The sequence below is a fragment of the Actinomadura parmotrematis genome (genome assembly GCF_019458805.1).
GTDB classification, from domain to species: Bacteria; Actinomycetota; Actinomycetes; order Streptosporangiales; family Streptosporangiaceae; genus Spirillospora; species Spirillospora parmotrematis.
In genome coordinates this window covers 56,813-111,027 of record NZ_JAIBOA010000002.1, presented here as the reverse complement: position 1 = coordinate 111,027, position 54,215 = coordinate 56,813, and the positions used below count along the sequence as shown (strand labels likewise).

Here is a 54,215-nt window from a genome sequence, read left to right as displayed (position 1 = left end):
ATCCCCGAGCGGGTGCTGCCGCTGTTCACCACCCAGGCGCAGATCATCGTGGACCGCGTCATGGAGATCATGGAGCCGCTGGTGACCGCGCGCATCGAGGCGGGGCTGCTGCCGCCGGTGGACGTGCGGGTGTCGCTGGACCTGCTCTGCCGGATCGCGATGTCGCTGATCGTCGCCGACACCTCCTTCGACCTGAACGACCGCGCCGCGCTGGAGGAGTACGTGGCGCGCGCCGTCCGGTTCGCGGCCTTCCTGGAGTGGCGGCCCGAAGCGCGGCCCGCGCAGTAAGCATGTGATGACTGCCACGGGCCGCCGGAGGCCCGCCCCATTGACCCGCCCGCCCTGCAAGTTTACGGTTACCGCAGCAACTGTAACGTCGCGGTGGCCGGCCGGCCCTCGCGGCGGGGAGGAGGAGCCATGGCGACGACCGGGACGACCAAGGCGGCGGCGGAGCGTACGGACGGCGAGTACGCCGGGCTGCTGCGCACGCTCTCCGAGGGTTCGGTCCACCGCCGCTTCGACCCCTACCTGGACATCGACTGGGACGGCCCCGACTACCGGATCGACCCCGAGGACGAGCGCTGGCAGCTGTCCAAGGAGAGCGACCCGCTCGGCGCGCACCCCTGGTACTGGGAGCAGCCGCTGGAGAAGCGGATCGCCATCGGCCGCTGGCGCCAGGCCAACGTCTCCAAGGTCGGCCTCGCCTTCGAGAGCATCCTCATCCGCGGCATGATGCAGTACGTCATGACGCTGCCGAACGGCTCGCCCGAGTTCCGGTACTGCCTCCACGAGATGACCGAGGAGTGCAACCACATCCAGATGTTCCAGGAGCTGGTCAACCGGATCGGCGTGGACGTCCCCGGCATGAAGGCGCCCTACCGGATCACCTCGCCGCTCTGGTCGCTGTCGGCCTACGCCCCGACGCTGCTGTTCATCGGCATCCTGGCGGGCGAGGAGCCGATCGACCACGTGCAGAAGGCCATCATCCGCGAGGGCGCGCACATGCCGCCCGCGGTGCTGCGCACCATGGAGATCCACATCGCCGAGGAGGCGCGGCACATCTCCTTCGCGCACCGCTTCCTCCAGGAGCGCGTCGCCCGCCAGGGCCGCGTCGCCAAGGGCGCGACGTCCCTCGCGTTCCCGCTGGTCATGCGCTGGCTCGCCGGCGCCATCATGGCGCCGCCGCGCGACCTCGCCAAGGAGCACGGCATCCCGCGCAAGGTCATGCGCGAGGCGTTCTGGAAGAACCCCAAGTCCAAGGACATCATGCGGGGCTTCTTCGGCGACGTCCGCAAGCTCGCCGAGGAGCTCGACCTGATGAACCCCGCCTCCCGTGCCCTCTGGCGGATGTGCGGCATCGACGGCCGGGTCGCCCGCTTCCGCGGCGAGCCCGACCGGCGCGCCCGCGCCGCGGCCTGACCGCCCGGCCGCCCCCGCCCGCACCGCGCCCCGCTCAGCAAGGACCCGCCCCATGCCCCACGTGGTCACCCAGTCGTGCTGCGGCGACGCCTCCTGCGTCTACGCCTGCCCGGTCAACTGCATCCACCCCACCCCCGACGAGCCGGACTTCGCCACGGCCGAGATGCTCTACATCGACCCGGCGGCCTGCGTCGACTGCGGCGCCTGCGTGAGCGCCTGCCCGGTGGAGGCGATCGCGCCCGAGTCGGCGCTCGCGCCCGCGCAGCTCCCGTTCGTCACGCTGAACGCCGGCTACTACAGGGAGCCGCGGCCGCGCCCGCTGCTCGCGCCGGTCCTGCCGCCGCTCACCGCGCCCGCCGGGCGCGAGCCGCTGCGCGTCGCGATCGTCGGGTCGGGGCCGGCGGCGATGTACGCCGCGGACGAGCTGCTCACCGTGCCCGGCGCGCGCGTCAACGTCTTCGAGCGGCTGCCGGTGCCCTACGGGCTGGCCTGGGCGGGCGTCGCCCCCGACCACGCCCGGACCCGCCGGGTCGCCGACCTGTTCGACCGGATCGCCCTCCAGGACGGCTTCCACCTGTACACCGGCGTCGAGGTCGGCCGCGACGTCACCCACGAGGAGCTGCTCGCGCACCACCACGCCGTCGTCTACGCCGCCGGCGCGGCGTCCGACCGGCGCCTGGACGTCCCCGGCCACGAGCTGGCGGGCACCGCCACCGAGTTCGTCGCCTGGTACAACGGCCACCCCGACCAGGCGGACCGGCCGTTCGACCTGTCGCACCGCCGCGCCGTCATCATCGGCAACGGCAACGTCGCGCTGGACGTCGCGCGCGTCCTCACCACCGACCCGGGCGCGCTCGCCGGCACCGACATCGCCCCGCACGCGCTCGCCGCGCTCCGCGAGAGCCGCGTCGAGGAGGTCGTGGTGGTGGCCCGCCGCGGCCCCGAGCACTCGGCGTTCACCGTCCCCGAGCTGATCGGGCTGATGGGCAGCCCGCACGCCGCGCTCGTCGTCGACACCGGCGGCGCCGCCCTGGACGGCGACGACCCGAAGTCGCGGCTGCTGCGCGAGGTCGCCGCGCTGCCCGCCCCCGCGCCCGGCCGCAAGCGGATCGTGCTGCGCTACCTGTCCGGCCCCGTCCGCGTGGCGGGCGGCGACCGCGCCGAGGGCGTCGAGCTCGTCCGCAACCGCCCGGTGGACGGCGGCGGCGTCGAGCCGGCGGGCGCGCCCGAGCTGCTGGAGGCCGGGCTCGTACTGTCCTCGATCGGCTACAAGGGCCGGCCGCTGCCGGGCCTGCCGTTCGACGAGGCGCGCGGCGTCCTGCCGAACGCCGGAGGACGCGTCCTCGACGGCGTGGACGGCATCCCGCTGCCCGGCGTCTACGCGGCGGGCTGGATCAAGCGGGGCCCGACCGGGTTCCTCGGCACCAACAAGTCGTGCGCCCAGGAGACCGTCCGGCACCTGCTGGACGACCACGCCGCCACGGGCCCGCTGCCCGCGCCGGCCGAGCTGGAGCGGCTCCTGAAGGGCCTGCGGCCCGTCGGCTGACGGCGAGGGCGCGCCGCCCGGACGGCGGCGCGCCCCGGCCAGTTCGCGCACCTAAGGGTGCGCGCTTTTTTATTTCACATGGTGAGGAATGCACTTCCGGAGTGCGCCGGCCGGTGAAAGTGGTACGGCGATCTGTTTCCGCCGGATGACGTCGCTGGTGGCGGCGCGCGTCGCGGTTCCCGCGGTGATCGAATTCACGGGGCCGACCGCCTTCCGTTAGGGAAGTGTTTCCTTGAGTCCCCGGTGGCCCTTTGCTAATGCGCCATGAAGCCGTCGCGCCTCGCGTTCTAGCACGCCGGAACGGTCCAGGAGGCCCGTCACGCCAAGTGATCACACCATTGCCGGATGTGGTCAGATACTGGTCAAGGCGTGGGTCGGCTTCCTAGCGTGGCCTGCGGTAGGTCGTTTTCCGGAAAGTCCCGGCGCCGGTCGGATTCCGTCGATCAATGGCCTCCGGATCGCCGGCGCCGCCGGAAAAGCCGATCGAAGACGCGCCTTTCGAGGAGACGGTTGTGACCCAGATCGATGACCGCTGCGCGGCGCCCGCCGCGCCTTCCGCCCCGCCCGGGGAAGGCGTGGGGGAGGCGTTCGACGCGCGGCGCTTCCGCGAGAGCGCGGGCGCCGTCGCGGCCCGGCTCGCCGGGCCCCTGACCGACCTGTCGGTGCGCGGGCTCGCGCTCACCGACCCGGCCGAGCTGACCGCCGCGGCGCGGGCGCTGATGACCGCCGAGCGCGACCGGATCGCGCCGCACGACCCGGCCCGGCTCGACGCGATCATGGACCTGTACGTGCGGACCGGCATCCCGGTGCACTCGCCCGGCGCGATGGGCCGCCAGTTCTCCGGCGTCGTCCCGCTCGCCGGCGTGATGGACTTCGCCGGCGCGATGGTGAGCCAGCCCGCCTCGTTCTACGAGGCCGGGCAGCTCCCCAGCGTCGCCGAGCGGATCATGGGGGAGGAGCTCGGCCGGCTCATCGGCTGGGATCCCGCGGCCGCCGCCATGGTCACCACCTCCGGCGGCTCGCTCGCCAACCTCACCGCGCTGCTCGCCGCCCGCGCCCGCGCCTTCCCCGCCCTCTGGACGCGCGGCGGCACCGACGGGGTGCGGCCCGCCGTCGCCGTCGGCGCCGACGCGCATTACAGCGTCACCCGCGCGGCCGGCGTCATGGGCATCGGCGAGACCCAGATCGTCCGGCTGCCGCTCGACGCCGCCCGCCGCATCGACGTGCGCCGCGCCGGGCCCGCCCTCGCCGCCGCCCGCCGCCGCGGCCTGTCGGTGTTCTGCCTGGTCGCCTCGGCCGGCACCACGTCCGTCGGCGCGTTCGACCCGCTGGACGAGCTCGCCGGCCTCTGCCGCGAGCACGGCCTCTGGCTGCACGTGGACGGCGCACACGGCGCGAGCCTGCTGGTGTCGGGCGAGCTGCGCGGGCGCCTGCGCGGCGTCGAGCACGCCGACTCGCTGACCTGGGACGCGCACAAGCTGATGTTCGTCCCCGCGCCCTGCACGATGCTGTTCTACCGGGACGGCGCGCGGAGCCTCGGCGCGTTCCGGCAGCGCGCCAGCTACGTGTTCGACGAGGAGCCCGACGAGTACGCCGCGCTCGACAGCGGCGGCCGCAACTTCGAGTGCACCAAGCGCCCGATGATCATGCCGCTGTGGACGCTCTGGGCGATGCACGGCCCGGCCCTGTTCGCGCAGAAGATCGAGCACGTCTGCCGGCTGGCCCGCGACGCGCACGGGCTGCTGCTCGCCGAGCCCGACTTCGAGGCGGTGCACGCCCCGCAGGCCAACATCCTGTGCTTCCGGCACCGGCCGCGCGGCCTCGCCGCGCCCGACGTGCACCGCTTCCAGAACGCCGTCCGCAACCGGGTGCGCGGCGGCGGCTCGTTCTTCATCTCCAAGGTCGACATCGACGGCACCGCCGCGCTCCGCGCGGTGCTGATGAGCCACCACACCACCCTCGACCACGTCCGGATGCTCCTCGCGGAGATCCGCGACGCCGGCCGGGCCCTGCTCGCCGAGGGCGCGGACCGGTGACCCGGCGGCACACGCACGCCGGCAGGCACGCCAGCAAGGGGGAATGCCCATGAGCCCGACCCGCTCGACCCGCCAGGCCCGCCCGCGCCGCGCGGCGGACGGCCCCGCGCCCGGGGAGGCCGCCGAACTCGCGGCGCGCCTCATCCCGGACGCCGAGATCGCGCCCGGAACCGTCGACGACGTCCCCGGCCTGCCGTCCTTCGCGGGCAAGATGCGCGACTGCGCCCGCGCCTGCGGCACGTCCTACAGCCAGGTGCCGCACGCCGTCCAGGACGCCCTGGTGCTGCGCCGCCTGGAGCAGATGGTCAACACCGTCATGCTGAACCCGCTCTGGCGGGACCGGCTGAAGGACGCCGGCGTCACCGGCGCCTGCGCGACGTTCGAGGAGTGGCAGCAGATCCCGGTCGCCGGCAAGGACGAGCAGCGCGACCTGTTCATGGGCGACCGGCCCGGCATGGTCGTGCCGCTCGCCCGCGGCGGGTTCGAGGTGGTGGCGAGCGGCGGCACCACCGGCGGCCGCCCCCTGGAGATCGTCTACTCGCTGCGCGAGCTGCGGCACACCTACCGCATCGCCGGCCGGTTCATGGGCGAGCACCAGCTCGGCGCCTACCTGCACGGCCCCGACCCGCGCTGGCTGTTCACCAACCTCGCCGACTACCAGATGTGGAGCAGCGGCACGATGGTCGGCGGCGTGCTGCAGAACGTCCCCGGCGTCAACTACATCGGCGCCGGGCCCGTCACCGGGCCCGTCCTGGAGCACATGTTCTCCTACCCGGGGCCGAAGGCGCTGATGGGCATCACCGCCGGCGTCGCGATCCTCGCCGACCTCGGCGCCGGCATGCCGCAGGAGGCCCGCGAGAGCTTCCGCGTCGCGCTGTACGGCAGCGGCGTCCTGCCGCACCGCAAGCGGACCGAGCTGAAGGCGGTCTACCCCGACCTCGCCATCCTCAGCTACTTCGCCGCCACCCAGGCCGAGACGATCGGCCTGCAGCTCCGCGACACCTCGCCGCACCTGGCGGCGGTGCCGGGCCTGCACCTGGTCGAGATCGTCGACGAGGACGGCCGCTGGGTCGGCGAGGGCGAGGAGGGCGAGCTCGTCGTCACCCGGCTGCACGCGCACGAGGCGCCGCTGCTGCGGCTCCGGCTCGGCGACCGGATGGTGCGGCGCCCCCGGATCGACCGGCCCGACCTGCGCACCCAGCAGTTCGAGTTCGCCGGCCGCACCGGCGACGTCCTGCACCTCGGCGACAGCCAGTACTCGGCGGCGCTCACGCTGGACGCCGTCCGCGACGAGCTGCGCGCCGCGGCGGCCCTCGACCTGGACGAGATCGCGCACGAGGTGCAGTTCGTCAACCACCGCGAGACGCGCGCGGTCACGCTCCTCGCCGCGGTGGACGACCCGGCCGGCCTCGCCTACACGCTGGAGGCCGCGCTCGGCCCGGCCGGCGTGCACCGCGCGTTCCTGCGGGCGCTGCCGCGCTCGCTGTCGCTGTTCAACGACCGCGAGGCCGACCCGGCGTCCGTCGAGCGCACCGGCTACACCTTCCACCTGGTGTTCGTGCACCGGGCGGCGCCGGAGATCGAGCGGACGCCCGTCGGCAAGGTCCCCCTCGTCCGCGACCGCGGCTAGCGGCCGGCAGCCCGAAGGAGAGCAGGCAGTGAACCCGAAAGTGAACATCATCGCGCTCGTCGACGTCGTCGGCGCGCTGTCGGACGGCGGCCTCGGCAACGGCAACCTCGGCCTCGTCGACGACAGCGCCTTCGAGAGCACCGGCCGCGGCACCCCCGACCTCTGCACGGTCGTGCAGCCGGGCCAGGTCGTGCAGTGGTCGGCGCTCGCGGTGGACGTGCAGACGCCCGTGGAGATCCGCGACATCGTCTTCCTCGGCCCCGACGGGCAGCCGGCCGGGCCCGCGCGGCCCGACCCCGAGCCCGGCGAGAACCTCGACGTCAACGTGTGGTCCGGCGTCGTCCCCTACCTGGCGCCCGGCGTGCCGCACCGGTACCGGCTGGAGCTGCAGATGCACGAGGGCCCGCACGCGGTGCTGCACGTCGACTCACCCGCCCTCATGTGCCCCTAGCCCCCGCCGGCCCGACGGCCGGACGACAGCCGAACCCGACGGAAAGGCGGGCCATGGCCCAGCAACTGGCGATCATCGTGCTGGTCGACATCGGCGGTGCGCTGCGCGACCGCACGCTCGACGACAACGTGTACGTCTTCGACAACATGAGGTTCCAGGGCTCCACCGGCGAGGGCACCGGCGACCTGGTGACCGCCGTCAACGGCTCCTACTGGAGCGACGGCTCGCAGGGCACCGAGCAGGTGCTGAACTGGCTGCCCTACGCGCTCGGCGGCATCCCCCCGACCGTCCCGCGCGGCTACGCCGCCGAGCGGTCCCGGCAGATCGACCAGCAGGCCCTCGACGACCTGCGGGCGCTCGCCGACGGCGCGGACGACGAGGCGGCGGGCGGCGTCAACCGGATCCGCCGCGACATCGGGACGCGGGTGCGGAGCACCCGGGGCGCCCGCGGCCTCACCAGCCGCAAGGTCCTGGACGTCACCGGCCGGCCGGTCAGCGGCGCGGACGCGGCCGCCGCGCACAACTACGCCACCCCGATCATCACCGACATCACCGGCGAGGCCGTCGACGAGAAGATCATCTACCCGGCGGAGTACGGCTCCCCGGACATGGTCACCGACGGCTGGTACTGGTCGGCGACCATCGACACCGCCCGGCCCGGCACCTACGCCTACACGATGCACGTCCAGCTCCACGAGCTGGTGGAGCGCGACGCCGGGCTCCGCTGGGAGGCGGTCGACCTCACCTGCGAGGCGCGCCTCCGCGTCGTCACCGAGCCGAAGCGCAACGCCTTCACCGGCGGCGGCCTCGGCCTGCTGCCGGTGTACCCGGCCCCGCCCGCCGCCCCGGCGGCCCCGCCCGCCTAGCCCGCGCCCGAAGGAGCGGCAGATGCCCTCGAAGTCCAAGAAGAGCAGGCCGGGCACCGACCGGCCGATCTCCATCACCGCCGTCGTCGACTGCGTCGGCGCGCTCGCGTCCCGCAGCCTGCACGGCAACCTCTACCTGTACGACACCAACCGGGCGGCCGGGTCCACCGGCCTCGGCACCGAGGAGCTGCGCACCCGCGTCCGCGCGGGCGACCGGCTGCTCTGGAACGTCATCTCGCTGGAGTGCGAGACCTACGCGGCGATCGACGCCATCGTCGTCGACCCCGAGGTGTGCGAGCCCGAGCGGCACACCTACCCCGGCACCGACATCACCTACTGGACGGCCACGGTGAAGCCGGGCGCCCCGGACGTCGCGCACTACCAGGTCAGGCTGCGCCTCGGCACCCGCACCGAGCCGATCACGACGACGCTGCGGCCGGCGCTGGTCGGCTGAGGGAGGAGGACGCATGGACAGCACCCGCGAGGCCGGGCCGCAGCGGTCGAACGCCGGCCAGCTCAACTCCGTGCAGCTCAACATCGTCACGCTGGTCGACATGGAGCGCGCCACCCGCACCGGGAGCCTGAAGGACGCGCTCTACATGATGGACAACAGCGTCGGCGGCGCCGGGCAGGGCACCGGGCGGCTGGAGACGGTCTGCAAGCAGGGCCAGGTGCTCAACTGGATCATCCGGCCGATCGAGATGGACAAGCGGCCGGACGGCGCCTGGCCGCCCATGCCCAAGATCAACAATCTGGTGTTCCTGGACACCGAGCGCGGCGACGAGGAGGACGTCGCCGAGCGGCGGCTCTGCTCCGAACTGAAGATCTACGGCATGCCCGACAAGATGCGGTCGCCGTTCACGCCCGTCTACTACTACTGGGCCGGCACGATCCTCGGCACCGCCGAGCCGGGCCTCTACCGGTACCGGCTCGTCCTGGAACTGGAGCAGGACGGCACCCGGGAGAAGCTCTACCTCAACACCGAGCACCACCCGGCCGTCCGGGTCCTCGGGGTCTGACCCCGCCCCGACGACGCCCCGGGCACCGCGCCGCCCGGGGCGTCCCCCGCCCGCCCGCGCCTGACCACAGCGCCTGACCACAGCGCCTGACCACAGCGCCTGACCACAGCGCCTGACCACAGCGCCTGACCACAGCGCCTGACCACAGCGCCTGACCACAGCGCCTGACCACAGCGCCTGACCACCGGGAATGTCGGTGGCGGGAGGCAGCATGGACGGTGTGGAAGGCAACCCGATCGCCAGGTCGTGGCGGCTGATCGACGTGTGGCTGGCGGTGCACGCGCCCGCGTCGCTGATGCTGCTGAACCCGCCCGCCGAGCCCGCCGCCGTCGAGGAGGCCGAGCGGGCCCTCGGCATGCCGCTGCCCGCCGAGCTCGCCGCGTCCCTGCGCTGCCACGACGGCGCCGACGAGTGGACGTCCCTGCTGCCCCACCAGTCGCCGCTGAGCGCGTCCGCCGTCGCCGAGCGGTACGCCGCCTGCATGGACAAGGCCCGCGCCACCGGCGGGTTCGCCGTCCAGCCCTGGGCCGACGAGCCCTGGTGGCATCCCGACTGGATCCCCTGGGCCGTGAACGCCAGCGGCACCCCGCACGTCATCGACCGGCGGCCCGGACCCCACCGCGGCCGCCTCGGCTGGGCCGCCTACGCCGGCGGCGGCGACTTCACCGACGGCTGGCCCGGCCTCGCCGCCTACCTCGCCGCGGTCGCCCGCGCCCTGCACGAGGGCGGCGGCGCCGGCGGCATGCACCCCTACCTGACGGTCGACGGCCTGCTGTGGTGGGAGTTCGGCGACGACCGCCGGTCGCTGAACGGCGACCCGCTCGTCCCGGCCCCGCTCGGACTGGAGGCGCCCTGATGGTAGGAAGGCGGCAGGCGAGAGGGAGGGGGCCGCGATGGGACTGGCCGTCTGCGTGTTCTGCGCGTCCAGCAGCAAGATCGACCCGGGTCACGTGGAGCTCGCGCACCGCGTCGGCGCCGAGCTGGCCCGGCGCGGGCACAGCCTGGTCAGCGGGGGAGCGCGGGTGTCGTGCATGGGCGCGGTCGCGCGCGGCGCCCGCGAGGGCGGCGCCCGCACCGTCGGGGTGATCCCCGAGGGCCTGGTGGACGTGGAGGTCTCCGACGAGGCGAACGACGAGCTGGTCGTCACGCCCGACATGCGCTCGCGCAAGGGCGAGATGGACCGGCGCAGCGACGCGTTCCTGGTGCTGCCCGGCGGCATCGGCACGCTGGAGGAGCTGTTCGAGATCTGGACGGCCCGCGTGCTCGGCATGCACGACAAGCCGATCGTCATCCTGGACCCGACCGGCGTCTACGACCCGCTCCGCGAGCTGATGACCGGCCTGGCCGACCAGGGCTTCGCCCGCCCGAAGATCTTCGACGCGATCGGCTGGACCGCCGACCTGGACGAGGCCCTGGACCTGCTGGAACGGTCCCGGCCGCACATCCAGGCCACCCCCGAGGACCTGGCCGAAGCCGAGCTGTGAGCGGGTGGAACGCCGGCCGGGGGCGGTGTGCGGGGCGGCGCCGCCGGGAAGTGATCATCTCGTGCCGGAGGGGGACGGGATGAGCGGCGGGGCGAACGAGGACGCGGTGACGGCCGAGCGGCCGGTGGTGGTCGGGACGGACGGCTCGCCGCCCGCCGGCGGGGCGGTCGCGTGGGCGGCGGACGAGGCGGCCGACCTCGGCCGCCCGCTGCACGTCGTCTACGCCGCCGACCCGATCGCCTACGGCGTGCCGTTCGTGCCGCCGAGCAAGGACGGCTCCTCGCTGCTCACCAGCGGCGAGGGCGTGGTGTCGGCGGCGCGGCGCCTCGCGCTGGAGCGGCGGCCGCGGGTGCGCGTCACCACCGAGGTGGCGGACGCCGCGCCGGTGGACGCGTTCCGGGAGCTGTCGCGGACGGCCGCGCTGACCGTCCTCGGCTCGCGCGGCCTCGGCGGCTTCACCGGGATGCTGCTCGGCTCCGTCGGCAGGCGCGTCGCCGGGCAGGCCGACGGGCCGGTCGTCGTCGTGCGCGGCGACGGCACCCGCCGCGAGTTCGGCGAGATCGCCGTCGGCGTGGACCTGTCGGACGCGTCCGAGGCCGCGCTGGAGCACGCGTTCGCGACCGCGCGGCGGCGCGGCGCCAAGGTCCGCGTCGTGCACGCCTTCCAGCTTGAACCCGCCCTCGTGCAGGCCCGCTACCTGGAGGACGAGCGCGAGACCGAGCGGACCGTCACCGACCGGGTCCGCGCCGAGTACGCGCGGCTCCGCGACGTCCACCCCGACGTGCAGGTCATCGAGGCGCTGGTCCGCGACCATCCGGTGCGGGCGCTGACCGCGGCGTCCGAGCAGGCCGACCTCGTCGTGGTCGCCGCACGCGGGCGCGGCGCGCTCGCCGGGGCGCTGCTCGGCTCGGTCAGCCACGGTGTCCTGCACCACGCGCACTGCCCCGTCGCCGTCGTCCGCCCCGACGAGCCTTAGGCGACGAGTCCTAGGCCAGGCCGCGGCGGGAGACGGCGGGCGGCCGCGTCCCGCGGATCGAGGCGACCATGTCGAGGACCTGGCCGAGCGCGGCCGCCTGCGGCTCCGGCGCGCGGAACAGCGACGCGCCGAGCCAGGCGTACACCGACGCGGCCGCCAGCAGGCCCGGATCGGGCTCGGGCCCGTCGGCGGTGAGGGTGACGAGGACGGGCCGCCCGGCGGCGGCCAGGGCGCTCACGGCGTCCGCCGGGGGCGCCTCGCCCGCGTCGGCGACACCGGGCGGGACCGGGGAACCGGGCGGCAGCACCCGGTGGTCGTGCGACTCCATACCCCTGATCGTGGCACGATCGTCCTCGGAAGACGCAGACAGAACGGAGCCGAACGTGGTCGTCGCGGTCCTGGTGCTGGCCGGCCTCGCCGTGCTGGGCGCCATCGTGGTGCTCGCCATGGGCCGGGGCGGGGAGCTGGCGCCCCCGCAGCCGGACTACGTGCCGCTGCCGCCGATGGACGGCCGCCCGCTCACCGGCGCGGAGGCGGCGATGCTGCGGCCGCCGCGCGCGCTGTGGGGCTACCAGCCGGCCGTCACCGACGAGGCGATGCGGCGGATGGTGTCCTCGCTCGCCGAGCGGGACGCGCAGATCCACGCGCTGGAGGCGCGGCTCGCGGCGGTCCGCCACCCGGGCGAGGGCGGCGCGACGGCGGCGGACGCGCCGCTGCCGACGCCGCTGCCGTGGGACACCACGGGTCTGGACGCCGCGGGTCGGGACACCGAGGAGGAGGACGCGTGAGCCGGGTCGCGATCCACGCGGAGGCGAGCAGCGCCGCGCCCCCCGACGTCCTGTTCGCCGTCCTGGTGGACTGGCCCCGGCACGCCGAGTGGATGCCGTTCACCCGCGCCGAGGGCGGCCACGGCGTCGGCGCCGACCTCGCGGGGTGGACGGGCGTCGGGCCCGTCGGCTTCCTGGACACCATGGTGATCACCGGGTGGCGGCCGGGCCGCCGCGTCGCCGTCCGGCACACCGGGCGGGTCGTGCGCGGGGAGGCGTACTTCGCGGTGGAGCCCCTGGCGGGCGGCAGCCGCATCGTGTGGGCCGAGGCGGTGGACCTGCCGCTCGGGCCGCTCGGACGGGCCGGCTGGATCGTCGCCGGGCCGGTGGTGAAGGCGTTCATGGGGCTCGGGCTGCGGCGCCTCGCCGCGCTCGCGGCGCGGGATGTCGGACCCGTGCGGTAGGAAGTCCGGGTGAGCGGTGCGATCCTCGGCGAGGACGGGCTGGCGCGCTGCCCCTGGGGGGTGTCGGCGCCCGACTACGTCGCCTACCACGATGACGAATGGGGCCGTCCGGTCCGCGACGACCGCGGCCTGTACGAGCGGCTCTGCCTGGAGGCGTTCCAGTCGGGGCTGTCCTGGCTGACGATCCTGCGCAAGCGGGAGGGCTTCCGGGCCGCGTTCGCCGGGTTCGACCCCGAGAAGGTCGCCGGCTACGGGCCGGACGACGTGGAGCGGCTGATGGGCGACGCGTCCATCGTCCGCAACCGCGCCAAGATCGAGGCGGCGGTCGCCAACGCCCGCGCCGCCCTCGACCTGCCCGGCGGCCTCGCCGCCCTGGTCTGGCGCTACGCCGACCCGGCCGCCCCCGCGCCCGTCACCACCGCCGACGTCCCGGCGGTCACCGACGGGTCCAAGGCGCTGGCGAAGGAGCTGAAGCGCAACGGCTTCAGGTTCTTCGGCCCGACCACCGCCTACGCGATGATGCAGGCGTGCGGCCTGGTCGACGACCACCTCGCCGGCTGCTTCCGGCGCGGGGCCGCGTCACTCGCCGCGGGCGGCGTCCAGGACGGGGACGGCGGCGGCGCGGCGGGCCGGTAGGGCGGACGTCGCGGCGGTGACGGCCGCGGCGGCGAGCGCGACCAGCGGGAGCAGCCACCAGGGGCCGCCGGGCCGCAGGAACGAGCTGCCGGTGGCCAGGTGGATCGCCAGGACCGTCCCGTACGCGGCGCCGCAGCCGAGCAGGGTGCCGAGCAGCACGACCGTCGCCGCCTCCCACCGCACCACCGCGCGGATCTGGCGGGCGGTCGCGCCGACGGCGCCGAGCAGCCCGAACTCGCGGGTGCGCTCGGCGACGCCCAGCGAGACGGTGGTGGCCATGCCGAACAGCGACAGCACGAGCGCCATCGCCAGGAACCCGTAGACCACCTTGAGGCCCTTGGCGACGCCGTCGGCGGCCGCCCGGACGTAGGCCGCGCGGTCCAGGACGCGCGCGCCGGGGACGCCCGCGGCGGCCCGGTCCAGGGCCGCCCGGTCGCCGCCGCGGACCAGGATCACCTGGGCGGGCGCGGCCGGGTCGAGGCGCGCCATGGTGGCGGGGGAGACGATCGCCTGGTCGGCGAACAGGTGCGAGGGGTCGTGGTAGAACGCCGCGACGGTGAGCGCCGTCCGGCCCGCCGCGCCGCGCACGGTGATGCGCTGCCCGGCGCGCAGCCGGCTCCCGTCGCGGACGGCCGAGGACACCGCGACCTCGCCGGGCCGCAGCGCCGGGACGTGCCCGCCGAGCCGCAGGTACCCGGCCGGGGCGCCGCCGGTGACCAGCAGGTGGACGGGCTCGGGCGGCTCGTCGGGATCGGTGCGGCGCGGCGGCGGGTCCGCCAGCTTGACGTCGGTGGCGGTGAGCGCGGCCGCGCCGGTCACGCCGGGCACCGCCCGCATCCGGTCCACCAGTTCCAGCGGGAGCGGCGCGCCGCTGCCCGACGTCGCGCCGTTGCCCGCGCCCGCCGCCGTGACGGCGTGGTCGGCGTGCATCACCTGGAGCCCGGCCTCCGCGAACCGCTGGTGCACCGACAGCATCACCAGGGCGGTCGCCGTCGCGGTCGCGACGCCGAGCATCAGCGAGGACGCGGCGGCCGACACTCGGCGCGGGCTGCGCCGGACGGCGGCGCGGGCGAGGCGTCCGGGCTCGCCGCCCGCGGCGTGCGCGAGCCGGCCGACGAGGCCGCCGAGGGGGCCGGCGAAGAACGGGGCGAGCACGGCGAGGCCGGCGACCGCCACCACCCCGCCCATCATGACCATGATGGCGGAGCCGACGGTCCGCTCGATGCCGGGCGGCTCCTCCGCCTGGACCGCGAAGGAGATGGAGCCGAGGCCGCCCGCGAGGGCGAGCACCAGCAGCGCGCCGAGCAGGCGCGGCCAGCGCCGCCCCACCGGGTCGTCCGCCGCGTCCCGCAGCGCCTGCATCGGGGTGACGCGGGCGGCGCGCCGCACGGACCGCCAGGCCGCGAGCTGGGTGACGACCACGCCGGCGGCGGCCGGGACGAGCAGCGTGATCCAGCCGGCCGGGATCCGCCCGGCCGACACGTCGAAGCCGTCGTCGGCGAACAGCCGCGTCAGCAGCGCCGCGATCGGGTAGCCGAGCGCCGTCCCGGCGACGCCCGCGAGGAGCCCGAGGAGCAGCACCTCGCCCCTGATGAGCCGCTTGAGCTGGCGCGGCGTCGTGCCGAGCGCGGCGAGCAGCGCGAGCCGCCGGGTGCGCTGGCGGACGAGCGTGCCGAAGGTGTTGGCGATGACGAACAGGCCGGTGAAGACCGCCATCGACGCGATCGCCGACAGCGCGCCGCCGAGGGACGCGCCCGTCGCGGACGCCTCGTCGCGCTGCTTGCGGCGGACGTCGGCGGCGCGGCGGACGGTGGCGTCCGGGACGGTGAGGCCGGGCGCGGAACCCTTCACCCACACGCTCTGCCAGGTGCCGGGCGGCAGCCCCGCCGCCGCGCGGACCGTCTCGGGCGGGGCGAGCACGAGATCGCCCGCGGCGACGGCGGCGCGCCCCTGAACGGTGACGATCCCGACGACGCGGACCTTCCGGGCGGCCTGCGGCAGCAGCAGCGTGAGGTCGGCGCCGGGCCGGTCCGCCATGTGCCGGACGACGGCGACCTCGCCGTCGGCGGCGGGCGCCCGCCCCGCGACGATCGTGTACGCGCCGAGCGGCGTGCCGATCCACGGCCGCAGGTAGGTGGAACCGCCGACCGGCGGCGTGATCGTCTTCCCGCGCGAGACGGCGGTGACGGGCACCATGGCGTCCCCGGCGGCGGCCCGCACGCCGGGCCGCCCGGCGACCGCGTCGAGGCGGACGCGGCCGTCCGGCGGCGCGTACAGCTCGTCGGGATCGACGGTGCCGCCCTGCACGAGCACGTCGGCGGCGGCGTACTCGCTGGCGTTGCCGCCCGAGACGGCGTCCTGGGCGCGCAGCGTGAACTGCAGCGACCCGGCGATGAGCCCGACGGCGAGCGCGGCGGCCGCCATGGTGGCGAGCAGCCGGGCCCAGCCCTCGGCGAAGGAGCGGCGCGCGATCAGCCACACGGTTCAGCCCTCCAGCCGGCGCATCGCGGCGTGCACGGTGTCGGCGGTCGGCGCGTCCAGGCTCCCGGCGATGCGGCCGTCGGCGAGGAACAGCACGCGGTCGGCGTGCGCGGCGGCGACCGGGTCGTGCGTCACCATGATCACGGTCTGGCCGAAGGCGTCCACCGCCTGCCGCAGGAACGCCAGCACCTCGCCGCCCGAGCGCGAGTCCAGGTTGCCGGTCGGCTCGTCGGCGAACAGCACGTCGGGGCGGGTGAGCAGGGCCCGCGCGACGGCGACGCGCTGCTGCTGGCCGCCCGACAGCTCGGCCGGCCGGTGCCGCAGGCGGGCGCGCAGGCCGAGCGAGTCGACGAGCGTGTCGAACCAGGCGCGGTCGGCGCCGCGGCCCGCGAGCCGCCCGGTGAGGCGGATGTTCTCCTCGGCCGTCAGCATCGGCAGCAGGTTGAACGACTGGAAGACGAAGCCGAGGCGGTCGCGGCGGAGGCGGGTGAGGGCGGGCCGCGACAGCGCCGTCAGGTCGACGTCCCCGACGAGCACCGTCCCGGAGGTGACCGCGTCCAGCCCGGCCATGCAGTGCATGAGGGTGGACTTGCCCGACCCCGACGGTCCCATGATCGCGGCGAAGGCGCCGCGCGGGAAGGCGGCGGAGACCCCGCCGAGCGCCGTCACCGTGCCCGCGCCCGTCCCGTAGGACTTCACCACCTCGCGCGCGACGGCGGCCGGGCGGGCGCCCGTCCCGGCCTCGGGGACGGCGGCGGGGGAGGGCGGGGCGCTGCGTCGGCTCATGCCCTCAAGCCAACCCGCGCGCGCCGCCCCGCACACTGGCGCCGCCCCGCCACCTCACCCGGGGGCTGCCCCCACCCCCGCGTCCCTGTGACCGGGTGGTCGCTGCTCGTCGAGATGCGGCGTGTTGCGCATTGGGAGCGCTCCCATAGGGCAACACGCCGCATCTCGACGGGGGGTGACCGGGTGGTCAGGAGGCGTTGACGATCTTGCCGTTGGCGGTGTCGAGGAGAGGCGGCGGGTAGGCGAGGGCCGCGCGGCGGTCCGGCGGCAGCTCCCAGGGGCGGTGCACCTCGCCGGCGTCCAGGCCGGCGAGCTCGGGGACGTGGCGGCGGACGTAGGCGCCGGACGGGTCGAAGCGGGCCGCCTGGCGCAGCGGGTTCAGCACCCGGTTCGGGCGGGTGTCGTTGCCGGTCCCCGCGACCCACTGCCAGTTCCCGGCGTCGTTGGCGAGGTCGCCGTCGGCGAGCAGCCGGTCGAAGTGGGCGAGGCCGTGCCGCCAGTCCACCCGCAGGTTGCGGGTGAGGAACGAGGCGGTGATCATCCGGGCCCGGTTGTGCATCCGGCCCTCGCGGGCGAGCTGGCGCATCCCCGCGTCCACGATCGGGAAGCCGGTGCGGCCCTCCCGCCAGGCGGCGAGCGCGTCCTCGTCGTCGTGCCAGGCGCCGTCGCGCGGCCGGTAGTCGCGGCGGCCGATCGCCGGGAAGGCCGCGGTGACCTGGTAGAGGAAGTCGCGCCAGGCGAGCTGGCGGGCGAACGGCTCGCCGCCCTCGCGGCGCGCCGCCGCGGCCAGCTCCAGCGGCGACACGCAGCCGAACCGCAGGTAGGGGCTGAGCTGCGAGGTGAGCTCGCCCGCCAGGTCGTCGTGGTTGCCGTCGTAGTCGCCCAGCAGGTCGCGGAGCCAGGCGTGCGCGCGCTTCCGGCCCGCCGTCTCGCCGCCCTCGGCCAGGTCCGGGGACGCGCCGGCGGCGAACGCGCGGGCGATCGCGTCGAGTTCGACGCCGTCCGCCTGCTCCACCGGCGACAGCCCGCCCGGCAGGTCGGCGAGCGGGCGCCACGTCGCGTCGCTCCACGCCCGCCAGTACGGGCCGAACACCCGGTAGTGGTCGCCGCCCCCGCCGGGCCGCAGGTCGCCCGGCGGGACGACGGTGAGGCCCGGGTGGGCCGTGACGCCGATCCGCTCGGCCGCGGCGAGCTCCTCCAGCCGGGCGAGGCGCCGGGACGCGTGCCCGCTGACGTCGCCGGCCAGGTGGATCTCGCCGGCGCCGGCCTGCCGGGCGACGCGCACCGCCTCCTCGGCGGGATCGCCGCGCCGCAGCAGCAGGCCGCCGCCGCGCGCGCGCAGCGAGGCGCGCAGGTCGTCCAGCGCGTCCAGCAGGAAGCGCGCCCGGTTCGGCGACCGGGAGAGCAGGGCGTCGTCGAACACGAACAGGGGAACGACGGTCCCGGCGCGGCACGCGGCCGCGAAGGCGGGATTGTCGTGCAGCCGCAGATCGCGGGTGAACAGCATGATCGAGGTGTCCATCGGCGGGAATTCGCCGCCGCGCCGCGCTCCGGTTGCAACCGTCCCCCGTTCCGGCCGCGAAGAGCCGAGTATGGGGCCTAAAGTGTGTGCACTCGTCCAGGGAGGGGAGCAGGTGACCGGCGTCGGCTGGAGCGTGGGCGCGGTGGCGCGCCGCCTCGGCATCGCGCCCTCGACCCTGCGCACCTGGGAGCGCCGCTACAACATCGAGCCGTCCCGGCACACCGAGGGCGGGCACCGCCGCTACGACGAGACCGACGTCGCCCGGCTGGAGCTGATGAACCGGCTGATCCTCGGCGGCGTGCCGCCCGAGGAGGCGGCCCGCAGCGCCCTGGCGGCCGGCCCCGAGGAGCTCGCCGAGCCGCCCGCGCCGTCCAGCGTCGTGCCGTCCGGCCCGGCCTGGGGCGCGGGCGGCAACCGGCTCGCGGTGCCCGATCCGACGCCCGCCACCCGCAAGCTGGCGGGGGCCGCGATGAAGATGGACCCGGTGGCGATGCAGGACCTGGTCTGGGAGTCGATCAGCACCGTCGGGGTGGCCCGCACCTGGCAGGAGCTCCTCACCCCGGTGCTCGTCGGCATCGGCGAGCGGCAGGCCGCGTCCGGCCGGTACGTCGAGGTCGAGCACCTGCTGTCGAGCTGCGTGCAGAGCGCCCTGTCGGCGGTGCTGGCGATGGCCGACCCGCCGCTCACCACCCGCCCGGTGCTGCTCGCCTGCGCCGCCGACGAGCAGCACAGCCTGCCGGTGTACGCGCTCGGCGCGGGCCTGGCGGAGGAGCGCGTCGGGGTGCGGGTGCTCGGCGCCCGGATGCCCTACCGGGCGCTCGGCGACGCGATCGGCCGGCTCGGCCCGGCCGCGGTGTTCGTCTGGTCGTCGATGGCGGCCACCGGCGACCCGCTGCCGCTCGCCGACCTGCCCGCGACCCGCCCCGCGCACCGGCTGATCGTCGGCGGGCCCGGCTGGCGGGAGGCCGGGCTGCCGGCCGGGGTCCGCCGCGTGCACGCCTACCAGGACGCGCTGCAGGCGCTGCGGAGCGCCGTCGGCGCCGGTTGATTTACCCACCCGTTGCCTCACTCCGGTTGCGGCTTCCCGCTGTTCAGGTTATGAACAAGTTTCGAGCAGCTTTTTCGGGTGAGGAGTCGGGCCATGGGATACGGGACGATGGTCGGCACGGCGGCGGGCGCGGCGGGCACCGCCGTGGTCGCGGCGCGCCTCGCCGCGGGTGACGAGCGGGCGCTCGCGGAGTGCCACGCCGCGCTCGCCCCGGCGCTCCGCCGCTACCTGCGCCGCAAGGTGCCGCCCGACCTGGTCGACGACGTCATCCAGTCGGTGCTGATGGAGCTCTGGCGCTGCCGCGAGCGGTTCCAGCAGGGCCGCAGCTTCGAGGCGTGGGCGCTCACCATCGCCCGCCGCCGCGCCATCGACCACCTGCGCGCCCGCCCGCCGGCGGCGCTGCCGCTCGCGGCGGCGGCCGAGCGCCCCGCCGCCCGCGGCGCCGGGGAGCTCGCCGAGGGGGTGGCGCTCCGCCAGGACGTGCGGCGCGCCCTCGCCGCGCTGCCCGACGCCCAGCGCGAGGCGATCGTGCTGGCCTACTACGAGGACCTGACGCAGCGGGAGATCGCCCAGCGGCTCGGCGCGCCGCTCGGAACGATCAAGGCCCGCACGGCGCGCGGCCTGCACCGGCTGAGCGTCCTGCTCGCCGCCTGACCGGCCGCCGGAGGGGGAAGGACACCATGCTGATCCAGCCGATCCCGAAGCAGGAGCACGCCCGCCCGAGGCTGGCGGTGTCGAGCTGCCTGCTCGGCGAGCAGGTCCGCTACAACGGCGGCCACAGCCGCCACCGCTACCTGACCGACGCGCTCGCCGCGCACGTGGACTGGGCGCCGGTCTGCCCGGAGATGGAGATCGGGCTCGGCACGCCCCGGCCCACGCTGCGGCTCACCACCGACACCGGCGCCGTCCGCATCACCACCCGCGACGGCGACCGCGACCACACCGACGCCATGGAGGCGCTCGCCGACGACCGCGCGGCGGGGCTGACCGGCCTGGACGGCTGGATCCTGAAGTCCCGGTCGCCGAGCTGCGGCCTGCGCGGGGTGTCGCGCTACAAGGGCGGCATGCCCGTCGACCGGACCGGCACCGGCGTCTTCGCCGCCCGCATCCGGGAGCGGCACCCGGACCTGCCGATCGAGGAGGACGGCCGGCTGAACGACCCGGTGCTGCGCGAGCACTTCGTCGCCCGCGTCTTCGCCCACGCCCGGCTGCGCGCCCTGCTGGCGGGCGACTGGACGCCGCGCGCCCTGATCGCCTTCCACTCCGCGCACAAGCTGCAGATGCTCGCCCACGACCCGGCCCGCTACCGCGAGGCGGGGCGGCTCGTCGCGCAGGCCGGCGGCCTGCCCCGCGACGAGCTGGCGGCCCGCTACGCCGCGGTCTTCGCGGCGGCGTTCGAGGTGCGGCCGAAGCGCGGCCGGCACGTCAACGCGCTGCTGCACGTCTACAGCCCGATGAGCCGGGTGCTGGACGAGGCCCGCCGCCGCGACATCACCGAGACCATCGACTCCTACGGGCGCGGCGAGGTGCCCCTGGAGGTGCCGCTCGCGCTGCTGCGGCACCACGCTCGCGGCGAGGACATCGCCTACCTGGACGCCCAGACCTATTTCGAGCCCTTCCCGCGCGAACTGGTCCCCGCGACCCGCTGACGCCGCACGCGCCGCCCGGCGCTTCTCAGCGCCCCTGGCTCAGCGCCCCTGGAAGGCGGGCCGCTCCTTGGCCAGGAACGCCTCGACGGCGCCGCGGTGGTCGGCCGTCGCCGCCGCGTCCTCCTGCAGCTCGGCCTCGCGCTCCAGCGCGGCCGCCAGGTCGGAGCCCGCGGCGAACGCGAGCGCGTCCTTGGTCAGCCCGTAGGCGGCGGTCGGCCCCGCCGCGAGGCGCGCGGCGAGCTCCAGGGCGGTGCCGGCGAGCTCCCCGGCGGGCACCACCCGGGCGATCATGCCGATCTCCAGGGCGCGCGGGGCGGTGATCCGCTCCCCGAGCAGCAGGATCTCGGTGGCGCGCGCCCGGCCGACGAGGCGCTGCAGCGTCCAGGAGACGCCGCTGTCGGGCGCCAGCCCGACCCCGCCGAACGCCGGCACGAACGAGGCGCCGTCGGCGGCCACGACGAGGTCGCAGGCGAGCGCGAGGCCCATCCCGGCGCCCGCCGCGACGCCGTTGACGGCGGCCACCACGGGCTTGCGCATCGCGGCGATGCCGAGCACGACGGGGTTGTAGTGCTCGCGGACGGTGCCGTTCAGCCCCCGCCCGTCCCGCAGGTGCCCGGCGTGGCCCTGGAGGTCCTGGCCCGCGCAGAAGGCCCGCCCCGCACCGGTGATCAGCACCGCGCGGGCGGCCGGATCGGCGGCGGCGCGCTCGACGGCGGCGCGCAGGGCGTCCTTGGTGGGGTCGTCCAGGGCGTTCATCGCGGCCGGCCGGTCCAGTGTGATGATCGCCACACCCCGGTCCAGCGCGTACTGCACGGTCTCGGCCATCTCGCCCTCGCAATTCCGGTCGCGGCACCTGCGCCCAACGATCGTGCACGGCGGCCGCGCCGGGCAACCCGGGGCGCCCCGGAACCCCCAGCCCGCAGGGCCTCTGATGTGTGCGGGCGGACGATCTGGAGGCTGATCGTTACCACTTCGCGCCCGGAACACGAGATAATGGACCACTACTGAGGACGCGGATACGAACAGGCGGCCACGCGGCCACGCGGTGCCCCGCGGCGCCACGCGGTCCTAAGGGCAGGAAGGGGAGCACGCATGGCGGCGATGAAGCCGCGGACGGGAGACGGTCCGCTCGAAGTGACCAAGGAGGGCCGCGGCATCGTCATGCGGGTCCCGCTGGAGGGCGGCGGCCGCCTGGTGGTCGAACTGACCCCTGACGAGGCCAAGGAGCTCGGCGCCGCCATCAAGGGCGTCGTGGGCTGACGGCCTTTCTGCGCGCTTTGGACACGGCGCGGGCTCCGGCGGCCAGGCCAGGCCGGGCCCCGCGCCGTTCGCATGATCGAGGGGGAGTGACCAGGTAATGCCGATCCAGACCCGGGTCCGGGCCGCGGACGGGCGGCTCTCGCAGGTGGCGGCCGAGCTGTACGCGGTGCCGGTGCGCGCCGGCGGCGCGGCGCCCGCCGCCGAGATCGCCGAGGGCCAGCCGTTCGCGCTGGACGAGGTGCTCGCGCTGCACGGCGCCAAGGGCGAGCCCGGTGAGATCGTCTCGACGCCGGTCCGGCTGGACGGGACGGTCCGCGAGCTGCTGCTGTACGGCGTCGGCGAGGCCACCCCCGCCGACCTGCGCCGGGCGGGAGCCGCCCTCGCGCGGCGCGGCCGCGGGCACGGCGCGCTCGCCGCGGGCGTCCCGGACGGCGACCTCGCCGCGTTCGTCGAGGGCGCGCTGCTCGCCTCCTACACCTTCACGATCGGCGAGCCGCCGAAGAAGGCGCCGCTGGAGACGCTGCTCGTGCTGACCGAGGCCGGGCCCGCGGCGGGCGCGGACGCCCTCGCGCGCGGGACGGCGGTCGCCGAGGCCGCCGCGCTCGCCCGCGATCTCGCCAACACGCCGTCCAGCGTCAAGAACCCCTCCTGGCTGGCCCTGCGGGCCGAGGAGATCGCCTCGGGCGCCGGGCTCACCGTCCGCGTCCGCGGCGAGAAGGAGCTCGCCGAGGGCGGCTTCGGCGGCCTGCTCGCGGTCGGCGCGGGCTCGGCGAGCCCGCCCCGCCTCATCGAGGTCGCCTACGACCCGGGCGGCGCCGACCGGCACATCGTCCTCGTCGGCAAGGGCATCACGTTCGACTCCGGCGGCCTGTCGCTGAAGCCGAACGAGGGCATGAAGACGATGAAGACCGACATGGCGGGCGGCGCGGTCGTCCTCGGCGTCCTGTCGGCGCTCCGCGGCCTCGGCGTCCGCGCCAAGGTCACCGGCCTCGTCGCCGCCGCCGAGAACATGCCGTCCGGGTCGTCGATGCGCCCCGGCGACGTGATCACCCACTTCGGCGGGACGACCTCGGAGGTGCTGAACACCGACGCCGAGGGCCGCCTCGTCCTCGCCGACGCCCTCGCCTACGCCGATGCCGAGCTCGACCCGGCGGTCGTGGTGGACGTGGCGACGCTGACGGGCGCCGCCAAGGTCGCGCTCGGCCTGCGGCACGGCGCCCTGTTCGCCAACGACGACGCCCTCGCCGCCGCGCTCACCGCGTCCGGCGCCGCGTCCGGCGAGCCGCTCTGGCGGCTGCCGCTCGTCGAGGAGTACCGCGCGGCGATCGACTCCGACGTGGCCGACATCAACAACATCGGCCGCGGCGGCTACGGCGGCGGCGCGATCACCGCCGCGCTGTTCCTGCGCGAGTTCGTCGGCGGCCGCACCTGGGCCCACCTGGACGTCGCCGGGCCCGGCCGCGCCACCGCCGACGACGCCGAGCTCACCCGCGGCGCCACTGGCTTCGGCGTCCGCCTGCTGCTGGACTGGCTGGCCGCCTAGCCGGCGCCCGCCAGGAGCCCCCCGGAGAAATCCGGGGGGCTTTTTCCGTCCGGCACCAATCCGCCGTCCCGGCCGCTCCGAATGACGGTCATGAGGGATGAGGGAACGCGGCCGGGGCCGCTGATCGCGGCACTGTCCGGCGTGCTCGCCGGGGCGGTCGCGCTCGGCGTCGCCGAACTCGCCGCGGCCCTCGTGCGGCCCCAGGCGGCGCCGCTCATCGCGGTGGGCGGCGCGGGCATCGACCGCACGCCCGAGTGGCTGAAGGACTTCGCGATCCGCACCTTCGGCACCCACGACAAGCAGGTCCTGCTCGGCGGCCTCCTGGCCGGGGCGATCGTCCTCGCCGCGCTGCTCGGCCTGCTCGGGCGCTTCCGGCGCGTCCCGGCCGCCGCCGGGCTCGCCCTGTTCGGCCTGGTCGGCGCGATCGCGGCGCTGACCAGGCCGGACGCCGGCCCCGCCGACGCGCTCCCGACGGTGATCGGCACCGTCGCGGGGATCGCGGCCCTCCTGCTGCTCCTGCGGCACGGCGCCGAGGAGAGCGACGGCACTGGCCGCCGCGCGTTCCTCGCCACCGCCGGCGGCGCCGTCGCGGTCGCCGCCGTGGGCGGGATCGGCGGGCGGCTGCTCGCGGGCCGCAAGAGCGTCGGGAGGCTGCGCGCGGACGTCCGCCTGCCCGCCCCGGCGAAGCCCGCCCCGCCGCTCCCGGCGGGCGCCGACCTGCGCGTCCCCGGCCTCACGCCCTTCACCACCGCCAACAGCGGCTTCTACCGCGTCGACACCGCCCTGGTGCTGCCGCAGGTCGACCCCGCCGCATGGACGCTGCGCGTGCACGGCCTGGTCGACCGGCCCTTCGAGATCACCTTCGACGAGCTGCTGCGCCGCCCGCTGGAGGAGCACGACATCACGCTGACCTGCGTGTCCAACGAGGTCGGCGGCCCCTACGCGGGCGAGGCCCGCTGGCTGGGGTTCCCGCTCGCCGCGCTGCTCCGCGAGGCGGGCGTCCGGGCCGGCGCCGACCAGGTCTTCTCCCGCTCCACCGACGGGTTCACCGTCAGCACCCCGATCGAGGCGGTGCTCGACGGCCGCGCCGCGCTCCTCGCCGTCGGCATGAACGGCGAGCCGCTGCCCGTCGCGCACGGCTTCCCCGCCCGCCTGGTGGTGCCCGGCCTCTACGGCTACGTGTCGGCCACCAAGTGGGTCACCGACCTCAAGATCTCCCGGTTCGCCGACGACCGGGCGTACTGGACGAAGCGCGACTGGGCCGACCACGCGCCGATCAAGACGATGGCGCGCATCGACCTGCCGAGGGCGTTCGCCGAGCTGAAGCCGGGCCGGGTGCCCGTCGCCGGCGTCGCCTGGGCGCAGCACTGCGGCATCTCCGCCGTGCAGGTCCGCATCGACGGGGGCGCGTGGCGCGACGCCAAGCTCGCGCCCGTCCCCAACACCGACACCTGGCGGCAGTGGTTCCTGGAATGGGACGCCGCTCCCGGCAGCCACCGGATCGAGGCCCGCGCCGTCGACGGCACGGGCGCGCTCCAGGTGGAGAAGCGCGCCGACCCGTTCCCGGACGGGGCGTCGGGCTGGCAGTCGACCGTGGTCACCGTCCGGTGACCGCGACCAACGGAGAAGGAGAACGATCATGAACGCTCGCATCATCGGCACCGCCGCGCTGACCGCCGGACTCGCCTTCGGCCTCGTCGGCTGCGGGAGCGGCGACGACAAGACCTCCAACGCGGTCGCGGGCAAGGCGAGCTCGGCGGCGTCCTCGATGAGCGGCTCCCCGGCGGCCTCGCAGCCGTTCGGCCCGGCCTGCTCGTCGGTGCCCTCGTCCGGCAAGGGCAGCTTCGCCGGCATGGCCGAGGACCCGGTCGCCACCGCCGCCTCCAACAACCCCGCGCTGTCCACCCTGGTCACCGCGGTGAAGAAGGCCGGCCTCGTGGACACCCTGAACTCCGCGCCGGCCCTCACGGTGTTCGCGCCCACCAACGACGCCTTCGCCAAGATCCCGAAGAAGACGCTGGACGCGGTGCTCGCCGACAAGAAGAAGCTGACCGACATCCTCACCTACCACGTGGTGCCCGGGAAGCAGGCCCCGGCGGCCCTGGACAACGGCAGCTTCAAGTCGCTCCAGGGGGGCACGGTCACCACCATGGGATCCGGCACCTCCTACAAGGTCAACGACACCGCGAACGTGGTGTGCGGCAACGTCCAGACCCGCAACGCGACGGTGTACATCATCGACACCGTCCTGATGCCGAAGTAGGCGGACGGGACCGATGGCAGGCACAGCGCCCGGAGAGGGCGCGGACGGGACGGGGGACGGGCTGCGCGTGGTGCCCGCTCCTCACCGGCGCGACCCGCGCGGCCGCGCCGGCCGCCCGCCGGACGCCCTCGCCCGGCTCGTCGGCCGCGTCGCCAAGGGCGACGAGGACGCCTTCGCCGAGCTCTACGACGAGGTGTCCGGCCCGGTGTACGGCCTCGTCGTGCGGGTCCTGCGCGACCCCGCGCAGTCCGAGGAGGTCGCCCAGGAGGTGCTGGTCGAGCTGTGGCGCACCGCGTCGCGGTTCGACCCCGCCCGGGGCGGCGCCATGGCCTGGGCCATGACGATCGCCCACCGCCGCGCCGTCGACCGGGTCCGGTCGGCGCAGGCCGCCACCGACCGCGAGGAGCGGGCGCACCGGCCGGACGGGCCCGCCTTCGACGAGGTGACCGAGCAGGTCGAGGCGCGGCTGGAGGCCGAGCGGGTCCGGCGGTGCCTCGGCGGCCTCACCGAGCTGCAGCGCGAGTCGGTGACGCTCGCCTACTACGGCGGGTACACCTACCGTGAGGTGGCCGAGCTGCTGGCCTGCTCGCTCGGCACCGTGAAGACCAGGATGCGGGACGGGCTGATCAGGATGCGCGACTGCTTGGGGGTGAACCGATGACGCACGCATCGCAGACGGTGCACACCCTGGCGGGGGCCTACGCGCTGGACGCGCTGGACCCCGCCGAGCGGGCCGAGTTCGAGGCCCATCTCGGCGAGTGCGACACCTGCGCCGAGGAGGTGCGGGGCCTGCGGGAGACCGCGGCGCGCCTCGGGACGGCCGCCGCGCGGCCCGCGCCCGAGGCGATGCGGGCGCGCGTCCTCGCCGAGATCGCGCAGACCCGGCAGGTGCCGCCGCACGTCACCGCCGAAGCGGCGGAGGAACGGGACGAGCTCGCGGCCGCGCGCGGCCGCCGCGCCCGCCGCCGGCGCGTCGGGACGGCGCTGCTCGGCGCCGCCGCGGCCGCCTGCGTGGCGGTCGCCGCCGTCTCCGGCGCCGCCGCCTACCGCGCCGAGCAGCGCGCCGACCGCGCCGAGGCGCAGGCGGCGCGGCTCCAGGCCGACGCCGACCGCGTCAACGGGGTGCTCGCCGCCCCCGACGCGCGGGCCGTGACGGACACCGTCACGAGCGGCGGCCGCGGCACCGTCGTGGTGTCGCGGGCCCAGGGCCGGGCCGTGGTGATCATGTCGGGGCTGGCGGCGGCGCCCGCGGCCCGCACCTACGAGCTCTGGCTCATGGGCGAGGGCGACCCGCGGCCGGCCGGGACGATGGCGACCGCGTCCGCGCCGGTGCTCGTCACCGGCGTCGGCGAGGCCACCCAGGTCGGCATCACGGTGGAGCCGGCGGGCGGGTCGCCCGCCCCGACCACCCGGCCGATCTTCGCGGTGGGGCTGCCCGCCTGACGGCCGGCGGGAGCGGGAGCGGGGTCAGCGGGAGCGGCGGTCCACCACGGGCAGGGGCCGCCGCGCCCGGATCTGCTTGACCAGCTCGGGCAGCGTCACGTCCCAGCCCGGCTGCACGAGGACGCACCACTCGTGGGCGCGGCCCGCGCCGGCCGGGAGCCCCGCCGACGGCGGGATGTCGCTCAGCGTCAGCGCGACCAGCATGGGGCGGTCGGCGGTGCGGGCCAGCTCGGTCAGCTCCGCCGACCGCAGGAACACCAGGTGCTCCTGCTCGCCGCGCCGCCTGCCCTCCACGCCGCGCCGCAGCGCGGCCAGGGAGTGCACCTCGTCCCACGGCAGGAACCGGTCGGCGCGGCGCGGCAGCGGCCAGCGGGCCGGGCGCCGCACCCCGCCCTCCTCCAGGACGAGGACGGGCCGGCGGGCGAGCAGCGCCCCCGCCGACAGCAGCGTCCCCGCGCCGAACAGGACGAGGCCGACGGCGCCGAGCGCGAGGAAGGCGGCGCCGCCGACGCCGGCGTCGCCGAGCAGGCCGCCCGCCACGAAACCGGCCGACGCCAGGACCAGGAGCACGCAGGCCAGGAGCTGCCCGGCGGCCCGCCAGGTGGGGCGGGCGCGGACCGGCAGCGGCGCGGGGGGTGCCGCCCGAGTCACCGGATCACGCCTCGCGCTTCACCGCGCAGAGCAGCCCGTCGCCGACGGGCAGCATTAGCGGGACGAGGCGCTCGTCGTCGCGCACCATCCGGCCGACCTCGCGGATCGCCTCGGTCTCGGCGTCGGTGCAGGCCGGGTCGGCGACCCGGTCGCCCCACAGGGCGTTGTCGAACGCCACCACGCCGCCGGGGCGGAGCAGCCGGAGCGCGGCGGTCAGGTACTCGGGGTACTCGGTCTTGACCGCGTCGCAGAACACCATGTCGTAGGCGCCGTCGGTGAGCCGCGGCAGCACCTCCAGCGCCCGCCCGACGATCATGCGGGTGCGGGACGCGCCGAGCCCGGCCTCGCGGTAGGCGGCCTTGGCGACGCGCTGGTTCTCGTGGTCGACGTCCACGCTCGTCAGCACCGCGTCGCGGGCCATGCCGCGCAGCAGCCAGATGCCCGAGACCCCGCAGCCGGTGCCGATCTCCACGACGGTCCGGGCGCCGATCAGCGTGGCGAGGAAGCGCAGGGCGGCGCCGCCCGCCGGCCCGATCGGCGCGGCGCCGACATCCTCTCCCCAACGCCGGGCGTCAAGGAGCGGTTCGTCTTCGGGGAGGAATTCCTCCACGTAGGCCAGGGTGGCCTGAATGGCGTCGATGGCTTGCCTCCTCGGGGAACCCCCGCCTGGCTCATGCTGCAAAGACCATATCGCTGACGGGGAACCATCTGGAGTTACCGCGCGTTCAAACGAACGATGGCGTCCACCCCTCGCCGGGTGGGCGGGTCGAGCCCCAGCCCAGGCGCGACCGTGTCGTTCCATGACGACAGCACCGCTCATCAGGAAGGAAGCCCCGGCACCATGGGAGTGGCAGCACTGACGTTCAAGGGCGCCGCATCGGCCCGCGCCTCCGGGCGGGAGAACGCCCCCGAGGCGGACTGGGCCCCGCCGTCGTGGGACGAGGTCGTCCAGCAGCACTCGGCCCGCGTCTACCGCCTGGCCTACCGGCTGACGGGCAACCAGCACGACGCCGAGGACCTCACGCAGGAGGTCTTCGTCCGGGTGTTCCGCTCGCTGTCGAACTACACGCCGGGCACCTTCGAGGGCTGGCTGCACCGCATCACCACGAACCTGTTCCTCGACGGGGCGCGCCGCAAGCAGCGCATCCGCTTCGAGGGGCTGGCCGACGACGCCGCCGAGCGCCTCCAGGGCCGCGAACCGACCCCGGCGCAGGCGTTCGACGAGCGCAACTTCGACGCCGACGTGCAGGCCGCGCTGGACGCGCTCGCCCCCGAGTACCGGGCGGCGGTCGTCCTCTGCGACATCGAGGGCCTGTCCTACGAGGAGATCTCGGCGACGCTGGGCGTGAAGCTCGGCACCGTGCGCAGCCGCATCCACCGGGGCCGCGCGCAGCTGCGCGCCGCCCTGGAGCACCGCGCGCCGGGCCGGCGCGCCGCCGAGCCGGAAGGCGCGTGACCGCCCGAACGGGTATCTTCGCCCGCGCGTGAGGAAAGTGAAGGACTGGGGAACCGCGTGAGTTGTCTGGGGGAACGTCTGACCGCGCTGGTCGACGGTGAGCTGGATCATGAGGAGCGCGAGGCCGCGCTCGCCCACCTCGCCGCCTGCGCCGGCTGCCGGGCCGAGGCCGACGAGCTGCGCCGCCTGAAGGGCCGCCTGCGCGGCCTCGCCGCGGCGCCCCCGAGCGACCCCGACGGCGACCGGCCGTCCCCCGACCTGATGGCCCGGCTGCACGCCCTCGGTCCCCCCGAGCCGCCCGCGCCGCCGCGGCAGGCGCCGCGCCGGTCCCGGCAGTCCCGCCCCGCCGCGGCCCGGCCCCACGACAACCGGCCCGCCGCCCGCACCGGCCCCGGCGGCACCGCCGTGCTGCCGCGCGCGGTGCGCCGCCGCGCCATCGCGGTCGGCGCCGCCACCCTCGTCCTCGGCCTCGGCACCGGCGCCTACGCCGCCGGCGGCCGCCAGGACCAGCAGACGGTGAGCCCGGCCTTCCAGCGGTTCGCGGTCGAGCACGCCGTGGTCACCGGCGACACCCCGATGACCGACCCGCTCACCGACCCGAGCACCGTCCGGACCGCCGTCCCGTTCTCCCCGGAGCCGTGACCGCCCTGCCCGGCCCCTGCCACGCCCGGCCGGTGACGCTGGTCACGGGCGTGGTCGTCTGCGCCGTCGCGGTGGCGGCGCTCACCGGCGACGCCCGCGCGGCGCGGCGGGTCCGCGCCAGCGACCCCGAGGCCGTCGCGCTGCTCCGCAACGCCGCCGGCGCCGCCCGGCACGTCCCCTACCGGGGACGGCGGGCGGTCACCACGTGGGGCTCCACCGTGCCCCGCACCACCGAGAGCGTCGTCGCGCACACCCCCGGGACGGCGGCGGGGCCGCCCGACACGCTCGGCCTGCTCACCCGCAACTACACCCTCGTGCGCGCCGCCGACTCGGCGGTGTGCGGGCGCACCGCGCACGTCGTGGAGGCGCGCCGCGCCAACGGGTCCACGGCGGGCCGGTTCTGGCTGGACGTCGAGACGGGCCTGATGCTGTACCGCGAGCTGATCGACGCCCGCGGCCGCCCCGTCGTCACCAGCGGCTTCACCGAGGTGCGGATCGACCGGCCCGGCCCCGGCAAGGCCGCCTACACCACCGAGGCCGAGGCCGAGCCCGCCCCGGCGCCCGCCGTCGCCGCCTGGGCCGACGTGCTGGACCCCGGCGAGCTCGCCGGGCTGCGCGCGCGCGGCTGGCCGCTGCCCGCCGCCCTGCCCGGCCGCCTCAGCCTCTACGACGCCCGCCGGAGCGGCCCGGTCGTCCACCTCAGCTACTCCGACGGGCTCGCCGCGGTGTCGGTGTTCGTGCAGCGCGGCGCCCTGGACCCGCGCGGCGTCCGCGGCTGGGACCGCGCCGCCGGGCCCGGCGGCCCCGTCTACAGCCGCGAGGCGGCCCGGCACTGGGCGGTGGCGAGCGGCGACGGGTTCGTCTACACGGTGCTGACCGAGGAGCCGGAGTCCACCGCCGAGGCGGTCGCCGTCGCGCTGCCGCACGAGCGGTCCCCGCTGCGGTCCCGGATGGGGCGCGGGATGCGCAGGCTAGGCTCCTGGATCAACCCGTTCGACTGACCGGTCCGCGCGGACCGGTCTTACGTCCGCCACATGCCCGGCAGGGCAGAGTGAGCGGCGTTGGATCAGACGACCATGCTCGGTAGGAGATGGGGATGACGGAAGACAGCCGCGGGCCGGAACGGGAGCCGGGGGAGCCGGGCGACGACCGGGCCCCCGGGACCGCGGGCGAGTCGCGCCGGGACGTCCCGGCGGCGGCCGGCGGTCCCCAGCCGACGATGGTCGACCAGGACATCGAGGTGCTGCGGCGGCCCGAGCCGTCCGACGACGCCGTCGACGACGCGCCCGGTGGCGCGGGCGGGGTCGACCTCGGGAAGGCGCCCGCCGGGTCCGCCGAGGAGGGCGACCGGCTGGTGGCCGGCTTCGCCCCGCCCGACGGGCCGGCCGGGCGGCCGGCCGCCGCGACCCCGGAGCAGCCGCAGTACGGGCAGCAGGAGTACGGGCAGCAGGAGTACGCGCCGCAGAACCAGGGGCCGCAGAGCCACGCCCCGCAGAACCAGGGGCCGCAGCAGTACGCGCCGCAGCCCTACCCGCAGGACGACCGCGCCGCCGCCTACGCCGCGGCGCAGGGCGTCCCGCCCGCCGAGGACGGGCGCCCGCGGCCCGGGTTCGTCCCGCACGACCAGCCGCACGACCCGCGCGGCGGCAACCCCTACGGCTGGCCGCAGCAGCGGTCCCCGCAGCCCCCGCCGCCCGGCGCGCCCGGCCCCGGCGGGCCCGGGGCGCCGCCGCCCGGCGGGCCGCGCCCCATGCAGGGGTACGGGCAGCCGCCGTCCGGCCCGAACTGGGCGCCGGTCCCGGCGCCGCCGCCGTCCTCGCGGAGCGGCCCCGGGTTCGGGCTGCTCGCGGTGATGGCGCTGCTCGTCGCGCTCGTCGCGGGCGGCGTCGGCGCGGGCATCGGCGTGATGGCCGCCGACGACGACGGCGGGCCCGGCGGGCTCGTCAGCGGCTCCGACAGCGGCGGCGGCACGGTGCAGAGCCGCCCGCCGGACTCGGTCGCCGGCGTCGCGCAGAAGGTGCTGCCGAGCGTCGTCATGATCCGGGTCCGCAGCGGCCAGGGCGAGGGCGCCGGCACCGGCTTCATCGTGAACGGCGGCTACATCGTCACCAACAACCACGTGGCGTCGATGGGCGCCAACGGCGGCCAGATCGAGATCGTCTTCAACGACAAGAAGACGCTGCCGGCGACCATCCGCGGCACCGACCCGAGCTCGGACATCGCGGTGCTGAAGCCGACCGGCTCGCACTCGATGCCGGCGCTCACCGCGGGCGACTCCGCCAAGATCGCCGTTGGCGACCCGGTGATCGCGATCGGCTCGCCGCTCGGCCTCCAGGGCTCGGTGACGACCGGCATCGTGTCGGCGCTGAACCGCGCCGTGCCGACGCAGGGCGAGAACGGCGCGGACGGCGCCTACCTCAACGCCATCCAGACCGACGCCGCGATCAACCCCGGCAACTCCGGCGGCCCGCTGGTGAACGGCAAGGGCCAGGTGATCGGCATCAACACCGCCATCGCCACCCTGAACAGCGGCCAGGGCTTCGGCGGCCAGGAGAGCGAGAGCGGCTCGATCGGCCTCGGCTTCGCCATCCCGATCAACCAGGCGCAGCGCGTCGCCAACGAGATCATCAAGTCCGGCACGGTCCGGCAGGCCCGGCTCGGCGTGCTGCCCGACCCGAACTCCCAGGGCGGCGCGAAGATCCTGAGCCAGGCCGTGCAGGGCCAGGACCCGGTCACCAAGGGCGGCCCGGCCGACAAGGCCGGCCTGAAGCCCGGCGACCTGATCACCAAGGTGAACGACCAGCCGATCGAGGACGCCTCGGACCTCATCGCGCAGATCCGCAGCAAGGCCCCCGGCGACAAGATGAAGATCACCTACCAGCGGAACGGCAGGGAGGCCACCGTCGAGGTGACGCTCGGCTCGGCCTGACCCCGGCAGGACCCGGCGTCACCGGCGGGTGGGGGGCGGTTCGGCCGCCCGCCACCCGCCGGTCACGTCCCGGCCGGACGCCGCCGGATCGTCCGGTATGGGGGATCGGATCCGGTTGTCGCGAGGGATATCCTGGGCCCACCCGACCCGTCGGGGCCGGTCACCTGCCCGTGTGGAGGACGCGTTGTTCGACGTCGGAATCGGCGAGATGGCGGTACTCGTCGTGCTGGCCCTGCTGATCTTCGGGGACAAGCTGCCCCAGGCGGCGGGGCAGGCCGGGCGGGCGCTCCGCCAGCTCCGCCAGATGGCCAACAGCGCCAAGGCCGACCTTCAGGAGAACCTCGGCCCGGAGTTCAAGGACTTCGACATCGCCGACCTCAACCCCAAGACGTTCGTCCGCAAGCACCTGCTGGACGACGACGCCCCCGTCGCCACCGGCTACAACGGCTCCCTGTACGACGGCGCGGCGTCCTACGCCTCGTCCCCGGGCGGCCTCGACTACGGCGCGCGGCCCCCCTACGACAACGAGGCGACCTGAGCCCCCTCCCAGCATGCGGAAGGCCCCGCACCGGACGTCCGGTGCGGGGCCTTCCGCATGCGCGGCAGGGCTACAGGCGGCCCTTGGGGGCGATGCCGAGGGACATGCCGGCGAGGCCGCGGGACCGGCCGCCGATCTTGTCGGCGATGGTGCGGAGCTCCTTGGCGGCCTCGGCGTCGGGGTCGGCGAGCACCAGCGGCGTGCCGTTGTCGCCGCCCTCGCGGAGGCGCGGGTCGAGCGGCACCTGGCCGAGCAGCGGCACCTGCGTGCCGAGCGTCCGGGTGAGCGCGGCCGACACCGCCTCGCCGCCGCCGGTGCCGAAGACGTCCTGGCGCTCGCCGCAGTGCGGGCACGTCAGGTAGGACATGTTCTCGATGACGCCGACGACCTGCTGGTGGGTCTGCGCGGCGATCGCGCCGGCCCGCTCGGCCACCTCGGCGGCGGCCTGCTGCGGGGTGGTGACGACGAGGATCTCGGCGGACGGCAGGAGCTGCGCCACCGAGATCGCGATGTCGCCGGTGCCCGGCGGCAGGTCCATCAGCAGGATGTCCAGGTCGCCCCAGTAGACGTCGGCGAGGAACTGCTGGAGCGCGCGGTGCAGCATCGGGCCGCGCCAGACGACCGGCTGGTTCCCGGCGGTGAACATGCCGACCGAGATGACCTTCACGTCGTGCGCGGTCGGCGGCAGGATCATGTCCTCGACCTTGGTCGGCGGGTGCTCCACGCCGAGCATCCGCGGCACCGAGTGGCCGTAGATGTCGGCGTCGACGACGCCCACCTTGCGGCCCTGCGCGGCGAGCGCGGCGGCGAGGTTCACGGTGACCGACGACTTGCCGACGCCGCCCTTGCCGCTGGCGACCGCGTAGACCTTGGTGAGGGAGTTCGGCCGGGCGAACGGGATCTCCTTGACGGCCTCGCCGCCGCGGAGCTTGGTCTGCAGCGCCTTGCGCTGCTCCTCGTTCATCACGTCCAGCTCGACCCGCACGGAGGTCACGCCGGGCAGCTTCGCGACGGCCTCGGTGACGTTCCGGGTCAGGGTGTCCTTCATCGGACAGCCGGCCACGGTCAGGAAGATGCCGACCGCCACCGTGCCGTCCGGCGCGATGTCGACGCTCTTGACCATGTCGAGCTCGGTGATGGGTTTGCGGATCTCAGGGTCGTTGACCGTGGCGAGCGCCGCGGACACCTGCTCGGTCGTCAACTGGTGGGCCATGACCCCCATGGTATGAACTCCGGCGGCTACCCGTTACCACCGGGAGCCAAACCACGCCCGCCCGGCACGTCGCGGCAGGTGGGCGGCCCCCTCCGGGCGCCCCGGCGGGGTCCGGGTGACCCGTCTCACGCGCCGCCCGCCCGCTGCCCGGTGGCCGCGACCGGCCACCGGCCCGGCCCGGGGCGGTGGCCTGGCGGTGCCCCGCGGCCGGGCCGCGCGGCCTGCGGCGGGAGCGGCATCGCACCAGGTCGCGGCCTGGACGTACGATCGTCGGGTGACGACCCCGCCCGCCTCGATCTCCACCGCCGAGCTGACCGTCTGGCGCGCGATGCTCCGCGCCCAGGTGCAGATCTCCCGCCGCCTCCAGGCCGACCTGCTCGCCGAGCACGACCTCGCGCTCGGCTCCTACGACGTGCTGCGGCACCTCGGCGAGGCGCCGGGCGGGCGGCTGCGGATGAACGACCTCGCGGGCCGCGTCCTGCTGTCGCGGAGCGGCCTCACCCGCCTGGTCGACCGCCTCCAGCGCGACGGGCTGGTCGACCGCGAGTCCTGCGCGAGCGACGCGCGCGGCCTGTTCGCCGTCCTCACCCCCGCCGGGCGCGAGCGCCTCGACGCCGCCACCCCCGCCTACCAGCACGGCGTCCGCGAGTACGTGCTGAGCCGCCTCGACGACGCCGACCTGCGCGTCTTCGGCGAGATCCTCGACAAGCTCGCCGACGAGCCCGCCCCGGCCGCCCTCTGACGCGCCCCGCGCCCGCACGGGTCAGGCGAACGGGTCGCGGGGCCGCTCCTTGGCCTCCAGCTCCTTGATCATCTGCTGGAGCTCCGAGCGCAGGAAGTCGCGGGTGGCGACCTCGTTCAGCGCCAGCCGGAGGCCCGCGATCTCCCGGGTGAGGTACTCGGTGTCGGCGATGCTGCGGTCGTTGCGGGCGCGGTCCTGCTCGTACTGCACGCGGTCGCGGTCGTCCTGCCGGTTCTGCGCGAGCAGGATCAGCGGCGCCGCGTAGGACGCCTGGAGCGACAGCATCAGGGTGAGGAAGATGAACGGGTAGGGGTCGAACCGCATCCCGGCCGGCGCGACCAGGTTCCAGACGATCCAGACCGCCACGAACACCGTCATGTAGACGAGGAACCGGGCGGTGCCGAGGAACCGGGCGATGCGCTCGGACAGGCGGCCGAACGACTCGGAGTCGTAGGAGGGGCGCGGCAGCAGCGTGCGGCGGACCTCGCGGGGCTGGTCGAGGCGGTCGCGGGGGCTCGTCACCGGGCGCCGCCCATCCGCCGCATGACCTCTTCGCCGCCGGGCGCGGGCGCGGCCGGGGCGTCCATCGCGATCTCGCGCCAGTCCTCGGGCAGCAGGTGGTCCAGGACGTCGTCGATGGTGACGGCGCCGAGCAGGTGCCCGTTCTCGTCCACGACGGCGCCCGCCACGAGGTTGTAGGTGGCGAGGAACGTCGCGACGTCCTGGAGGTCCATGGTGGGCCGCAGCGGGTCGAGCTCGCCGTCCACGATGCCCGACACCAGCGTCGGCGGCGGCTCGCGGAGCAGCCGCTGGAAGTGCACGGTGCCGAGGAACCGGCCCGTCGGGGTCTCGGTCGGCGGCCGGCACACGTAGACCTGCGCGGCGAGCGCGGGGTTCAGGTCGGGGTTGCGGATCTGGGCGAGGGCCTCGGCGACCGTCGCGTCCGGGGGGACGACGACGGGCTCGGTCGTCATGAGGCCGCCCGCCGACTCGTCGTCGTAGGTGAGCAGGCGGCGGACGGGCGCGGCCTCGCGCGGCTCCATCAGGGTGAGCAGCGCCTCGCGCTGCTCGTCCGGCAGCTCGCCGAGCAGGTCGGCGGCGTCGTCGGGGCCCATCGCCTCCAGGACGTCGGCGGCGCGCTCGTCCTCCAGCTTGCCGAGGATCTCCACCTGGTCGTCCTCGGGCAGCTCCTCCAGGACGTCGGCGAGGCGCTCGTCGTCGAGGGCGGCGGCGACCTCGGTGCGGCGCTTGGCGGGCAGCTCGTGCACGATGTTGGCGAGGTCGGCGGGCTTCATCTTCTCGAACGCCGCGATCAGCCCGGCGGCGCCCTGCCCGTGCTCGATCGCCGAGAAGCCCTCGACGGCGTCCCAGTCGACCACCATCGACTCGCCGCGGCGGCGCCGGAGGCCCCGGCCGGTGGTGCGGCGCACCGCGATCTTGCCGACCAGCCAGTCGCGGGTGCGGGTCGGCTCCATCGACACGTCCACCACCGACACCGGGTCGCCGGACCCGCGGAGCCGCACGGTGCGGTCCAGCATCTCGGCGATGACGAGCGTCTCGGACTCGCGCTGCTGGAAGCGGCGCATGTTGAGCCGCCCGTTGAAGATCACCGCGTCGGCCTCGATCACCGTGACCCGGGTGATCGGCAGGAACACCGGGCGGCGCGGGCCGACCTCCACGACCAGGCCGAGGACGCGCGGCGGCCGCGCCCCGAGGCGGAGCGCGACGACGACGTCGCGGAGCCGCCCCACCTGGTCGCCGGCCGGGTCGAACACCGCGACCCCGGCCAGCCGGGCGATGAACACCCGCGTCGCACCTGCGCTCATGCGCTGAGCGTACCCATGATCTTCGAGGTCATCCGGGGCGGGCGCCGCGCCGCGTGTCACATCCGCGGCCCCCGCCTCGTCCTCCTGGCGACGGCGCCTCGCCCCGGGGCGCTGGGAAGGAGACGCCGCCATGGCCCGCATCTCCCTCGACCCGCCCCGCACGCCGCTGTACCGCCTGCTCGCCGCGGTCACCGACGAGCTGACCGCCGCGCTCCGCGGTTTCCTGGACGAGCGGCAGCTCGTCGAGCTGATGTTCCTGGTCGCGGTCGAGAACCTGCGGTCGCGGTTCAACGCCGCCGCCGGGCTGGCCGGGCAGGGCTTCCGGGACCGCTGCGAGATCCCGGCGGGGGCGTGAGAGGGTCGCGGGCATGGACGACGCAGGGGCGTTCGGCGCGCACCGCGGGCTGCTGTTCTCGGTGGCCTACCGGATCCTCGGCACCGCCGCCGACGCCGAGGACGCCGTCCAGGACGCCTGGCTGCGCTGGTCGGCGGCCGACCGCGCGGACGTGGCCGAGCCGAAGGCTTACCTGGTGCGGATCGTCACCAACGTCGCGCTGGACCGGCTGAAGTCGGCGCGGGTCCGCCGCGAGACCTACGTCGGGCCGTGGCTGCCCGAGCCGATGCTGACGGTGCCGGACGCGGCCGAGGGCAGCGAGCTCGCCGAGTCGGTGTCGATGGCGATGCTGGTGGTGCTGGAGACGCTGAGCCCGCTGGAGCGCGCGGTGTTCGTGCTGCGCGAGGTCTTCGGGTTCCCGCACGCCGAGATCGCCGCGGCGCTGGACCGCAGCGAGGCGTCGGTCCGCCAGCTCGGCGCCCGGGCGCGCAAGCACGTGCAGGCCCGCCGCCCCCGCTTCGCCGCGGCGGAGGGGGAGCGGCGGGCCGCCACCGAGCGGTTCCTGACGGCCGCGCTCGGCGGCGACATCAACGACCTGATGGAGGCGCTCGCGCCCGACGTGACGCTGTGGACCGACGGCGGCGGCAAGGTCCGCGCGGCGCTCCGCACCATCCAGGGCGCGGACAAGGTCGCGCGCTGGCTGGAGGCCGTCCGCGACACCTCCTACGCGGGCGTGGAGCCCGAGCAGCGGCGGCTCCGCCTGGTCGACCTGAACGGCGCGCCGGGCCTCGTCTTCGACGGGCCGGACGGGCCGATCACCGCGATCAGCGTCGAGCTGGACGGCGCGGGGCGCGCCACCGCGATCCACCTGGTCGCCAACCCCGACAAGCTGCGGGCCGTCGCGCGCGGGACCGTCCTGCCGCTCTGAGCGGGCGGCCGGCGGTCAGCGGTCGGCGCGGCGGCGCTTGGCGCCGAACATCCGCGGCCGCGGCCCGGCCGTCGTGGCGGGCGTCGGCACCGGCCGCACCGAGGCGTACCCGGCGTCGTAGGAGCCGGGGGCCTCGGCCGGGGCGCCGTCCGGGGTGAGGCGGACGATCCAGGAGTGCTCCGCCCAGCGCTCCAGCTGCCCTTCGTGGGACGCGGCGTTCAGCCGGTCCTTGGCGACCAGCGGCGCGACCTCGTCCCACAGCTCCGAGCCGGGCTCGACGGGCGCGCAGGCCGCCTCGAACGTCACCAGGCGGCCGCCCTTGTCCTTGCTGCGCACGGTCACGGTGACGCGGCCGGCCTCGGGCAGGCCGGGCAGCGGCTGCTCGCCGTCGCCGCCGGTCAGCACGTACGCCGAGCCGTCGTGCCAGACGTGCCAGGCCGCGCGGGGCTGCGGCAGGTCCGGCAGCGCCAGCCAGAGCAGCCCGGACTTCTTGGCCGCCTCCTCCACCAGCGCGGCGGCGCCGCCGGTCTCCCCGCTCGCCTGCTCGGTGTTCGCCTCACCCATGCCGCTCAGCCTTTCACACCCCTCGGTAGCATCCGGCGCATGCGATCGCGACGGACGACCCTGGCCGTGCCCGGCAGCAACCCGCGCTTCATCGAGAAGGCGCAGGGCCTGCCCGCCGACGAGATCTTCCTGGACCTGGAGGACGCCGTCGCGCCCTCGGCGAAGGAGGCGGCGCGGGGCTCGGTCGTGCGGGCGCTGAACGAGGGCGACTGGACGGGCAAGGTCCGCGTCGTGCGGGTCAACGACCTGGACACCCCGTTCGCCTACCGCGACGTGATCGAGGTCGTGGAGGGCGCGGGCGCCAACCTGGACTGCGTCATGCTGCCGAAGGTGCGGGACCCCTCGCACGTCCAGTGGCTGGACCGGCTGCTCACCCAGATCGAGCGCGCGATGGGGTTCGAGCCGGGCCGCATCGGCATCGAGGCGCAGATCGAGGACGCCCGCGGCATGACGAACATCGACGCCATCGCCGCGTCGTCGCCGCGCCTGGAGACGCTGGTGTTCGGACCGGGCGACTTCATGGCGTCCATCAACATGCGGACCCTCGTCGTCGGGGAGCAGCCGCCCGGCTACACCGAGGGCGACGCCTACCACTACATCCTCATGCGGATCCTGCTGGCGGCGCGGGCGCACGACCTCCAGGCGATCGACGGCCCGTACTTCAACGTCCGCGACGTCGAGGCGTTCCGCCGGGTCGCCGAGCGGTCGGCGGCGCTCGGGTTCGACGGCAAGTGGGTGCTGCACCCGGCGCAGGTGGAGGCGGGCAACGCGGTGTTCTCGCCCGCGCAGGAGGACTACGACCGCGCCGAGCTCGTCCTCGACGCCTACGAGCACGCCACGTCGGTGCAGGGGCGCGGCGCGGCGATGCTCGGCGACGAGATGATCGACGAGGCGTCCCGCAAGATGGCGCTCGTCATCGCCGCCAAGGGCCGCGCGGCGGGGCTGGAGCGGACCGGGACGTTCACGCCGCCGGAGGAGTGAACGCCGGGCCCCTACGATGCGTGACACACCTGTAGAGCCGTCCCGGGGGAGCGACGATGTCTGAAACGCCGGACAACGGAGGTTGGGCCGCGCCCGGCGGTCCGCCGCCGCAGCCCGAGCGGCAGGCGCCGCCGCCGTACGGGCAGCCGTACGGGCAGCCGCCGCAGCCGCAGGGCTGGCAGCAGCCGCAGCCGCCGTACGGGCCGTACCCGCCGCAGCCCTACGGCCCCGGCGGCTGGCCGCAGCCCGCGCCGCGCGGCCCGTGGATCGCGGAGGCCGAGCCGGGCCGCCCCTTCCACCAGGTGGCGCGGACGGCCGCGCACCGCTGGTGGCGGCCGCTCGTCGGGTCGGCCGCGGTGGCGGCCGCGATGATGCTCCTCGTGCCGCTGGCCGTGATCATCGTCGCCGCGCTGGCCGCCCTTGTCGCCACCGGGCACCTGCCCGGGGATCCGCCGGACGGGCACGCGCTCTTCAAGAACGACGACGCCGACCTGGCGGTCAACCTCGCCGCCATCGCGCTGACGCTGCCGGTCGTCCTGCTCGTCGCCTGGGGCGTGCAGCGCCGGCGTCCCGGCACGCTGTCATCGGTGGCCGGCCGGCTGCGGTGGCGCTGGCTGCTCGGCTGCTGCGGCGTCGCGATCCTGTTCATCGCCGTGTCGTACGGCGTCTCCATCGGCGTCGCCGCCCTGTTCGGCGACGGCGGCGGCGACACCGGCGACGACGGGCACTGGATCGGCTGGCCGGCGTTCCTCGTCTCGGCGGCGATCATCGTGGTCGGGGTGCCGTTCCAGGCGGCCGCCGAGGAGTACGTCTTCCGCGGCTGGACGCTGCAGGCCCTCGGCGCCTGCACCCTGGAGGGCGGCCGGAGCGCCTGGGCGCGCCGCGCCGGGCGGCTGTTCCGCTCGCCCTGGCCCGGCATCGTCGTCGGCAGTGCGATCTTCGCGTCGCTGCACACCTACACCGGCTGGGGCATTCTCGACATCTTCCTGTTCGGCGCGGTCGCCGCGTGGATCACGGTGCGCAGCGGCGGCCTGGAGGCGTCCATCGCGCTGCACGTGTTCAACAACCTGGTGGCGTTCCTGGTCCCGGCGGCCGTGGGCGACACCGAGATCAACGAGGGCGCGGTGCCCTGGCAGAGCGCGCTGGCCGACATCCTGCCGATGCTGCTGTACGCCGCCGCGATCGTCTGGCTGGTGCGCCGCTTCAAGATCGACCGGGTGGTGCCGGGGGCCGCGCCGGCGCCCGGCCCGGAGGCGGCCGGCCCGGAGGCGGCGGCGGTCACAGCGGGGGAGTGAACTCCCAGCCCTTGGCGAGCAGCGCGTCCACGGCGTCCACGGCCGCCGCGAGGCGCGCCTCGTGCGGGCCGGTCACCGCGACGTGCGGCAGGCCGCGCCGGGCCAGCTCGGCGCGGAACCGCCCGTCCATCCGGCCGCGGACGGACTCCCCGTCGCGCCAGCCGTCCTGCTCGAACGGGACGCCCGCGACGTCGGTGAGGATCCACAGGTGGTGCGGGGCGCGCTCGTGCAGCCGCTCGACGTCGGGCGCAGGGGCGTCCAGGTACCGCTCGTGCCAGAGCATCGTCGCGAACGCGTCGGTGTCGCAGAACAGGACGGGCGACCCGGCGCGCGCGGCGGCGTCCTCCATCGCCAGGTGCCGCTCGGCGATCGTGGTGAACTCGGCGGAGCCCCAGACCAGGTCGTCGAGCCAGAGGCCCGGGTCGCGGGCGGCGCGGCGGGCCGCGGCGAGCTTCTCCTCGCAGTAGGTGCGCCCGTACTCGGGCACCCAGCGGGTCGCCTCCCACACCCCGCCGCGCGCGGCGTAGCGGTCGGCGAGCGCGCGCGCCAGCGTCGTCGTCCCGCTGGACTCGGCGCCGACGACCACGACGCGGCGGGCCAGGTGGCCGCGCACCGCCGGCGACAGCCACCGCCAGTTCGCCGCCGGGTCGGCGCGCACGGCGGTGCCCGACACCGGGAACCGGCCGCGCGGCGGGTCGACCGGGACGTGCGCGGCGCCGAAGCGGCGGGCCAGCTCGGGCCCGTACTCCTCGGAGCTGAACACCGCGTCCACCGGCGGCCGCTCCGCGCCGAGCCCTGCCTGCAGTGCCAGGCCGTGCCGGAACGCCGCCTCGTGCGCGTCCCACACGCCCGGGTCGGCGTAGTCGACCTCGGTGTCGTCGACCACCGCGACGATCTCCACGTGCGGCTGCGGGTGCGCCTCGCGCAGCCAGGCCGCGCGCAGCGCCACCGGCAGGCTCTCCGCGCTGGACCAGCAGGCCAGCACGGTGACGCGGGCGCAGGCCGCCGCCGCGGTGTCGATCAGGTGGTGGTGGCCGGCGTGCGGCGGGTAGAACTTGCCGACCACCAGGCCGTGCCGGTGGGTCACGCCGGCGCCGCCGTCCGGGCCGGGGCGGCGCGGCGCCAGGCGAGGAGGCCCGCCACGCAGATCGCGAGGAACACCACGTACAGGACGGCCGTCAGGTGCAGGTCCTTGTAGGCGTACAGCGGGATGTAGACGAGGTCCACGATGATCCACAGCCACCAGGACTCCAGCAGCTTGCGGGTCTGCCCGTAGGTCGCCATCAGCGACAGCGCCGTGGTGAGCGCGTCCCAGAACGGGACGGTCGAGTCCGTCCAGGTGGCGAGGACCCAGTACATGACGCCGGTCGCCGCGATCCCGGCGGCGCCGATCGCGGCCCACTCGCCGCCGCGCGTGCGCCGCACCGGCAGCTCGTCGCGGCCCCGGCCGCCGTACATCCACACCCACCAGCCGTAGACCTGCAGCACCAGGTAGACGGCCTGCAGCGACGCGTCGGCGTACAGGCCGCCGTCGAGGAAGACCAGGCCGAGCAGGACGACGTTGGCGGCGCCGACGGGCCAGTTCCAGATGTTCTGCCGGACGACCATCCCCACGTTGACGGCGCCGGTCGCGAAGCCGAGCAGCTCGGCCCAGTTCGTCCGGACGGGCCCGAGGTGCGGGACGGGCCGCAGCAGCGGTTCCAGCAGGTCGTGCAGGCTCAACGCGGTCCTCCGGGGGGTCGGGCGTCCGGCAGCACGCCCCATGATCGCAGCGCGGCCAGCAGGCCCGGCGCCGTGGGCAGCGCCGCGACCTCGGCGAGCGGCACCCAGCGGGCGTCGGCGGCGTCGTCCCCGGCGCGCAGCGCGCCGCCCGCCACGGTCGCCGCGTAGTCGTGGATCTCGAAGACCACGCCGCCGGGGCCGGGCCGCTCCACGGTCCCGACGAGCGGGCCTGGCACGACGTCCAGGCCGGTCTCCTCGCGCAGCTCGCGGACGAGCGCGGCGGCGTCGTCCTCGCCCGGCTCGACCTTCCCGCCGGGCACCGACCAGGTGCCGCGGGCGGGCGGCGTGCCCCGCTCGATCAGCAGCAGCCGGCCCGCGCCGTCCCGGACGATCCCGCCCACACATCGCACCCGCATGACCCTATTTTGTCCCTCTTTTCCCTGGTGGTGGGGCCGCTCGCCTTGACGTGCCGCGGCGCCGCGCGCACCCTTGGTAACCATGAGGGCCGAGCCCATCTGCCCGCGCTGCGCCGGCGCGCTCCGGCCGCCGGACGCGTGGTCGAGCGAGTGGTCGTGCGCCGCGCACGGCGCGGTGCTGCCGCGCCAGCCCGCCAAGCAGCCGAACCAGGACGCCCTGTCGGTCGTGCTCGCGGACGCCCGCGTCCCGGTGTGGACGCCGTGGCCGCTGCCGCTCGGCTGGCTCGTCACCGGCTTCGGCACCGTCGGCGACGAGCGGTCCGGCGCGCGCGCCTCCATCGTCGCCCTGTCCGGCCCGAACCCGCTCGGCGGCGGGCACGGCGCAGCGCTGCCCGACGCCCCGCCGCTGCCCGGCGAGCCGACCGCCGACCTGCTGCTCATCGCCGAGCAGCCCGGCATCGGCCTCGGCGCCTACTACAGCGGCCTGGACGGTCCCGACCCCGGCGCCGGCTTCGACACCGGCCCCCCGCACGCCAAGATCGACATCTCGGGGCCGTCGGCGACGCCCGGCCGGTCGGTGCCGCTCTGGGTCGTCGACTCCGAGCCCGACCGCGCCGTCTACGTCGGCGAGGCCATGGGCGACTGGCTGTGGGCGGTGCTGTGGCCGTCCGCCGCGGGCGTGCTGATGCTGGAGAGCCACGGCCTCGTCGACCTGCGCGAGCCCGGCATGGAGCTGACGCTGCCCTTCGGCGCCGAGAGCGCCCGCCTCGACGAGTGACGGGCGGCATACTCGCCGCATGCGCATCGACCTGCACAGCCACAGCGACGTCTCGGACGGCACCCGGCCGCCCGCCGAGGTCGTCCGCCGCGCACGGGCGAACGGCCTGGACGTCCTCGCGCTCACCGACCACGACACCACCGCCGGCTGGGACGCCGCCCGCGCGGCGCTCCCCGCCGGGCTGACGCTCGTCCCCGGCATCGAGCTGTCCTGCAAGCGGGACGGGCGCAGCCTGCACCTGCTCGGCTACCTGTTCGACCCCGCCGACCCGGCCCTGACCGCCGAGCTCGCCCGCGTCCGCGACGACCGGGTGCACCGGGCGCGCGGCGTCGTCGCCCGGCTCCAGGAGCTCGGCGCGCCGGTGACCTGGGAGGGCGTCCAGGCCGTCGCGCGCGGCGAGGCCGTCGGGCGCCCGCACATCGCCCGCGCGATGGTCGCCGCCGGCGTCGTCGGCAGCGTCGAGGAGGCGTTCACGGCCGACTGGCTCGCGCCGGGCGGCCGCGCCCACGTCGACCGGTACGCCCTCGACCCCGAGCGCGCCGTCCGGCTGGTGACCGCCGCCGGCGGCGTCGCCGTCCTCGCCCACCCGCGGGCGCGGCGCCGCGGCTACGTCTTCGGCGACGAGGTGATCGAGGCGCTGGCCGCCGCGGGCCTCGCCGGCGTCGAGATCGACCATCCCGACCACGCCCCGGACGACCGCGCCGCGCTCCGCGGCCTCGCCCGCGCCCTCGGCCTGGCCGGCACCGGCTCCAGCGACGACCACGGCGCCCTCACCGGCGACCGGCTGGGCTGCGAGACCACCGATCCCGACGCCTACGCGGCGCTGCTCGCGGCGCGCCGCGCCCCTACGGCGCGGTAGGGTGCGTCCGTGGACGCGCGCATCGAGCAAGTGGTGACGTCGGGCAAGGTGAGCCTCGACGACGCCGAACATGACGTCGAGAGCAACACCTACATCGTCGGCGACGACGACGAGGTCATCGTGATCGACCCGGCGTTCTCCGCCGAGGCCGTGCTGGAGAAGGTCGGCGAACGCGAGGTCATGGCCGTCATCCTCACCGACGGCAACGAGCACCACCTCGCCCATGCCCTGGAGGTCGCCGCCGCCGGGCTGGAGGACGAGGACGAGTGGGCGCCCGTCGCGCTGCACCGCGCCGACCGCCTCCTCTGGCGCGACTACTTCGGCCGCCTCGCCAAGGAGGAGTCCGACGAGGACGACGCCAAGGCGCTCCGCGCGCTGGAGCCCGACATCTGGCTGGAGGACGGCGGCGTCTTCGAGATCGCCGGCGCCCAGCTGGAGATCGTGCACACCCCGGGCCACACCCCCGGCGGCGTCAGCGTGATCAGCGAGCAGCTCGGCGTCCTGTTCTCCGGCGACACCCTGCACCGCGGCCGCCCCGGCTCGATCGGCGGCGAGTACGAGGACCTGCGCAAGCAGCTCAACTCGATCGGCGCCCTCATCACCCCGCTGCCGAAGGACCTGCGGGTCCTGCCCGGCCAGGGCGAGGAGACCACCGTCGGCGACGAGGACGCCCGCTGGGAGACCTGGGGCGAGCTCGCCCGCGAGGGCGAGGACTGACCCTGCCGCCGCCCGGCCCGCACCCGCCGAACGGCCGCACGCCGTCGCTCCCGAGGAGCACGGATTCGGCCATGAGCGCTGCGGGCCCGCGCCCGGAGCGGCGAGGAAGGACGGCGCATGAAGCGTCGCCCCCTTGCCGCGAAGCACAGCCGGCCCGCGGACACGCGCGGAGAGCCGGCGAGCCGAGCAGCGGAAGCCATCGACGCTCCAAGTGCCCGCTCGCCGCAGAACCGAGCGGAACCGCGACCCTGCCCGCGGGCACGCACCGTCCGGCGCGAGGACCCAGCGAGCGGAGGAGCCCTGCGGCCCCGCCTGCGGGCACACACCGTCCGGACCGGAGAACGCGGGAAACCGGCGGGCCGAGGAGCCCTGCCGCCCCGCTTGCGGGCACGTACTGTCCGGACCGGAGAACACGGGGAACCGGCGGGCTGAGGAGCCCTGCGGGCCAGCCTGCGGGTATGCACCGTCCGGACCAGGGAACGCGGGGAGCTGGCGGGCTGAGGAGCCCCGCGGCTCCGCTTGCGGGCACGCACCGTCCGGACCGGGGGAACGCGGGGCGACGTCGAGCTGCGCGGGACCGTGAGATCGCGGGCGGAGGACGGCCATGAGCGCCGAACAACTCGGATTCGAGGGAATGCCGCAGCGGCTCTACGCGTGCACGCCGTCGCGCCTCAACACCTGGCTGGACTGCCCGCGCCGCTACCGGATGACCTACCTGGACCGGCCGGCGCCTCCCAAGGGCCCGCCGTGGGCGCACAACAGCTTCGGCGCCAGCGTCCACAACGCGCTGGCCGCCTGGTGGCGGCTGCCGGCGCCCGAACGCACCGCCGAGGCGGCGGGCGCGCTGCTCGCGCGCGGCTGGCTCACCGAGGGGTACCGCGACGGCGAGCAGGCGGCGCGGCAGCGCGACCGGGCCCGCGCCATGATCGAGCGCTACGCCGGCCGGCTCGACCCCGAGGACGAACCGGCCGGCGTCGAGCGGACCGTGGCGACCCGCACCGACCGCATCGCCGTCTCGGGCCGCATCGACCGGCTGGACGACCGCGGCGCCGAGCTCGTCGTGGTCGACTACAAGACCGGCCGGCACGTCCTCACCGCCGATGACGCCCGCGGCTCGCTCGCCATGGCGATCTACGCGGTGGCGGCGGCGCGGGTGCTGCGCCGCCCCTGCCACCGCGTCGAGCTGCACCACCTGCCGTCCGGCGAGGTCGCGGCCTGGGACCACACGCCCGAGTCGCTGGAGCGGCACATCCGGCGGGCCGAGGGCATCGCGGCCGAGGCGCAGGACGCCGACGAGGCGTACCGGTCGCGGCTGAAGCCCGCTTACCGACCCGACCAGATCGACCACCGCCCGTTCGACGCGGTGTTCCCGCCCCGCACCGGGAGCCTCTGCGGCTGGTGCGACTACCGCCGTCACTGCCCCGAGGGCCAGGAGGCAGCCCCCCGCAAGGACCCCTGGTCCGCCATGCCCGACTGACCCGCCCGACCAGCGCCCCGACCCTTCGGGTTCGCCCGGCGACGGCGCCCCGGATGGGCGCCGCGCCGCCCCCCTCCCCCCGACGATGACCGCCCGGTCACCATCTGTTGAGATGCGGCGTGTCGGGCACTTTCGATCTTCAAAGCGCCCGACACGCCGCATCTCAACCTCTGCTGACCAGTCGGTCACCATCACGGGGCGAGCCGGCCGGTACGGCCGGACTAGGGTTGTGCGCACGGGAGGTGGGATGCCGAGGGACGCGCCCGACCGGGTGATGCGGGTGGTGCTCACCCGCGAGCTGATCGTGCACACCGCCGTCGAGCTCGTCGAGCGGGCCGGCCCGGACGCGCTGTCGATGCGCGCCGTCGGCGCCGAGCTCGGGGTGAGCGCGATGGCGGCCTATCGGCACGTCCCGAGCAGAGACGCGCTCGTCGAGGGCGTCGCCGAGTACGTCATGGGCGCCATCGACCTGCCCGACGACGAGTGCGAGGACTGGCGGGAGGACGCGCGGCGGCTGCTCCGCGCCTTCCGGGCGGCCGCCGCCGAGTACCCGCGCAGCCTGGCGCTGGTCTTGGAGGGCCGGATCTCCATTCCGGTGCGGCTCCGCACCGTCGAGCGGGCGTTCGCGGTCTGCGCGCGGGCCGGCCTGGAGGGGCCGGAGGCGGTGCGCGCCGTGCACGCCTTCATGGCCTACGCGCTCGGGTCGCAGCTCCGCGAGTCCGGCATGCGGCGCGCGCTGCGCAGCCTCGACCACACCGAAGCGCTGCGGCTCCTCGACCCCGGCCGGTTCCCGCACGTGGCCGCGCTGCCCGGCGAGCTCCTCACCGAGGACTCGGACGCCGACTTCGAGTTCGGCATGGAACTGCTCCTGTCGGCCATAGAGCGCCGACTAAAAGCGTGACGCGCCATCCAACCCCAGAGCGCGCCGTGCCGACCGCCCTCAAGAACGCAATACACCAGCCCGCCTCAGGGCGTACTGCACCACCTCAAAACGCGACGCGCTGCCCCGGCTCAGAGCATGCCGACCGGCCTCAAGGCCGTGCCGTGCCGACCGGTCTCAAAATGTAATGCGCCAGCCCGCCTCAGGGCGTATTGCGCTGCCTTAGAACGCGACGCGCTGTCCCGGCTCAGAGCGTGCCGACCGGCCTCAAGGCCGTGCCGTGCCGGCCCGTCTCGGGGCGTGCCGTGCCGGCCGGTCTCAAGGGCGTGAGGTGTCGGCCCGGGCTGAGGGCGTATTGCGCTGGCTCAGAACGCAACGCACTGGCACGGTTCGGAACGTGACGCGTTGGCTCAGCTCAGGAAGTGTCATGTTGGCTCAGGGCGAGACGCCGGTTCAAGAGACGTGTTGTGCCGACTCAAGGCGTGCCGTGCTGGCTCGGCTCAGGGCGTGCCGTGCTGGCTCGGCTCAGGGCGTGCCGTGCTGGCCCGGTTCAGGGCGTGCCGTGCTGGCTTAGGGCGTGACGCCGGTTCAAGGGATGTGTCGTGCCAGCTCGGAGCCGGCTTGGGGCTGGCTCAAGGCTTGACCTCCCGGGGTAGTCCGTCGAGGGCCTCTAGCAGCAGCTCCAACCCGTAGTCGTAGTCGGCCGCGGTGTCGAAGCGCAGCAGTTCGCCGGCGACCGCCGTGGTGCGCGGGAACTCCTCCGGTGCGGCGAGGGCGGCTTGGAATCCCGCGTCCGGCGGGCCGCCCGCGAGCTTCAGCGCCCCGTTCTCCATCATCTGCGCCCCGATCGCGTAGGACATGAGGGCCCGCACCGCCCGTACCGAGGTCTCGGGCCCGAACCCTGCGGCGTCCAGCACCGCGAGGGTCCGCTCGGCGACGCGCCACCAGCTCTCCAGGTCGAGGCGGCTGGTCAGCACCAGGTGCATGCTGCGCGGCCGCCGCCGGGCGACGTCGCGGAACGCGGCGAGCAGGTCGCGGGCGTTGAGCCGCCAGTCACGGCGCGCGTCGAGAGCGCCCGCCGCCGCGTCCAGATCGGCGAGCACGGCCTGTGCGACTCCGGCGATGAGCGCGTCTCGATCGGGCACATGGTTGTAGAGGGACATCACGGCGACCCCGAGCTCGGCCGCGACCTTGCGCATCGACAGCGCCTTGGCCCCGTCCCGCTCGATCACCACGATGGCCGCCGCCACGATCCGCTCCCGTGAAAGGACCGTCCGCTCCACTCGCACACCTCCGTCCGCCGCCATCGCCGCCGTCTGGCCACCGCACCCCGCGCCGCGAATCCTCTCACCTTCACCCCCACCAGGCCTGACACCCCGTTCCAGCCGGGCTGGTCGCTCCTGCTCCCATTAGCCTGGCCGCCCCGCCCCTGCCGGACGATGCACTCCCACTCCCATCAGTCCGGTCGCCCCGCCCCCGCCGGATCGTGCGCTCCCGCTTTCACCAGCCTGGTCGTCAGCCCCGCCGGATCGTGCGCTCCCGCCTGGGCGTCCGCTCCCGCTGGAATGTGCGCTTCCGTCCCCGCCAGCGGGTCAACCCTCGCCGCCGGATTGGTCATATTCACCTCCGCCAGGCCGGTCGGTCCCGCCCTCATCAGGCTGGCCACCCCTGCCTCCGCAAGGTTCGCCCCGCTGGCTCCGTCTGGTCCGTCGTCTCTACTGCTGTCAGATCCGCTCTCCGCGGTCCTCGGCTAGCGGCCGCGCGGTCGCTCACAGGGGCAGTGGACCGGGCTGTGTGACGCGTGTCGCATCGGGTCCGTACGTACGGTCTACATCTTGTTTACAGCGTACGTCGCGTGGCACGGTGAGCGGGAAAGCGGAGCCGACGAGGAGGCGCGATGCGACCCCTTACCGCCGAGAACGCCCAGCCCCCCGCCAACGAGAACGCCAAGCTTCCTGCTGCCGAGAACGACAAGCTTCCTGACACCGCCGTCGCCGGCGGCGGTATCGGGCGTGACGGTCCTGCCGGTGTCGCCTGGACCGACCGGAAGAAGTACCTGTGGCTGCTCGGCCTCGCGATCCCGCTGGCGCCTCTCGTGGCGTGGGGCCTGGTCACCGCGACGGGATGGGGCGGGTTCTGGTATCTCGGACCCTTCCTGTTCGGAGTGGTCAATCCACTGCTCGACCTGCTGCTCGGCAAGGATTCCTCGAACCCGCCCGAGAGCGTGCTCTCCTGGCTGGAGGAGCAGCGCTACTACCGGTGGTGCACCTACGCCTACCTGCCGCTCCAGTACGCGGGGCTCGTCCTGGCCTGCTGGATGTGGTCGCGCGGCGATGTGGCCCTCTGGGAGAAGGTCGGTCTGATGCTGACGATGGGGGTCGTCGGCGGGATCGCCATCAACACCGCGCACGAACTGGGCCATAAGAAGGACGTCCTGGAACGCCGGCTGTCGAAGGTCGCGCTCGCCCAGACCGCGTACGGGCACTTCTACATCGAGCACAACCGCGGCCACCACGTCCGGGTCGCCACCCCTGAGGATCCGGCGAGCGCACGGCTCGGGGAGAGCTTCTACCGTTTCCTGCCCCGGACGGTGTGGGGAAGCCTCCGCTCGGCCTGGCGGCTGGAGAAGGCGCGGCTCGCTCGGTCGGGCAAGGGCCCGTGGACGGTCCGCAACGACGTCCTCAACGCCTGGGCGCTGACGGTGGCGCTGTACGCATCGCTGATCGCCGCCTTCGGTATCGGCATCGTCCCCTTCCTGGTAGTGCAGGCCGTCATCGGCTTCTCCGCGCTGGAGGTCGTCAACTACCTGGAGCACTATGGGCTGCTGCGGGAGCGCACGCCCGCCGGCCGGTACGAGCGCTGCGCTCCGCGCCACAGCTGGAACAGCAACAGCATCGCGTCGAACATCATGCTCTACCACCTCCAGCGGCACAGTGACCATCACGCCAACCCGACCCGCCGTTTCCAAGCGCTGCGCCATTTCGACGAGGCCCCCGAGCTGCCGTCGGGGTACGCGACGCTGGCACGGTTGGCGACCGTGCCGCCCCTCTGGCGGCTCGTTATGGACAAGCGCGTCATCGCCCATTACGGAGGCGACGCTTCGCGCGCCAACATCCAGCCCGGGAAGCACGCCCGCTACGGCGTGACCCCGCCCGCTGCGTCCGGAGAGACTCCCGCATGAGCCACCGCTGCCCGGTCTGCGACTACGAGTACCGCGAAGAGGACGGCGCGCCCCGCGAAGGGTTCCCCGCCGGGACGCCATGGGCCGAGGTGCCCGACGACTGGCCCTGCCCCGACTGCGGGGTCCGCGAGAAGGTCGATTTCGAGGAGGTGCGATGACTCCGTACAAGGTCTACGAGTGTCAGGTCTGCGGGTTCGTGTACGACGAGGCCGAGGGCTGGCCGGAGGAGGGCATCGCCCCAGGCACGCGCTGGGACGACGTTCCCGCGGACTGGTCCTGCCCCGACTGCGGGGCTGCCAAGACCGACTTCGACATGACCGAGGTCACCCGAGCCTGACGCCGTGCCCCATGCTCGGCGAGCAGCTGCGGCTAGCGAGCGACTGCGGCTATCGAGCGACTGCGGGCCGAGAGCGGCTTTGGGCCGCGAGTGGCTGCGGTCGGCGAGCGACCGTGGGCGGCGAGCGGCTGCGGTCGGCGAGCGGCTGCGGTCGGCGAGCGGCTGCGGGCCGCGAGCGACTGTGGGCCGCAAGTGACTGCGGCCGGCGAGCGACTGCGGGCCGCAAGTGGCTGTGGGCGGCGAGCGGGTGCGTGCGGCGAGCGGCTGTGGGGGCGAGTGGCTGTGAGCGGCGACTGGCTGCGGGTGGCGACTGGCTGCGGGTGGCAGGGCAGGCGCGCCGGGTGCGCCGGGCAGCCCTGACGAGGAGGGTGGCACGGGCGAGAGGGACAATCCGGGCGAGGAGGGTGACCCGCATGTGGCGGGTAGCGCGGGTGGGGAGGGATGGGTGGCTTGGGCGGGGCAGGTCGTCCGGATGTGGCGGATGGTCCGGGCGGGGCGGGCGTCCCGGGCGGAGCCAGCGTCCCGGATGGAGCCGGCGTCCCGGATGGAGCCGGCGTCCCGGGTGGAGCCGGCGTCCCGGGTGGAGCCGGCGTCCCGGACGGGCGGACTTGGTGGGGGACGGGTGGGCGGGGTGGGTGTGGTGGAGGGGGTTGGTGGGGGTGGCGCGATGGGTGCAGTGGCGGGCTGGGCGGGAGGGGATGTGGTGGTGCTGGTTCATGCTGACAAGGCTGTCAGGTGGGTCTGTAGCGAGCCTGTAGTCGTTCTGTAGTTCAGGGTGCGGGTTCTTGCACAGGCTGAAGGCGGACGACGCCGCGGGGCCGGGTGCGGAGGCTGCGCCCGGTCCCGCGGTCGTGAGGGCGTGCCTGGGGTCCCTCAGGTGACGGGTCGCGGGTGCGTTCGTCAGGCGGGCTGGAGTGCCGGGCGTGCGGGCCAGCGGCGCGGGTCGCGGAGGCCGTACAGGCCGCGGCCGAGGTCGTAGCCCTCGGCGGCGAGGGACAGCCGGGCGCGTTCCAGCATCTCCCGGGTGGGCTTGGCGAAGGCGAAGTCGTGCACCTTCTCCGGGATGCTGTTCATCGCCATGCGGAACGAGCGCAGCGCGGCGGTGACCATGGGCTGCGGCACCTCCGGCAGCGTCCCGTACATCTGGCGGGCCCAGTCGGGCAGCGAGTAGTAGCAGAGCGCCCCGAACGGGAAGTAGCCGGGCTTGCCGGGGTTCAGGAACTTCAGGTTCTCCGGCATGGTCGGCCACAGCAGGAACCGGACGGTGGAGGCCGCCTCTTCGGTCACCCGCAGCCGCGGGCGCATGAAGGCGATGTAGTCCTCCATGTCGGCGACGGTTCCGGGGACGTCCTCGGCGTGCAGGCCGACGTGCGTCGCGGTCCGGCGCTGCTCCTCCAGGTACCGGTCGGCCATGGCGTCGGTGAGCGGCAGGCCCGCCCGGCGGGCGACCTGGAGGTAGGAGTACACCTCGGCGCAGTGCACCCAGAGCAGCAGCTCGGGCTGGTCGAGGCGCTCCTTCTTGCCGGTGTCGTGGTTCAGGATGCGCAGGCTGCGGTGGATGCCGCGGACCTTGGCGGCCAGCGCGTCGATCTCCGCGTCGGTCCCGAAGGTGGCGACGCCGACGAAGTCGGAGGTGCGCTGGAGGCGGCCGAGCGGGTCCTCCTGGAAGTTGGAGTTCTGCCATACGCCCCACATCGCGACGGGGTGCAGGGCCTGCAGCATGAGGCTGCGCACGCCGCCGACCCACATGGACCGGTCGATGTGCACGCGCCAGGTGACGCTTTCGGGGGGCTGGACGGTCGCGGACATGCGTACCTCGCCAAGGGTCGGTGTGAGACAAACCGATGTAAGTGTGTCATTACCCGGCCGTGCGCGCATCACCCACCCCCGGATCGCTCTCTTGACGGCGGCCGACGGCGCGCGAATTGAACGCCGCGCAGGGACGGAGCCGTTCAGGAGACATACGGAGGCAGGACGAGCGATGAGGGGTTCCCATGCACCTGGTGGTCCGCCGTCCGGCATTCCGCGTGACGGGAGCGGCGGCGCGGGAGCAGGGGCGGGCGGCCCTTGGGCAGGGGGTGCTGCTCTGGGTGCTCTGGTGGTTCACAGGGCTCGGCGCGTTCGGGGTGCTGGTCGGCGCGGGGCACGCGCTCGGCCTCGGCGCTTTGCTCGCGTGGGCGCGGCGCCGGGCGGGACGGCGCTCGCTAGGGCCGGCCGATCGTGTGACGCTCGCCCGCGCCGTGCTCGGCGGCGGCGTGACGGCCCTGGTCGCGGACGGTGCGGACGCTGCGGCGCTGGTCGTGCTCGCGGCCGTCGCGCTCGCGCTCGACGCCGTGGACGGCGTCGTCGCGCGGCGCACCGGTACCGCGTCCGCCTTCGGCGCCCGCTTCGACATGGAGGCCGACGCCTTCCTGATCCTGGTGCTGAGCGCCCGCGTCGCGCTCGCGGCGGGCGGCGGCG

The 54,215-nt window shown here is 75.3% G+C and carries 59 protein-coding genes (2 of these 59 running past the window's edge); 43 read left to right on the top strand and 16 right to left on the bottom strand.

Annotation, left to right across the window (positions count from 1 at the left end; translation table 11 throughout):
- From K1Y72_RS03315 to K1Y72_RS03260, 12 genes are all read left to right on the top strand, one after another.
- Positions 1-288: the end of a TetR/AcrR family transcriptional regulator gene (locus K1Y72_RS03315; RefSeq protein ID WP_220163098.1), read on the top strand. It extends 339 nt beyond the left edge of the window; only the last 288 of its 627 coding nucleotides appear in the window; the start codon falls outside the window, past its left edge; its stop codon occupies positions 286-288.
- A 129-nt stretch (positions 289-417) separates the two neighbouring features.
- Entirely contained in the window at positions 418-1,419 is a 1,002-nt protein-coding gene (locus tag K1Y72_RS03310; protein ID WP_220163096.1) for an AurF N-oxygenase family protein, read from the top strand.
- Between the two features lie 52 nt (positions 1,420-1,471).
- A complete protein-coding gene (locus K1Y72_RS03305; protein WP_220163093.1) occupies positions 1,472-2,965 on the top strand; it encodes an FAD-dependent oxidoreductase in 1,494 nt (497 codons plus the stop codon).
- A 512-nt stretch (positions 2,966-3,477) separates the two neighbouring features.
- Positions 3,478-5,001, top strand: coding sequence for a pyridoxal phosphate-dependent decarboxylase family protein (locus K1Y72_RS03300; RefSeq protein WP_220163091.1), 1,524 nt, complete (start codon positions 3,478-3,480; stop codon positions 4,999-5,001).
- A gap of 49 nt (positions 5,002-5,050) precedes the next feature.
- Positions 5,051-6,631: a phenylacetate--CoA ligase family protein gene (locus K1Y72_RS03295; protein ID WP_220163089.1), complete on the top strand. Its 1,581-nt coding sequence runs from the start codon at positions 5,051-5,053 to the stop codon at positions 6,629-6,631.
- A gap of 28 nt (positions 6,632-6,659) precedes the next feature.
- Positions 6,660-7,082 (top strand): DUF8788 domain-containing protein, encoded by a 423-nt coding sequence (locus K1Y72_RS03290; RefSeq protein WP_220163087.1) that lies wholly within the window; start codon positions 6,660-6,662, stop codon positions 7,080-7,082.
- Between the two features lie 53 nt (positions 7,083-7,135).
- A complete protein-coding gene (locus K1Y72_RS03285) occupies positions 7,136-7,948 on the top strand; it encodes a DUF8788 domain-containing protein (protein ID WP_220163086.1) in 813 nt (270 codons plus the stop codon).
- Positions 7,949-7,970: 22 nt separating this feature from the next.
- The gene (locus tag K1Y72_RS03280) at positions 7,971-8,402 is read left to right on the top strand and encodes a DUF8788 domain-containing protein (RefSeq protein ID WP_220163085.1); all 432 of its coding nucleotides are present in this window, start codon (positions 7,971-7,973) and stop codon (positions 8,400-8,402) included.
- A 13-nt stretch (positions 8,403-8,415) separates the two neighbouring features.
- Complete coding sequence (locus tag K1Y72_RS03275) at positions 8,416-8,967, top strand: DUF8788 domain-containing protein (protein ID WP_220163084.1); 552 nt, start codon at positions 8,416-8,418, stop codon at positions 8,965-8,967.
- A 211-nt stretch (positions 8,968-9,178) separates the two neighbouring features.
- A complete protein-coding gene (locus tag K1Y72_RS03270) occupies positions 9,179-9,823 on the top strand; it encodes an SMI1/KNR4 family protein (RefSeq protein WP_220163083.1) in 645 nt (214 codons plus the stop codon).
- 37 nt (positions 9,824-9,860) lie between these two features.
- On the top strand, positions 9,861-10,451 hold the full coding sequence (locus K1Y72_RS03265) for an LOG family protein (RefSeq protein WP_220163082.1): 591 nt from the start codon (positions 9,861-9,863) through the stop codon (positions 10,449-10,451).
- Positions 10,452-10,530: 79 nt separating this feature from the next.
- The gene (locus K1Y72_RS03260; protein WP_220163081.1) at positions 10,531-11,427 is read left to right on the top strand and encodes a universal stress protein; all 897 of its coding nucleotides are present in this window, start codon (positions 10,531-10,533) and stop codon (positions 11,425-11,427) included.
- Positions 11,428-11,437: 10 nt separating this feature from the next.
- Here K1Y72_RS03260 and K1Y72_RS03255 read toward each other — a convergent pair whose 3' ends face one another.
- Positions 11,438-11,755, bottom strand: a complete 318-nt coding sequence (locus tag K1Y72_RS03255; protein ID WP_220163080.1) for a hypothetical protein — start codon at positions 11,753-11,755, stop codon at positions 11,438-11,440.
- A gap of 55 nt (positions 11,756-11,810) precedes the next feature.
- Between K1Y72_RS03255 and K1Y72_RS03250 the strand changes: the two genes are divergently transcribed.
- Genes K1Y72_RS03250 through K1Y72_RS03240 form a run of 3 tightly spaced genes read left to right on the top strand, consistent with a single transcriptional unit; the run spans position 11,811 to position 13,294 of the window.
- Positions 11,811-12,215 (top strand): hypothetical protein, encoded by a 405-nt coding sequence (locus tag K1Y72_RS03250; protein ID WP_220163078.1) that lies wholly within the window; start codon positions 11,811-11,813, stop codon positions 12,213-12,215.
- Positions 12,212-12,658 carry an SRPBCC family protein gene (locus K1Y72_RS03245; protein WP_220163077.1) on the top strand — a complete coding sequence of 149 codons (447 nt, stop codon included), beginning with the start codon at positions 12,212-12,214 and terminating at the stop codon, positions 12,656-12,658. Before K1Y72_RS03250 ends, K1Y72_RS03245 begins: the two co-directional genes overlap by 4 nt.
- A 9-nt stretch (positions 12,659-12,667) precedes the next feature.
- Positions 12,668-13,294 carry a DNA-3-methyladenine glycosylase I gene (locus tag K1Y72_RS03240; protein WP_220163076.1) on the top strand — a complete coding sequence of 209 codons (627 nt, stop codon included), beginning with the start codon at positions 12,668-12,670 and terminating at the stop codon, positions 13,292-13,294.
- On the opposite strand, the gene K1Y72_RS03235 is transcribed toward K1Y72_RS03240, so the two are convergent.
- The 3 genes from K1Y72_RS03235 to K1Y72_RS03225 form a co-directional block, all read right to left on the bottom strand.
- On the bottom strand, positions 13,238-15,775 hold the full coding sequence (locus K1Y72_RS03235) for an FtsX-like permease family protein (RefSeq protein WP_220163075.1): 2,538 nt from the start codon (positions 15,773-15,775) through the stop codon (positions 13,238-13,240). The two genes, K1Y72_RS03240 and K1Y72_RS03235, sit on opposite strands and share 57 nt — an antisense overlap.
- Before the next feature lie 3 nt (positions 15,776-15,778).
- Positions 15,779-16,561, bottom strand: a complete 783-nt coding sequence (locus K1Y72_RS03230; RefSeq protein WP_220163074.1) for an ABC transporter ATP-binding protein — start codon at positions 16,559-16,561, stop codon at positions 15,779-15,781.
- A 187-nt stretch (positions 16,562-16,748) separates the two neighbouring features.
- Positions 16,749-18,083: a cryptochrome/photolyase family protein gene (locus tag K1Y72_RS03225; RefSeq protein WP_220163073.1), complete on the bottom strand. Its 1,335-nt coding sequence runs from the start codon at positions 18,081-18,083 to the stop codon at positions 16,749-16,751.
- 112 nt (positions 18,084-18,195) lie between these two features.
- On the opposite strand from K1Y72_RS03225, the gene K1Y72_RS03220 reads away from it, so the two are divergent.
- From K1Y72_RS03220 to K1Y72_RS03210, 3 genes are all read left to right on the top strand, one after another.
- Positions 18,196-19,131 carry a MerR family transcriptional regulator gene (locus K1Y72_RS03220; RefSeq protein WP_308286860.1) on the top strand — a complete coding sequence of 312 codons (936 nt, stop codon included), beginning with the start codon at positions 18,196-18,198 and terminating at the stop codon, positions 19,129-19,131.
- 93 nt (positions 19,132-19,224) lie between these two features.
- The gene (locus K1Y72_RS03215; RefSeq protein ID WP_258571866.1) at positions 19,225-19,785 is read left to right on the top strand and encodes an RNA polymerase sigma factor; all 561 of its coding nucleotides are present in this window, start codon (positions 19,225-19,227) and stop codon (positions 19,783-19,785) included.
- Between the two features lie 26 nt (positions 19,786-19,811).
- A complete protein-coding gene (locus K1Y72_RS03210) occupies positions 19,812-20,780 on the top strand; it encodes a YbgA family protein (protein WP_220163072.1) in 969 nt (322 codons plus the stop codon).
- 39 nt (positions 20,781-20,819) lie between these two features.
- Here K1Y72_RS03210 and K1Y72_RS03205 read toward each other — a convergent pair whose 3' ends face one another.
- Positions 20,820-21,605: an enoyl-CoA hydratase-related protein gene (locus tag K1Y72_RS03205; protein WP_220163071.1), complete on the bottom strand. Its 786-nt coding sequence runs from the start codon at positions 21,603-21,605 to the stop codon at positions 20,820-20,822.
- Positions 21,606-21,872: 267 nt separating this feature from the next.
- On the opposite strand from K1Y72_RS03205, the gene K1Y72_RS03200 reads away from it, so the two are divergent.
- From K1Y72_RS03200 to K1Y72_RS03175, 6 genes are all read left to right on the top strand, one after another.
- On the top strand, positions 21,873-22,040 hold the full coding sequence (locus tag K1Y72_RS03200) for a DUF3117 domain-containing protein (protein WP_220163068.1): 168 nt from the start codon (positions 21,873-21,875) through the stop codon (positions 22,038-22,040).
- A 97-nt stretch (positions 22,041-22,137) separates the two neighbouring features.
- Positions 22,138-23,583 (top strand): leucyl aminopeptidase family protein, encoded by a 1,446-nt coding sequence (locus tag K1Y72_RS03195; RefSeq protein WP_220163066.1) that lies wholly within the window; start codon positions 22,138-22,140, stop codon positions 23,581-23,583.
- Between the two features lie 90 nt (positions 23,584-23,673).
- Positions 23,674-25,194, top strand: coding sequence for a molybdopterin-dependent oxidoreductase (locus K1Y72_RS03190; protein WP_220163064.1), 1,521 nt, complete (start codon positions 23,674-23,676; stop codon positions 25,192-25,194).
- Positions 25,195-25,222: 28 nt separating this feature from the next.
- On the top strand, positions 25,223-25,846 hold the full coding sequence (locus K1Y72_RS03185; RefSeq protein ID WP_220163062.1) for a fasciclin domain-containing protein: 624 nt from the start codon (positions 25,223-25,225) through the stop codon (positions 25,844-25,846).
- A gap of 13 nt (positions 25,847-25,859) precedes the next feature.
- Positions 25,860-26,507 carry a sigma-70 family RNA polymerase sigma factor gene (locus K1Y72_RS03180; RefSeq protein WP_220163060.1) on the top strand — a complete coding sequence of 216 codons (648 nt, stop codon included), beginning with the start codon at positions 25,860-25,862 and terminating at the stop codon, positions 26,505-26,507.
- Positions 26,504-27,289, top strand: a complete 786-nt coding sequence (locus K1Y72_RS03175) for an anti-sigma factor (RefSeq protein WP_220163057.1) — start codon at positions 26,504-26,506, stop codon at positions 27,287-27,289. The genes K1Y72_RS03180 and K1Y72_RS03175 overlap by 4 nt, the downstream gene beginning before the upstream one ends.
- 24 nt (positions 27,290-27,313) lie before the next feature.
- Here K1Y72_RS03175 and K1Y72_RS03170 read toward each other — a convergent pair whose 3' ends face one another.
- Complete coding sequence (locus K1Y72_RS03170) at positions 27,314-27,940, bottom strand: hypothetical protein (RefSeq protein WP_308286859.1); 627 nt, start codon at positions 27,938-27,940, stop codon at positions 27,314-27,316.
- Positions 27,941-27,944: 4 nt separating this feature from the next.
- Positions 27,945-28,550 carry an O-methyltransferase gene (locus tag K1Y72_RS03165; protein ID WP_220163055.1) on the bottom strand — a complete coding sequence of 202 codons (606 nt, stop codon included), beginning with the start codon at positions 28,548-28,550 and terminating at the stop codon, positions 27,945-27,947.
- Positions 28,551-28,781: 231 nt separating this feature from the next.
- Between K1Y72_RS03165 and sigE the strand changes: the two genes are divergently transcribed.
- The 5 genes from sigE to K1Y72_RS03140 all read left to right on the top strand — a co-directional run bounded on the left by sigE (position 28,782) and on the right by K1Y72_RS03140 (position 33,505).
- Positions 28,782-29,396 carry an RNA polymerase sigma factor SigE gene (gene sigE, locus K1Y72_RS03160; RefSeq protein WP_220163053.1) on the top strand — a complete coding sequence of 205 codons (615 nt, stop codon included), beginning with the start codon at positions 28,782-28,784 and terminating at the stop codon, positions 29,394-29,396.
- Positions 29,397-29,453: 57 nt separating this feature from the next.
- Positions 29,454-30,038, top strand: coding sequence for an anti-sigma factor family protein (locus tag K1Y72_RS03155; RefSeq protein WP_220163051.1), 585 nt, complete (start codon positions 29,454-29,456; stop codon positions 30,036-30,038).
- Positions 30,035-31,039 (top strand): sigma-E factor regulatory protein RseB domain-containing protein, encoded by a 1,005-nt coding sequence (locus tag K1Y72_RS03150; RefSeq protein ID WP_220163049.1) that lies wholly within the window; start codon positions 30,035-30,037, stop codon positions 31,037-31,039. The genes K1Y72_RS03155 and K1Y72_RS03150 overlap by 4 nt, the downstream gene beginning before the upstream one ends.
- Before the next feature lie 95 nt (positions 31,040-31,134).
- The gene (locus tag K1Y72_RS03145; protein ID WP_258571865.1) at positions 31,135-32,967 is read left to right on the top strand and encodes a trypsin-like peptidase domain-containing protein; all 1,833 of its coding nucleotides are present in this window, start codon (positions 31,135-31,137) and stop codon (positions 32,965-32,967) included.
- Between the two features lie 184 nt (positions 32,968-33,151).
- On the top strand, positions 33,152-33,505 hold the full coding sequence (locus K1Y72_RS03140; RefSeq protein ID WP_220163048.1) for a sec-independent translocase: 354 nt from the start codon (positions 33,152-33,154) through the stop codon (positions 33,503-33,505).
- Positions 33,506-33,575: 70 nt separating this feature from the next.
- Here the strand turns inward: K1Y72_RS03140 and K1Y72_RS03135 are convergent, their stop codons facing one another.
- Positions 33,576-34,718 carry an Mrp/NBP35 family ATP-binding protein gene (locus K1Y72_RS03135; protein ID WP_220163047.1) on the bottom strand — a complete coding sequence of 381 codons (1,143 nt, stop codon included), beginning with the start codon at positions 34,716-34,718 and terminating at the stop codon, positions 33,576-33,578.
- Between the two features lie 274 nt (positions 34,719-34,992).
- Here K1Y72_RS03135 and K1Y72_RS03130 point away from each other — a divergent pair, with 274 nt between their 5' ends.
- Positions 34,993-35,460, top strand: coding sequence for a MarR family winged helix-turn-helix transcriptional regulator (locus K1Y72_RS03130; RefSeq protein ID WP_308286858.1), 468 nt, complete (start codon positions 34,993-34,995; stop codon positions 35,458-35,460).
- Positions 35,461-35,481: 21 nt separating this feature from the next.
- Here the strand turns inward: K1Y72_RS03130 and K1Y72_RS03125 are convergent, their stop codons facing one another.
- The gene (locus K1Y72_RS03125) at positions 35,482-35,982 is read right to left on the bottom strand and encodes a DUF1003 domain-containing protein (RefSeq protein ID WP_220163046.1); all 501 of its coding nucleotides are present in this window, start codon (positions 35,980-35,982) and stop codon (positions 35,482-35,484) included.
- On the bottom strand, positions 35,979-37,286 hold the full coding sequence (locus K1Y72_RS03120) for a magnesium transporter MgtE N-terminal domain-containing protein (protein ID WP_220163045.1): 1,308 nt from the start codon (positions 37,284-37,286) through the stop codon (positions 35,979-35,981). The genes K1Y72_RS03125 and K1Y72_RS03120 overlap by 4 nt, the downstream gene beginning before the upstream one ends.
- Before the next feature lie 130 nt (positions 37,287-37,416).
- Here K1Y72_RS03120 and K1Y72_RS03115 point away from each other — a divergent pair, with 130 nt between their 5' ends.
- Entirely contained in the window at positions 37,417-37,641 is a 225-nt protein-coding gene (locus tag K1Y72_RS03115; protein WP_220163044.1) for a carboxymuconolactone decarboxylase family protein, read from the top strand.
- A 13-nt stretch (positions 37,642-37,654) separates the two neighbouring features.
- On the top strand, positions 37,655-38,548 hold the full coding sequence (locus K1Y72_RS03110) for an RNA polymerase sigma-70 factor (RefSeq protein WP_220163043.1): 894 nt from the start codon (positions 37,655-37,657) through the stop codon (positions 38,546-38,548).
- 15 nt (positions 38,549-38,563) lie between these two features.
- On the opposite strand, the gene K1Y72_RS03105 is transcribed toward K1Y72_RS03110, so the two are convergent.
- On the bottom strand, positions 38,564-39,112 hold the full coding sequence (locus tag K1Y72_RS03105; RefSeq protein WP_220163042.1) for a hypothetical protein: 549 nt from the start codon (positions 39,110-39,112) through the stop codon (positions 38,564-38,566).
- A 39-nt stretch (positions 39,113-39,151) separates the two neighbouring features.
- On the opposite strand from K1Y72_RS03105, the gene K1Y72_RS03100 reads away from it, so the two are divergent.
- Positions 39,152-40,093 (top strand): HpcH/HpaI aldolase/citrate lyase family protein, encoded by a 942-nt coding sequence (locus tag K1Y72_RS03100; RefSeq protein ID WP_220163041.1) that lies wholly within the window; start codon positions 39,152-39,154, stop codon positions 40,091-40,093.
- A 56-nt stretch (positions 40,094-40,149) separates the two neighbouring features.
- Entirely contained in the window at positions 40,150-41,388 is a 1,239-nt protein-coding gene (locus tag K1Y72_RS03095) for a CPBP family intramembrane glutamic endopeptidase (RefSeq protein ID WP_220163039.1), read from the top strand.
- On the opposite strand, the gene K1Y72_RS03090 is transcribed toward K1Y72_RS03095, so the two are convergent.
- Genes K1Y72_RS03090 through K1Y72_RS03080 form a run of 3 tightly spaced genes read right to left on the bottom strand, consistent with a single transcriptional unit; the run spans position 41,372 to position 43,526 of the window.
- Complete coding sequence (locus tag K1Y72_RS03090; RefSeq protein ID WP_220163037.1) at positions 41,372-42,475, bottom strand: AAA family ATPase; 1,104 nt, start codon at positions 42,473-42,475, stop codon at positions 41,372-41,374. The two genes, K1Y72_RS03095 and K1Y72_RS03090, sit on opposite strands and share 17 nt — an antisense overlap.
- Positions 42,472-43,110 carry a nicotinamide riboside transporter PnuC gene (gene pnuC / locus K1Y72_RS03085; protein ID WP_220163035.1) on the bottom strand — a complete coding sequence of 213 codons (639 nt, stop codon included), beginning with the start codon at positions 43,108-43,110 and terminating at the stop codon, positions 42,472-42,474. Before pnuC ends, K1Y72_RS03090 begins: the two co-directional genes overlap by 4 nt.
- Positions 43,107-43,526, bottom strand: coding sequence for an NUDIX hydrolase (locus K1Y72_RS03080; protein ID WP_220163033.1), 420 nt, complete (start codon positions 43,524-43,526; stop codon positions 43,107-43,109). Before K1Y72_RS03080 ends, pnuC begins: the two co-directional genes overlap by 4 nt.
- Positions 43,527-43,608: 82 nt before the next feature.
- Between K1Y72_RS03080 and K1Y72_RS03075 the strand changes: the two genes are divergently transcribed.
- From K1Y72_RS03075 to K1Y72_RS03055, 5 genes are all read left to right on the top strand, one after another.
- Positions 43,609-44,304: a DUF6758 family protein gene (locus K1Y72_RS03075; protein WP_220163031.1), complete on the top strand. Its 696-nt coding sequence runs from the start codon at positions 43,609-43,611 to the stop codon at positions 44,302-44,304.
- A 19-nt stretch (positions 44,305-44,323) separates the two neighbouring features.
- Positions 44,324-45,163, top strand: a complete 840-nt coding sequence (locus K1Y72_RS03070; RefSeq protein ID WP_220163029.1) for a PHP domain-containing protein — start codon at positions 44,324-44,326, stop codon at positions 45,161-45,163.
- 9 nt (positions 45,164-45,172) lie between these two features.
- Positions 45,173-45,880: an MBL fold metallo-hydrolase gene (locus tag K1Y72_RS03065; protein ID WP_220163027.1), complete on the top strand. Its 708-nt coding sequence runs from the start codon at positions 45,173-45,175 to the stop codon at positions 45,878-45,880.
- Between the two features lie 604 nt (positions 45,881-46,484).
- Positions 46,485-47,357: a RecB family exonuclease gene (locus tag K1Y72_RS03060; RefSeq protein WP_220163025.1), complete on the top strand. Its 873-nt coding sequence runs from the start codon at positions 46,485-46,487 to the stop codon at positions 47,355-47,357.
- Positions 47,358-47,604: 247 nt separating this feature from the next.
- A complete protein-coding gene (locus K1Y72_RS03055; RefSeq protein WP_220163023.1) occupies positions 47,605-48,258 on the top strand; it encodes a TetR/AcrR family transcriptional regulator in 654 nt (217 codons plus the stop codon).
- Between the two features lie 611 nt (positions 48,259-48,869).
- Here the strand turns inward: K1Y72_RS03055 and K1Y72_RS03050 are convergent.
- Entirely contained in the window at positions 48,870-49,520 is a 651-nt protein-coding gene (locus K1Y72_RS03050; protein WP_308286857.1) for a TetR/AcrR family transcriptional regulator, read from the bottom strand.
- 614 nt (positions 49,521-50,134) lie between these two features.
- On the opposite strand from K1Y72_RS03050, the gene K1Y72_RS03045 reads away from it, so the two are divergent.
- Genes K1Y72_RS03045 through K1Y72_RS03035 form a run of 3 tightly spaced genes read left to right on the top strand, consistent with a single transcriptional unit; the run spans position 50,135 to position 51,755 of the window.
- Positions 50,135-51,418: an alkane 1-monooxygenase gene (locus K1Y72_RS03045; protein ID WP_220163020.1), complete on the top strand. Its 1,284-nt coding sequence runs from the start codon at positions 50,135-50,137 to the stop codon at positions 51,416-51,418.
- On the top strand, positions 51,415-51,576 hold the full coding sequence (locus tag K1Y72_RS03040; RefSeq protein ID WP_220163018.1) for a rubredoxin: 162 nt from the start codon (positions 51,415-51,417) through the stop codon (positions 51,574-51,576). Before K1Y72_RS03045 ends, K1Y72_RS03040 begins: the two co-directional genes overlap by 4 nt.
- Complete coding sequence (locus K1Y72_RS03035) at positions 51,573-51,755, top strand: rubredoxin (protein WP_220163016.1); 183 nt, start codon at positions 51,573-51,575, stop codon at positions 51,753-51,755. Before K1Y72_RS03040 ends, K1Y72_RS03035 begins: the two co-directional genes overlap by 4 nt.
- Before the next feature lie 900 nt (positions 51,756-52,655).
- Here K1Y72_RS03035 and K1Y72_RS03030 read toward each other — a convergent pair.
- On the bottom strand, positions 52,656-53,564 hold the full coding sequence (locus K1Y72_RS03030) for an oxygenase MpaB family protein (RefSeq protein WP_220163014.1): 909 nt from the start codon (positions 53,562-53,564) through the stop codon (positions 52,656-52,658).
- Between the two features lie 185 nt (positions 53,565-53,749).
- Here K1Y72_RS03030 and K1Y72_RS03025 point away from each other — a divergent pair, with 185 nt between their 5' ends.
- Positions 53,750-54,215 carry the 5' portion of a CDP-alcohol phosphatidyltransferase family protein gene (locus K1Y72_RS03025; RefSeq protein ID WP_220163013.1) on the top strand. It continues 335 nt past the right edge of the window, so 466 of the gene's 801 nt are visible here — the first part of the coding sequence; its start codon is at positions 53,750-53,752; the stop codon falls past the right edge of the window.

What these genes read in the sequence shown, in the direction of transcription:
- K1Y72_RS03310 (WP_220163096.1), top strand. Translation starts at nt 418, where the DNA reads ATGGCGACGACCGGGACGACCAAGGCGGCGGCGGAGCGTACGGACGGC.
- K1Y72_RS03305 (WP_220163093.1), top strand. Translation starts at nt 1,472, where the DNA reads ATGCCCCACGTGGTCACCCAGTCGTGCTGCGGCGACGCCTCCTGCGTC.
- K1Y72_RS03295 (WP_220163089.1), top strand. Translation starts at nt 5,051, where the DNA reads ATGAGCCCGACCCGCTCGACCCGCCAGGCCCGCCCGCGCCGCGCGGCG.
- K1Y72_RS03285 (WP_220163086.1), top strand. Translation starts at nt 7,136, where the DNA reads ATGGCCCAGCAACTGGCGATCATCGTGCTGGTCGACATCGGCGGTGCG.
- K1Y72_RS03280 (WP_220163085.1), top strand. Translation starts at nt 7,971, where the DNA reads ATGCCCTCGAAGTCCAAGAAGAGCAGGCCGGGCACCGACCGGCCGATC.
- K1Y72_RS03275 (WP_220163084.1), top strand. Translation starts at nt 8,416, where the DNA reads ATGGACAGCACCCGCGAGGCCGGGCCGCAGCGGTCGAACGCCGGCCAG.
- K1Y72_RS03270 (WP_220163083.1), top strand. Translation starts at nt 9,179, where the DNA reads ATGGACGGTGTGGAAGGCAACCCGATCGCCAGGTCGTGGCGGCTGATC.
- K1Y72_RS03265 (WP_220163082.1), top strand. Translation starts at nt 9,861, where the DNA reads ATGGGACTGGCCGTCTGCGTGTTCTGCGCGTCCAGCAGCAAGATCGAC.
- K1Y72_RS03260 (WP_220163081.1), top strand. Translation starts at nt 10,531, where the DNA reads ATGAGCGGCGGGGCGAACGAGGACGCGGTGACGGCCGAGCGGCCGGTG.
- K1Y72_RS03255 (WP_220163080.1), bottom strand. Translation starts at nt 11,755, where the DNA reads ATGGAGTCGCACGACCACCGGGTGCTGCCGCCCGGTTCCCCGGTCCCG.
- K1Y72_RS03230 (WP_220163074.1), bottom strand. Translation starts at nt 16,561, where the DNA reads ATGAGCCGACGCAGCGCCCCGCCCTCCCCCGCCGCCGTCCCCGAGGCC.
- K1Y72_RS03225 (WP_220163073.1), bottom strand. Translation starts at nt 18,083, where the DNA reads ATGGACACCTCGATCATGCTGTTCACCCGCGATCTGCGGCTGCACGAC.
- K1Y72_RS03215 (WP_258571866.1), top strand. Translation starts at nt 19,225, where the DNA reads ATGGGATACGGGACGATGGTCGGCACGGCGGCGGGCGCGGCGGGCACC.
- K1Y72_RS03210 (WP_220163072.1), top strand. Translation starts at nt 19,812, where the DNA reads ATGCTGATCCAGCCGATCCCGAAGCAGGAGCACGCCCGCCCGAGGCTG.
- K1Y72_RS03205 (WP_220163071.1), bottom strand. Translation starts at nt 21,605, where the DNA reads ATGGCCGAGACCGTGCAGTACGCGCTGGACCGGGGTGTGGCGATCATC.
- K1Y72_RS03200 (WP_220163068.1), top strand. Translation starts at nt 21,873, where the DNA reads ATGGCGGCGATGAAGCCGCGGACGGGAGACGGTCCGCTCGAAGTGACC.
- K1Y72_RS03195 (WP_220163066.1), top strand. Translation starts at nt 22,138, where the DNA reads ATGCCGATCCAGACCCGGGTCCGGGCCGCGGACGGGCGGCTCTCGCAG.
- K1Y72_RS03190 (WP_220163064.1), top strand. Translation starts at nt 23,674, where the DNA reads ATGAGGGATGAGGGAACGCGGCCGGGGCCGCTGATCGCGGCACTGTCC.
- K1Y72_RS03185 (WP_220163062.1), top strand. Translation starts at nt 25,223, where the DNA reads ATGAACGCTCGCATCATCGGCACCGCCGCGCTGACCGCCGGACTCGCC.
- K1Y72_RS03180 (WP_220163060.1), top strand. Translation starts at nt 25,860, where the DNA reads ATGGCAGGCACAGCGCCCGGAGAGGGCGCGGACGGGACGGGGGACGGG.
- K1Y72_RS03175 (WP_220163057.1), top strand. Translation starts at nt 26,504, where the DNA reads ATGACGCACGCATCGCAGACGGTGCACACCCTGGCGGGGGCCTACGCG.
- sigE (WP_220163053.1), top strand. Translation starts at nt 28,782, where the DNA reads ATGGGAGTGGCAGCACTGACGTTCAAGGGCGCCGCATCGGCCCGCGCC.
- K1Y72_RS03145 (WP_258571865.1), top strand. Translation starts at nt 31,135, where the DNA reads ATGACGGAAGACAGCCGCGGGCCGGAACGGGAGCCGGGGGAGCCGGGC.
- K1Y72_RS03135 (WP_220163047.1), bottom strand. Translation starts at nt 34,718, where the DNA reads ATGGCCCACCAGTTGACGACCGAGCAGGTGTCCGCGGCGCTCGCCACG.
- K1Y72_RS03120 (WP_220163045.1), bottom strand. Translation starts at nt 37,286, where the DNA reads ATGAGCGCAGGTGCGACGCGGGTGTTCATCGCCCGGCTGGCCGGGGTC.
- K1Y72_RS03115 (WP_220163044.1), top strand. Translation starts at nt 37,417, where the DNA reads ATGGCCCGCATCTCCCTCGACCCGCCCCGCACGCCGCTGTACCGCCTG.
- K1Y72_RS03110 (WP_220163043.1), top strand. Translation starts at nt 37,655, where the DNA reads ATGGACGACGCAGGGGCGTTCGGCGCGCACCGCGGGCTGCTGTTCTCG.
- K1Y72_RS03105 (WP_220163042.1), bottom strand. Translation starts at nt 39,112, where the DNA reads ATGGGTGAGGCGAACACCGAGCAGGCGAGCGGGGAGACCGGCGGCGCC.
- K1Y72_RS03100 (WP_220163041.1), top strand. Translation starts at nt 39,152, where the DNA reads ATGCGATCGCGACGGACGACCCTGGCCGTGCCCGGCAGCAACCCGCGC.
- K1Y72_RS03095 (WP_220163039.1), top strand. Translation starts at nt 40,150, where the DNA reads ATGTCTGAAACGCCGGACAACGGAGGTTGGGCCGCGCCCGGCGGTCCG.
- K1Y72_RS03080 (WP_220163033.1), bottom strand. Translation starts at nt 43,526, where the DNA reads ATGCGGGTGCGATGTGTGGGCGGGATCGTCCGGGACGGCGCGGGCCGG.
- K1Y72_RS03075 (WP_220163031.1), top strand. Translation starts at nt 43,609, where the DNA reads ATGAGGGCCGAGCCCATCTGCCCGCGCTGCGCCGGCGCGCTCCGGCCG.
- K1Y72_RS03070 (WP_220163029.1), top strand. Translation starts at nt 44,324, where the DNA reads ATGCGCATCGACCTGCACAGCCACAGCGACGTCTCGGACGGCACCCGG.
- K1Y72_RS03060 (WP_220163025.1), top strand. Translation starts at nt 46,485, where the DNA reads ATGAGCGCCGAACAACTCGGATTCGAGGGAATGCCGCAGCGGCTCTAC.
- K1Y72_RS03055 (WP_220163023.1), top strand. Translation starts at nt 47,605, where the DNA reads ATGCCGAGGGACGCGCCCGACCGGGTGATGCGGGTGGTGCTCACCCGC.
- K1Y72_RS03045 (WP_220163020.1), top strand. Translation starts at nt 50,135, where the DNA reads ATGCGACCCCTTACCGCCGAGAACGCCCAGCCCCCCGCCAACGAGAAC.
- K1Y72_RS03040 (WP_220163018.1), top strand. Translation starts at nt 51,415, where the DNA reads ATGAGCCACCGCTGCCCGGTCTGCGACTACGAGTACCGCGAAGAGGAC.
- K1Y72_RS03035 (WP_220163016.1), top strand. Translation starts at nt 51,573, where the DNA reads ATGACTCCGTACAAGGTCTACGAGTGTCAGGTCTGCGGGTTCGTGTAC.
- K1Y72_RS03030 (WP_220163014.1), bottom strand. Translation starts at nt 53,564, where the DNA reads ATGTCCGCGACCGTCCAGCCCCCCGAAAGCGTCACCTGGCGCGTGCAC.